Origin of the sequence: Staphylococcus sp. HMSC034C12 (assembly GCF_001835895.1) — a bacterium.
Lineage (GTDB): Bacteria > Bacillota > Bacilli > Staphylococcales > Staphylococcaceae > Staphylococcus > Staphylococcus hominis.
The window spans coordinates 1-49,663 of record NZ_KV826317.1; the positions used below are offsets into that span (position 1 = coordinate 1).

The following is a 49,663-nucleotide window of genomic DNA, read 5'->3' on the forward strand; positions in this document are numbered from 1 at the left end:
TGAGTTAATGCTTCTTCTACTTTCGCTTTCTCATTTCTGATTTCTTCAGCTGTCGCATCTCCATTGTTAATCACGCCTTGGGCTTCTGAACTAATTCGCTCTGCTTCTGCTTTTTTCGCTCTATAATTATCTGATGTTACTTGTGTCATTCCTGGCGTTGGATCTTGTTCACTAGTTGCGGTATCTAATCTTCGTTTTGCTTCAACTAAAGCACTATTATCCGCTTTATTTTGTAGTAAGGAAATTGCATGTTGAATTTTCACTGAGATATCATTAATACTATTTGTCGCATTTACAACATCCGTATTTGTTGCTCTATCATTTGATAACACTTCATTAGCTTTTCTTCGAACTGCTTCAATTTCATCATGCAAATGCTGCATTTCATTATTATATGCAGTCACACTTAATGGTGTTTTACCATTAGTGTCTCCTTGTGCGTTAAGTTTAGGTAAAGCATTTCTAATACTCGATTTATCTGCATGGGTTCTAATTGGTACATTTACAATCTCTATACTTCCATCTCTATAAGTAATACGTGTTGGTACTGCTTGCGTTGTATCACTCTGTAAATTTGTAGGTAAACTTACTCCTTCGTTTACATTAGCATGATCTTTATTATCTACACTAATTGCATTATTAAGTTCCTCATTACTAACTCTTTCGCCAGGTTCTTTGACTATCTCATGAATTACAACATCATGATGATCAGGTCCCACAACTCCAACAGTATTATGGCTAAAATTATCATCATTTCCAGCAATAGATTCTGTATTAATCAGTACATGTGGTTTTAAAGAATTAGCTTTAAATGTCACTTTACCTGTTCTAGAATCAAGTGTTACATAATCTAGCTGATTATTCATCGACCATTGATTTTGATTATTTTTAGTTACAATTAATTCTCTAGATTGTTCTGTACTATTACCCATTTTTTCGACATAGCTAATTTTAACTTTATCTGTAGGATTTTTTGTTGTTGATGCATTAGCATTGTTTGGAATAACTTCGAACTCACCATTTTGTTTAAATGCAAATGTTGTGTTAGATGGTGTTGCTGGCTTAACTTTATAAGTTGCACTTGTAGCAGCTTCACTTGTCAATTCTCCATTACCTGTCGTTGATTCGGTGTTAATCAATGTATCATTTGGAACTGACATTTTGTCATAAATAATTTCACTGCCATCTGGAGAAACTGATAAACCAGGCGTGTTTATAGAATCACTCGCTTTTGTCCATTTGCCTGTGTTATTTTTGATAAATGTGCCAATAACTTGATTTCCTTTTTTAACAGTAATTCTATCTGGATTTACAATTATATTTCCAACATTAGCTTCTAAATTTTTACCTACTCCTGGTGAAATGACTACATCGCCAACATCATTTTGTGTAACAGTTGCTGGATTTGGAACTGCATTTGTCACTTTAAATATTGCTGGATCAGAAGTAAAGAATACATGGTTTTGGTTATCTAATACTTCAAATCTCGCTTCTTTTTTAAAAGCTTGATTTGGATATGCTAAATTTGACCATTGTTCGCTATGAGAAGCTGTTGTATTTTGATTCCAAACAAAATGGAAACCATCTGTAGGTAAACCATTCGCATTTTCTAATGCTACATAATTATTAATATTTCCATTTCCTTCAAAACTTGTTCCTACAATCGTACTATACTCTGATTTTTTAAATTTATATTTATATTCATATACTTTTACTGGGACATTATATACGTGATTAATACCGTTATACCTTACTTCAGCAGTTAAGCTTTGAACGCCAGCAATATTATTACTTGGAGCATTATTATTTTTCCAAGTCACTGTAGCCCCATTCATATAATTATTTTCAAATGTCACATAATTTGCTGCGTCATCGCCATAAGTTAACGCGTGACCGACCACATCACGTTGTGGTGCTTTAGCAGTGGCTGGTGCATAAATGGTTACTGGAATAGAAACTGTTCTCGTTTCTCCATTACTCAATGTGACAATGGCGCGTTTAGTTGTAGTACCAATTGTGTTTTTCCATTGATTAGCATTCTGTTCCCATTCTACTCGTATGATATCTGAATTAGATTTAATGTAAGTTCTAGGATTATTTAAATCAATGTTGTCCCCTTTAACAAATTTTAATCCGCCGTCTACCGCTTCAAGTTGTTTTGTTACAGGTGAAGATGCACTTAAATCTGATTCTATTGATTCTGAACGTGTTGAGTTCACAACAGAACCACTATTATTTTGTTCAGTAATCGTTACATGATCAACCGTGATAATTGATTTAGCTTTAATATTACCAAGTGGTAATACTCCTGGAATTGTAATAGACACTGAACCATCACGATTTCTAGTCATAGTTGTATTACTCATTTCTCTACCATCTTCAGTATATAGTTTAACCTGTGCATTATGTGGAACATTATTTACTTTAATAGATTGTCCAGATAAATCAGCTTTATATTTTGTACTTAAAGCATCAATTGAAGGCGTAGTTGGTTTCACTTTAAACAATACATTAACTGGGTCTACTTGACCGTTAGGATATATCACATTAATTGTTTCTGTGAAAACACCTGGACTATTTGATAAAGGTCGTCCAGAACCAGGTGCCCAATCGAAGTTCGTACCCGATGGTAAATAATTTGCAATACCTTCTACAAATGCTCCTACATTAGATGACGAGCCTTCATTTGCAGATAAGAAATTACCATTTATTGTTGTTTGATATACTCTTTTTGGTTTCGCTTTAACTACTCTATAGTGTGCTTCTTTTTCAATGGGTGTTGTTTCACCATCAAATAAGATGTTTGCTCTTAAAATTTGTGGGACACCTACTGTTGTAGAGTTAATATCTGGTCCATTACCAATCCAAGTCACAGTAGCATCTGTCAAAGGTTGATCATTGTTTATAACGAAGAAGTCATTATTATTTGTTCCTTTACCACTTGGGAATGGCTGACCTTGTACTGTAAATAATTCTATTCCTCTGATATTAGGAATGACATGTTTTACTGGTACAGTAATGGATGTTCTTGAATTATCTGCATAAGTGATAGTCACTTCAACATTTGCATTATTACCTGAACGATGAACATTACTAATTTCTCTACTTCTTATTTCATTACTGCCCTCTGTAACGTAATTTCTATTGGTAATTGATTTCGAAATATCTAAACTGTTAAAAATAGCTTGTCTATCTGTCTCAGATAAACTTGCATTGTTACTAATATTCGCTATACGTATTGGATGCGACTCATCAGCAGTTGTCATGACACTATATTTATCTTTTAATGGTTTGATTAATACATTAAATACAGCCGTTGTTTCGTTATCACTACCATCTGTTACTTTAACTTTCACTTGTTTAGACATTGGGGTAGATACATTAGGGGCAACACCACTTAATGTTGAATGATTTAATACATTCATAGGTATTTGACTGTCATTAGGTACAGTAACATTTTTAATACCAAAGTTATCAGTTAATGTAAGTGTATTTCTGAAAGTTTCTCCTGAAAATACAACATGATCATTATAATTATCTAATACAATATTTGGCGTTACTTTATCAGTTGGTACAAATACGATATTAATCACATTGTCTGTTGATGACATTGATTGTCCAAGGCGTTCAATATAGCTTTTTGCACCATAAGGCGTTAAATACAATTGTTGTTTATCTACCGCACCCATAATTCCATTATCAGTACCATTTTGTTTAAGCACTTTATCTAAATGGAAACCAGCAGCGCCATTCATGGCTGGAATATCACCACTCATCACTGTTGAATTGCTGCTTGTATGTCTATAGTCACTGCGTGCAACGGCAGAGTTGCTATATCCAGTATTGCTGTCAACTATGTCTAATACTTGAATAGGTTGACCATCATATGTAAATGGATGTTCTCCATCCGAATATATACTATTCCCTTTAGAATATCCTACAGGTTTAAATCCACGAGCTGAGCCTGATTCTGCTAATATTTTCTCTTGACCTTCTATATGGTTTCTCAACCCTGCATGTTTAGGCGTTGCTCTTAAAAGTGATAATACGTCATTGCCTGTTATTCTTCTTCCAATCGTTGCATCATAACGATAAATTATTGTTTTACCATCTGGAGACCACTCAAATCCACCATCTGTGCTTCTTCCATTAAGTTTTTGACTTGTCCAAGTCACAGTATAATCATTACGTAAATTTATCCATTTTAAGAAATCCATATGATCAAATGTTGAAATGAATTGTTTTGTTAATTCACCTTTAGTAATCGTTACTCTTACACGACTTGGATGATTACTTAAAGGTTCATCGTTTTCAATTCTGATATCACTATCATTTAAATTTAATTGCGGATTAGCAGCTTTAAAGGCATTTCTAACTTGTGTAATTTCATCATTACTTAAATTTTTAGTTGTTGAACGGTAAACACGTTGATTTTCTGCTAATGTATTGACATCAACTACGTTAACTTTAATTGTCAAACGTTCTGAACTATGGTTGTAAGCATTTAATGCATCTACGTTATAAGTATAAACACCTGCATTTAGACGACTCATTGCTTGAGCTGATGGTATTGAACTACCATTAATAGTTGTAAATGCATTATTAGGAATATCTTGTCCATTACTTAATGAGAAATATTTTCTTAAATCAGGTCCAATTGTATACTCTTGACCTTTAGCAATTGTAATAAATGCTTCTTTTGTATTTGAACTACCTGGCTCAGTATATATTGATTTACGTTGTGGTCTATATGTAATCACTTGAGTCGGATCAATGATACGAGTCGAACCATCTTTAAATGTCAAGACTACTCTACCATCATTACCAACCATATACGGGTTAAGTGTACTTAAAAATGATGTCAAACTACTATTTTTAGCTTTAAGCGAGTTAATGATATCATTTCTTTCGCTTTGCGAAATACTATTAGGATTACCCACTGTTTTCAATTCTTGCTGGCTAAATAACTGAACTGGTTTATCATCTGATAACTTTCCAATATGAAGATGATATGGACTTACATTAGTATTATTACCTGCTCTATCATGTGTTACAGGTTGAACAAGAATATCACTGTTCCATGTTGCATTATTAGAAATCGTTCCAGTAATCACTAAAGTACCTGCGTCTCCAGAATTATCTCTATTAAATACTGCTTGTAAACCATTATTTTCAGTGATAGATGCATCTTCCACACCTGAACCATATGCATTGTCAGAAACAGGAATTGAAATATTAACGTTATCTCCACGATAATATTTATCTTGAAGGCCTCTTACGTCACCAAAAGTTGGCGGTGTAGTATCTAGTCCTACATTAATCGAATTACTAAAGTTGGATTGCACTGGATCTTCATAGTATGTAATTGCTCTAATAACCCCATTATTAGGTAAAGGATTAGTATAATCACTTTCTTCAAATGTCACCGTGCCATCTAAGTTTGCCATCTTTTCTGCGAGTACAGTATAGCCTAAAGGTGATGTGCCAGGACCTGCACCATCTGTACCACCTGAAACTAAACGTACTTTTGCTCTCTCATCTTGTGGTACATGTGTCACTGTAATAGTTGGTTTTTTACCACCTTTTTGTCCTAATTGTGCCGCAAGTGTTGAAATAACTGGCGGATTGGGTTTGGCAATGACTTCAAAGATTTTAGTTTCATTACCAATTCTCGCTGTCATCACATGGCGTCCTGGTGGCAATTGACCAACCAATACTTTATTTTTCTCAAGTTCTGTATTGGGTCTATCTACTGCATCTTCAATTCGTAGAGAGGGTGGATATCCAGAGATTTCCCATACATTTGCAGACTCGTTACTTTTAAATTGAATCCGAATATTTTGATGATAATCCTTACTATTACCATTAGTCACTGTATTAAGCATTTGACCTTCTTGTTGTAAAAAGACAGCATGATGTGCAGCTTGTGATTCAGGTGAATTCTCTTTATTATCGGGTGCATTATCTGAATAGAATCCAATAGATTGTTCTAACTTTGGTTTGACAAATAAATTTACTTTTTTGATTGTTTCACCATTATGGTATGCATCACTTACATTAAACCCAACAAAAATTTCAATTGGTCTTCCTGTTCTCGCAGCCTCTTTTAATTTTTCTTCAGAAAACATTTCATGAATTTCATAAGAGTTAAGCGGATTTACACCAAAATTACCTCTATAACGATCAGTAGGCACTCTAGGGAATAAACCCATTACATGATCACTAGGGTTACTTAGATAACTTGAAACATCTTCAGCATATTCGTGTGTAGCGAAATCGCCATCTAAGTAATGTTTTTTCATTATTCTACGCTCTGGCACATCATAAGCTGATTCAACATGGTCAATATGCAGTACGCGATCGATAACATCTACAATTTTAGTTTTACGATCATTATACTGTTCTAGCGGCTCTAAATATAATTGGTTATAGTTGTTGATTTCATTAAATTCAATCCCTCTACCACCTGCTGCATAATATAATCTATCTTGTGAGCTACCAGACGTTTTAAATTGAATGGTATAACTATCTGTTCCTCTAGCTTGAAATGCATAGATATGATCAATACCTTGATTATGATCTACTTGCCCAGTTAAATAACGATAAATATCGTCTCCAGCTACTTTAATTTTATTTGGAACACCTTCTCTTTCAAAGAATGTAAATGGTTGATTTTCATTACCACGTGCAAAATCCCCTAAATTATAAATATGATTAACTGAATCGTTATAGAACTCACTTCTATTCAAAGGATTTCCTTGTCTGAAATTATATGCACTAGAAGTAATACCACCAGCAGAATCCCACATTCTTGATAATGCTTGATCTCTACCGTCTCCAGTACCAGATGATGATGTTTCATGACCATTTACATCTGTGGTAGTAAAACGTACTGGTCCCGTTGGCGTTTGACCTTTAGGTAAACCAAACCAAAATACCATGCCATTACGTTTAATATGATACTTATTAAAATTAATCGTCCATAAATATCCATCATTTTGTCTAATTGATGAAATTTCTGCAATACCTCTAACACTAGATGGACTCATATTTCGATAATGAGAACGTGTAGCGTAATATGGTGCACTTTTATTCGTTGCATGTAAAAACGTTCCTGACCAATAACCGGAACCATCATTTTCATTTTCTACATACCATTCTTTTTTAGCATTATTATACAAATCTGAATTCTTTTTTACTTTTGAGCCAGGTTTTGGTCTAGAGTTATGAACTACTGGTGGTGTATAAGTATTAGCAGTATTGCTAGGGGGTCTCGTCCCACCTTGTCCACGTACAGGACGTCTACTTGATCTTACAGCACGTGCTTCTCTATTTGCTCTTGTACTGATTGTACTTACTTGTCGTTGTGGTAATGAACCGATTAAAGCGTTAGCTTGTTCTATTTCTTTATATAATTCATTTATTAATGCTTGGTTTGTATTATCATTAGTACTAAAAAAGTCATTAACTTTGTCAAATGTTGCTTTAATTTTAGCAACTTTTTTATTATCAGATTGTTCTCTATCAATTTTTCGATATTCAGCGTAAGAACGGTCATAAGCTGCTTGAAGTTTATCAGCATCAATTGTTGTTAAAGTTGAAGATACTAGGGTATCATCTGATGCTTCTCTATCTTCGTAACGAGTACGGTTGTCACGAGGACTATGCCCTTCATTCACCTCGGCTAGACTATTATCATCTGATTTATTTTTTTGAGGTTGAACTTCATTATTTTCTTTTAAATCTGTTGTTGTGTGAGATGTATCTTTGTTTTCGTTTTGAGATGAAAATGATGTTAAACTATTTGTTAATGTATCTGTCGTCTGAACTTTATTTAAAGTTTCATTGTTTGCTTTTTGACTCTCAGATACAGGTGAAGCTTTGGGTTCTGTGCTAGATTGAACTTGCTTGTTACTTGTCTCATTTGAAGTTTGTTCTTGGCCTCTAGCTTTTGCTTGAATCACTTGCCCATCTTTTTGTAGTTGTTCACTGGCGTGTGCTTGAGGTGAACCTAAGAAAATTAATGTCGCAATAACAGTTGAAAAAGCACCGACTGTATATTTGCGTATACTAAACTTCTGTAATTTTTCTCGATAATTCACAGTGATTATTCACTCCTATTCTTGATGTTTATTCTTAGCTGTATAGATGCAAATGATGAAACATTTTTATTTAAAAACTATATTACGACTCAATGTTTCACAATCATTTACTATATTGTACTGAACAATAGGTGTATTTGTTCATTTATATATTATCATCATTCATTTTATATGTGTATATTATTTTATGAATATTTTATTAAATAATTTATTTAATTTATATACTAGATGCACTTCAAATAATTGTTTCAGAATTTATTTAGCTTATTAAAAATTTACTTATCTTTTTTAATCTTGAAGCCATTACCTAGAGATTTTTATTTAGAATATTTACGTAAAGCGTAATCTAGACATAACATAACGAACTTAAAAGAAATTTAATTTAATCTCATCTTTTTTCTTTAATATTTTTTAAACATTCCACCAGATTTTGGTTCGGTAGATTGAAATCCAAACTTCTTATATAATTGATCAGCTGGATAATCTGCAATCAGACTGACATATGTCCCTTTTTCTGCATGATTTTCAATAAATGCCATCACTTGTTTTAAGATTTCTTTCCCAAAACCTTGTCCTTGATAATATGGATGCACAGCAATATCTATAATCTGAAATGCAGTTCCCCCATCTCCAATGACTCTACCCATCCCAATCAATGTTGATTCTTCATAAATAGTAATATTAAAGCATGCATGGGGTAATCCTTTTTGTGCTGCTGTTTCTGATTTAGGACTCATACCTGCTTTTGCTCTTAATTCACAATAATCTTTAACATTTGGTGGATGATTTGAATAATGAATCATTAAAACGTCCTCCTCTTGTAGTCTCTTTATGCTTAATTATAAAAAAAGACACAATAGGTTTGAATCTATTGTGTCTCAAATTATTATTTTAATCTCTCGGTTCTTTTAAAATGGCTTGTCTTAGTAAAAAGAAAAGTAATAATAAGCCAGCAAGCATTCCTGTATGACCGATACCTGCAAATCCAGCAAATGCTTCTGGTGAAAAACTTTTTCCAGTGACTTGGTAAGTACCTTTTGTTAGCATCATTCCCACAGTAATAATGACACCGATATTGTATACAATGAAAAACCAATTAAATAAATAATAACTACTTAACTTAAATACTTTTTCAAGCGGAAGTAAAATTAAAAACATAAACATACCTAATATTAATGTATGTGTGTGAACAAGAGCTAGTTGCGTATCGCCGGTAAAATCATGTGCTTTCGTTAACTCTCTGTAGTAAAATCCACTTACAAGTCCAATAATCATATAGACTAAAAAAGCATATAATAATCTGCGCATAAAAAATCCTCCCTTACTTCAATTATTATAATCGATTATCTTCGTCTTTAAAGTGACAAAATTTTGTAATCAAATCATGTTACTAAAAATGACCTCCAGCAAACACTAGAAGTCATTTTATTATATGTCTTATTTATTTCTTGCATGTTTAAATAATGCAACTAAAGATAAAATAATGGCAACAAGTGAAATAATCCACAATGCGATAGAACCACCTGAAGATGATTGAGTTCTTTCATCTTTTTTAGCATTGTCTCCTTTAACAGTGTCAGCATTTGCATTTTTTTTCACTTCCAATGTTGGAGCAGGATGTTCACTATTCGCTTTGCCCGTCCATTTTACTTTATCTTTATTATCATATGTCTGCACAGCTTTAAATGAATATGTGCCTTCTTCTTTAGGACTTGCTACAAGAAGTGGGAATTCGATAAATTCATTAGGACCAATGCCTTTATCTTTCGCTTTCCAAGTGATTTTTGTGATATTACCTTTTTTGTCTTTATCTAAACTATATTTATATCCTTCTACAGGTTGAATATTTGACACTTGTACTTCTTTTGGAATATCTAATTCGACTTTTTCAGTATGATCTTTTTGTTCAACAGGCACTCGAACATCCACTTTTTCGTAAGATCCAGGTTCAACTGCTTTTGGATTTATCGTCACATGTGCATCAGCATATTTAAATAAACCTAATGAAAAGAAGAACACTAAACCTGAAGCAAATAATTTTTTAAGCATATTTTACAATCTCCTTTTATGGAATATTAATTTGACTCATAATAACACCAACAAGTATTAAAATAATACCAATAGAAACTTCTACGATTAAAGAGACTTTATTAATTCTATAACGTTTGTTTAAGGCGCGCGTTGTTTGCATAAATCCTAAAGCCATCATAATTAATGTTCCTGCGATTTTAATTATTAATAATATTGTCCATGTTTGCATATTAGACCATATTGATAAAATTTTAGTTTCATCAATCGACATTAATATACCTGTAATAATGATAACTACAACAGCAGCTCCATTCACTTTAAATAAGATTTCGCGTAATAAATCAACTGCATCTCGTTTTTTAGTAAATACTGAAGAAAACAAATAAATTAATGCGCCTAGCCATAAACTGATACCAGCTAAGTGTAATGTTCTAAGTATAATTGACCAAACAGGAACACTTTGAGACCAAGCATGTCCTGACATACTTAAAGCTAAAATCATAATTATCGAAATAGCCCAATACCATGTTCGTTCCATATTTCTTAATACAAATAATCCACTTAAAATAATTAAAGCAACAGCGCTCAGTATATATGGGAATTGAATTAAGACACTTGGATTAAATGTTAAAACTGAATCCAAAATATCAGATGATAGAGTCATCAGATAAAGTACAAGTGACATAATATATGCCATCATCATGATCAATGATACAGCGACATGTCTAGGGAAAATATCAAATGTTGATAAATTATTTCTACGTGCAATACCGTTTAACCAATATAAACCAACTAAAATAATTGTTGCGCCTTCAGCGATATATCTAAACACACCAAACCAAAATGCAGGCGTTTCATATGCAACAGGAGTAGTATCTACACCATTGGCTGTTTTTTTACCAACTGAAAATTCAAATTGATCACTAATTTCATGACCATCAGCAGATACAGTGTGCCATTTAATTTGTTGTGTACCTTCTTTTAATTGCTTGCCTGAGAAAGATAAAGTATCTGAATGTCCTGATGTATTTGGTTTAATATCAGCAATTTTCTTTCCTTTATCATTATATATCGTTATCCCTGAATATTCGGCATTTACCGGCTCATTAAATGTTAATTTGATTGTATCTGGTTGTTTTGATACGAGACCGTTTTGTGCTGGGGTTGTTTTTTCTAAAGTAGCGTGCGCAGAAGCTATTTTTGTCATACTCGGCACGAATAAAAATAGGAACATCATCAATAACGCTATAGCTACTTTAGAACTTCGCTTTAAAATGACCATTGACGTCCTCCTATAAAAAATACTCATTTAACAATAATAAAGTAATATAACTTATTTAACAATAATTATTGTAATATGTCATCGTTTATATAAATTTAAAGCGAGCTAAATAAGAGATCTTCTCCCTTATAGCTCGCTTTAATATCAAATTATTTTATTCTTCTACTAACGCTTGTGTGTCCAAGGTTAACTCATTCCTTAAAACACATGCAATAAACATTGCTAATAGTGAACAAATTGTTTTAGCGATTAATAATGACCATACAGCCCCTGTTAAACCAAACAACGCATTTAATATAAATAGTATCAGAATAGTGTTTCATTTTATATGCTAACACACTAATCCAATATTAATAATTATATTCCATTTTTGCATATCTCATTTAGTTAGATATCTAAATAATATAATACACCTTTTTTCAAATAATCAACTGCGTTTTACTCATTGCATTTTTTGAAAAATTTTTATTAAAAATAGCTGCGCCGTAATATTTATTATCATTAAGTCCTTTTTTAATATCTGATTCTTTTTTTACTTTAATCCATTTAACAGTATCAGAATCACTATCCATTAATTTATCTTCAATTGTTTTACCAATATTTACTTTATTACCTTGGATATCTATACCTTTATCATTATTTACCACTGCAATCGGTATTTGTTTTGGTTTTGGGTTAAATGCAGGATAAAACGCTAAAGAGAATATCACTAATAATAAAATAGCTGCAATTGGTGCGAACCATAGTAACTTACTTTTAAAAATATTCATTTCTACTTACCTCTCTATATTTATTGAACAATGTGTTGAATATTTAATATCTTGTAAATTATAATGAGGTTATCACTTCAATACAATAATCAATAATGATCATATCGTTAATTAATGAACATTATGCCTAATATTGTTAATTAATTATAAAGGATTGATGCAGAATGAAAGAAGATCGGAGAGTTCGTAAGACGAGGTCAGCAATTAAGTCTTCATTTATCGAATTATTAAATGAAAAGGAATTAGAAAAAATTACAATTCAAGATATTGCAGATCGTGCAGATATTAATAGAGGTACCTTTTATTTACATTATGAAGATAAATATTTATTATTATCAGATATGGAAGATGAATTTATTTCTCAAATGACATTCTTAAATCATCTTCATAATATTATGGGAAAAGATCCAGAAGATACTGCTAAAAATTTTATTAATATTATTTTAAAAAATATGCTTCAACATATTTCGGATAATATTACTTTTTATCAAACGATCTTACAATTAAATAGGAAGTCAAAACTTGAAGAAAAAATTTATTCCTTAATCGGGGAAAATATGCAAAAATATATTAGTACAAATCATGAGATTGAAGGTATACCAGAAAAATATTTTCATAGTTATGTTGCTGGTGCAACAATATCTACTGTTAAATTTTGGGTGAATGATCCCCACCGTCTTTCAGTTGAAGATTTAACCAATCATATTTTTAAAATTATTTATAATGGACCTTTAAGAATCATGGTTCAGCATCAATATAAAGCTTTAAATATTGACACAGCGAAATAAAGACTAAGAAAGGAACTATCAATTATGTTGACTGCATATAAACACTCAACTACTAACGAAATAGTTGAAACAAATATAAACCAATCTGCATCATGGATAAATGTTGTCGAACCTGATAGAGAAGAAATTGAGCATTTAATTGAACAGTACAATCTGCCAGAAGATTTTATTCGTGACCCTCTTGATGCAGATGAAAGTGCACGTATTGAATATGACGAAGATACTGGCTATTCTCTTATTATTGTCGACTTGCCTATTGTAAGTTCTACGAATCGTCATGTTCTCTCATTTGTTACCATTCCTCTAGGTATTGTGATTGGAAATGGTGTGATTTTTACAATTTGTGATGCTGAAAATGAATTTCTTGAAAATTATTCAAGACAAGATAACGTAAATTTAAAATTTCATAGTCGCTTTGCTTTAGATATTTTACTTACTATTTCAAATCACTATAACAGAAACTTGCGTCTTTTAAATAAATCAAGAATCCGTATTGAAAGAGATTTGAAAAATAGTATTACGAATAAACAACTTTATCGTTTAATGGAAGTAGAAAAAAGTTTGGTTTACTTTTTAGCAGCTTTAAAAGGGAATGATACGATTATTAAAAAATTATTCCGTTTGCCTGCAATTAAACGTTTTGAAGAAGATGAAGATTTGTTAGAGGACTTAGTCATTGAAAATAACCAAGCGATTGAAACAACTGAATTATACACAGGTATTTTAGAAAGTATCACGTCTTCGTATTCTTCATTACTTTCAAATGAAATGAACAATATTATGAAGACATTAACGCTTTTCACGGTATTACTGACACTACCTACCCTTGTCTTTAGTTTCTTTGGTATGAACGTTCCATTACCTATTGATGATAAGAGTTACGTTTCGTGGCTGGTTATCGTAGGAATCTCTTTAATATTAGTCACTATTGTAAGTATTTTCTTATGGCGTAAGCAAAAACTTTAATAAAAAAGTAACCCTTGCAATGTATCGCAAGGGTTACTTTTTTATTCTGCTGCAGCTTTGTAAGCTTTTCTTCGTGATAAAATTAAAGTGACAATCACTGCAATTATAAACGCAATAAACATACCTATGAAATAATGAAGCCAACCAGCATGAGCTGGGTTAATTGAAATAAATCCAGGTAATCCTGCAGTACCTAAAGCAATGGCTTTAACTTTGAAAAACGAAATGTAGGCTGAGCCTATAGCTGAACCTGTTATTGCACCAATAAATGGATATCTTAATTTTAAGTTAACTCCAAATAAAGCGGGTTCAGTAATACCTAAAAGAGCTGAGATACCAGCTGCTGAAGCCACACCTTTAAGTTTCTTATTATTTTTAATAATTAAGAAAGCAGCAAGCGCTGCCCCACCTTGTGCTACATTTGACATTGTAGCGATTGGGAAAATAAATGATCCACCTGTTTTTGCTTGATCTGCAATTAAAGTTGTTTCTACTGCAATAAAACTATGGTGCATACCAGTAATCACAATTGGAGCATAAAATAATCCAAAGATAAATCCACCAATTGCACCTCCAAATTCATATAACCATGTTAAACCATCTGATAACCAATAACCAAGCTGTCTAGTGATAGGTCCTACAAATAAGAAAGTTAAGAATGCTGTACTCAATATTGCAAGTAAAGGCGTTAATAAATTATCCAATACAGTAGGAATGATTTTACGTAATCCTTTTTCAATAGTTGCTAAGATATAGGCTGCCACAAGCATAGGTAACACTTGTCCTTGATATCCAACTTGATTAATATGTAATCCAAATAAATCCCAATGTGGAATAGCCTTACCCGCTTCAACTGCTTTAGGAAAATCATATGCACTCATTAATGAAGGATGTACTAAAATCATTCCTAACGCTGCACCTAAAAATGGATTGCCGCCGAATCGTTTCGCTGCACTAAAGCCAATTAAAATAGGTAATAGTGTAAACGGTGCATTAGCAAAAACATTAATCATATCTGCTAATCCAGCGAATTGACTATGAACATCTATAAATGATTTATGATGATAGAATAAATCTGGCGCTGTAAGTAGATTATTAATACCCATTAATAATCCACCGGCAACGATGGCTGGTATAATTGGTACGAATATATCTGACAACATCTTAACAAAACGTTGTAAAGGATTCATATGCTTCGACGATTTGTCTTTTACATCAGCAGTTGTTGATGGCTCTTTTCCTGTTATTTTTTCTAACTCTGCAAATACTTTATTGACTGTTCCTGAGCCGATAATAATTTGATATTGTCCTCCTGTAGAAAAGGTTCCTTTAACTACATCCATTTCAGATAACTTTTTTTCATCTATAATACTTTCATCTTTTAATACAAGTCTTAATCTTGTGGCACAATGGGCCATAGCATCTAAGTTATCTTCTCCGCCTATCGCTTCTAATATATCTTCAGCCGATTTCTTATAGCTCATTCTACTAATCTCCTATATATGAAACTCATTTTAATATTCATTATATAATTGTAATCGGTTCTAAAAAACAAAGCAATATCTTATAAATATTTTATATAATTAATTTTAATTTATATTTTAATTTAATGAAAAGGTGAAAGTAAAATAAAATTCAATGTCTCACTTCTACAATTTAACCTCACTTTGTGTTGGATATTAGTTTCTTTATGAACATCTTTGTACTAGAGCGCCTCTACTAGAGTTTAAAACTTGATCTACTGTATTTTCAATTTAATTACTACTTGCTAATACATCAAAAAACCTGGGACAACGCATGTTGTCCCAGGTTTTTTTAATACTAATTCTGACATTCTTAACTTTGAATATGTTTCGTGATGTTTAATTAAGTAAAAGTATATTTAGATGTTATGATGTAAAATTGTTACACATTAAATAGAAATTTTTGGGGAGTTATAATGATTCTAAATATAATAGTTAGCTACTGTTAATACCTTTTATATTTGCATGCATCTTTTATTCTAAGTTGCTTACTCTACGGAGTGATGTCATTTTCTCTATTTAAAATACCGTAATCGTTCGTTTCATTAAACTATTGTATATCGGTTGCTAATGCTCTAAGATGTTGTGTCTTGATATACATTTAAATAGTGATTTTAAATATATGGGGCTCATATCAAATATATAAGTAAATTCATTCTTGATGCTATATATTCAAATGATGTTGTATCGTGATGTATGTACAGAATTAGTCATTTTTAATTTCAAGTGAATCATTGTTTAATAGCTTATATCTCTTCACTCAAAATCTATATTTATTATGCATTTAAATTCGTTTCATTGACCTACTAAAAATTTTCAATAGTCTCATGCGACATTCTAAAAAAAATAATAATATTGTGCATCTATAAAATTGTTAACGTTTTCAATTAAAAATAAACGAAATTTTTTTATTTTTAACTATTAATATCTCTTTTATTTTCATATATAATAACTCTTATTATTCAAACAGACCTAAATCCCCGCTTACAAATACTATACTAGATGAGGAGACTTATTTATGAGCAGTACTCTTTTTTTACATGAAAATATTACTTCTATGCCTAGGAGAAACATCAACCATGTGCTTATATTATTTTCTTTAACTAATGAATTAGAAATGACAATCAATGGAAAGCATCACCCATTATCAAATCATATTGCAATCATTAATCAAGGTGATTTATATCAAATTAATAAAGGAAGAAATCTGATTGAGCTCAAAATACCAATGGCTTACTTTTATCTTGAAGACTCTGCTTTTTTTAATTGCCACTTTGATGCACATCTCTTACAATCAAGTCATTTTATCAAATCAATCATTTTAAATAATATAGAACATATGTACAACACATCTCATCATGATGACAAAGTTATTCCAAAGATCATACAAACTTTTTATAAAGAAGCAGTTATTAGACATCCTCATATATATATTCCAAAGATTCCTGTTGAACAGCACATCTTAATTAATATACTTACATTCATTCATGATCACATCACTTCCAATATTTCTCTACAAGATATTGCAGCACATGTACTTATTTCTGAGTCATATTGTTCAAATTTATTTGTACGTATATTGAATATTAATTTTAAAGATTATTATACAAGTTTGAAAATTAATCATGCTATTAGATTACTCATTTGTACAAATGACTCTATTACAAGTATTTCTGAACAATCCGGTTTTAGTAGTCATACCAATTTTACTAATCAATTTAAAAATTATCTTAATTTAAGTCCAAAACAATTTCGTTCTCAACTGAATCATTCTGATCCTATATCTGCGATACGACTGAAGAGTGACATTGAACCTAAGCATTTTGAATTAATCTCTCAGTTTGAAACAACTGAACAATTATCAACCGAAACAACTATCATTGATCTTGAGCAATTAGAAGCCTTTCAACATACTCAATCTTCAAAGGCATTTATTCATTTTAAAAATATTAATGAATTATTCCAGTTTGTTTTTAATGATCATTATGATATCGATTTATCTTATTTACCTAAACCAGCCATTTTGATTAATGATATGAGTGATATGAATCAACATTCAATTAACGGAAACTTACTCAATCGCTGCTTCGAAAAATTATTTGAAAAAAATATCAGTTTAGCTGTCATTATCAAAAATAAATCTGAGTTCACTACTTTTTACGATTTAATTATGACGTTTCTAGAAAATAATCAAGATTATAAATGGAATAAAAAAAGTGTACGATTTATGCTCGTATTTGATACCAAGTCAATGACTATCCAAGATATTCATCTATCATATTTAAAACTTAGAAACAAAAATCGTTCGATTAAATATGGTGTTTTAGTGGAAGGATTATTACATCAGTACGAAAAGTTACAAGAAGTCTATGATACAATGAAGCGTCTTAATTTTGATTACTATTTTGTTGACATTGAAAATATTGATACGAAAAATATATTAATTGAATACCAACGCGGATTTACTCATGCAAATACTCATTTCGAAAACTACGTTCATTTTATAAAGAATTCTAATATACCTTCGACCCAATTTGTCTATAGTAGCTTATCATTACGTTGCTTTAAGTATACAAATGACGGTAGGCATCCACTTCAACTAGCAGATTTAGTTTGTCATTTAACGGCGCTATTAAAATATGGAGGTGGTATTTGCTATCACCTTTTTGAAGATGATCCAATGTTTATTGCATTATTTAATCGACATGGGAGTTTACTTCCAATTATGCATCTTTATCAATTTATTGCAGCATTTATCGATGTGCCTATCCATATTGCAAATAATTATTTAATGAGTCAAAAAGATGGAAATTACCATTTTATCTTATTTAATAAAATTAATGATCGCTACTTGTCTGACAGTAAACAACATTATCAAATACTAAATAAATTAAATGAAAATAGCTTAATCATCGTAAATACATTAAATAAAGAACATGGGACGATTCATCAATTAATGTCTCAAGATAATTTACCTGTATACATTGAAAAAAGTATTATTCATCAATTAGATAGATGCAATCAACCTAAAACAGAACTATTTATACAAGAAGAAACCAATCATCCATTTAATATGACGTTGCATCATGATGAAGTGAAATATATTTATATCAAATCTGTTTAAATTTAATTTTAAAGGGATATTAATATAATAAGGAGATGATTAGTTTGGATAAACAAAAAGTGACTCAAGCGATTGAGAAAGTTTTAAATACTTCTAAAATTGGTGTATTATCAACTGCATATAATAATAAACCGAATAGCAGATATATGGTGTTTTATAACGATGGTCTTAATTTATATACAAAAACAAGCAATAAAAGTTCTAAAGTAAAAGAAATTCAAAGTAATCCAGAAGCATATATTTTACTAGGCTATAATGAAACAACAAATAATAGTTTTGTTGAAATAGAAGCAAGTATTGACATTGTAGAAGATCAGAAAGTCATTGATTGGTTGTGGGAAACACAAGACAAAACATTCTTCGATTCTAAAGAGGATTCTAATTTATGTGTGTTAAAAATAAATCCAAAAACGATTACTTTAATGAATGATGATGATATTGATACACCAATCACAATTGATCTTTAATTTGATTGTTAATAAGAGTAGATAGAATGTATCATGAATTCTATCTACTCTTTTTTGCTTATTTATAATGCTTCATTTATATTAGTTGAAGTACAATTGAATTTTTGTGAAACTTTTATTGCAATTTAATTCTATTTTTTGTATAAATAAATTAATATATTTAAGGAGAGTCTTAATGAAGAACAAAAAAGGTTTAAGGTTAGGAATTTTTTTAATTGCAATTATGTTAATTGTTAGCATTATTTTAGTCATTGTAATGCTAAATGGTCAGCAAAAAGAATCCTACTATGGCTATATGAAAGATAGTCACACTATTGATAAAATGATAAATGAACAAACTGAAAAAGTAGAGAAAAATGTTAAATTACCTTCTAACACTAATGTAAAAGTAAAAAAAGGCGATTTTGTCTTTTTAGTAAAAGAAAAAGGTTCTGATTCATTTTCTAGAGTATCAAAAGTAAATCATGATGAAGTGCCACATGGTCTCATGATGAAAATTCATGAAATGCATGATATGAAAGGCATGTAGCTTTTGATATATTAGGCAGTATAAAGAGCGAGATAACATTCATTTAAAATCAGTTATCTCGCTTTTTCTTTTTGAATAAAAAAGCATCGCTTATCCAAGCGACGCTAAAAATGTCAGATTTCTTTTTTTAAATTGATTCTAGATATTTCTTACCTTTTTCTTTATCATAAACATGTTCCCATTTAGAGATAACTACTGTAGATAATGCATTACCAATAACGTTCACACATGTACGAACCATGTCTAACAAACGATCTACACCGATAATTAACGCAAGACCTTGAGCTGGTAAGCCCATTGCCCCCAATGTTGTTAATAACACTACGATAGATACTCCTGGCACACCTGCCATACCTTTAGATGCAACCATTAATGTCACCATTAAAATGATTTGTTCAGATAATGATAAGTGAATACCATACATTTGAGCAACAAATAAAGCGGCGATAGATTGATATAAGGCTGATCCGTCTAAATTAAACGAATATCCAATTGGTATAACAAAAGAAGTCACTTCTTTTGGTGAACCAAATTTCTCCATTTTATTCATCATTACTGGTAACACTGCTTCAGAACTTGAAGTAGAGAATGCAAGTAATAATTCATCTTTAAGTATTTTAATGATTGAGAAAATACTAATTCCACAAATTCTTGCTACAATACCCAAAACAACAATAATGAAGAAAATCATCGCAAACACAACTACTAAAACAAGTTTAGCTAATGGAATTAAAGCTGAAGCACCGAATGTCATAACAGTTGTACAAATAAATGCAAATACACCAATTGGTGCTAATTTTAAGATTTTATTAATCATCCAAAATACGGCTTCTAATGTACCGTTTAAGAAACCTTTAACTGGTTCAGCTTTTTCTCCAATCGCAGCTAATCCCAAACCAAAGAATACTGCGAAGAAAATAATTGGCAATAACTCACCCTTAGTTAAAGCTTCAAAAATATTAGTTGGTATAATATTTACGATTGTATCAATAAAGTGGTTACCGTATGTAGATTGTTCTGCGGCAGACGCAGTTGATTGATATTTAGTAATATCGCCTTTAGGTAACTTATCAGGATCTAATCCAATTCCTGGTTTAAAAATATTACCAATAATTAAACCTAAACCGATGGCGATGGTTGTAATAATTTCGAAATAAAGAATTGATTTCCATCCATAGCTTCCTATTTTTTTCGAATCCCCTAAATTCGAAATAGATAAAGCAAGTGAACAGAATACAATTGGGATGATGATCATTTTGATTAAATTTAAGAAAACGTCACCGAAAGGTTTAATATAATTTGCAACACCTGTTTGTCCAAATAATAATAAACCAATTACTACACCTAGCACTAATGCAATTAATACTTGCATAGGTAGGCTAACTTTTCTCTTGAACAGAGTCACGTTGAAACCCCCTTCTTCTGACATCGCTTAATTATATCAAATTATTCAAAATTCGGATATAACAAATTAAAAACTATTAAATAATATACATATTTAATTTGGCAAAAATAATTAATTAAAAACAGAAAAGTGAGAATATTTTTAGAATATAGATGTTGGAATTCAATCACTATCTTTAACCTTCTCAATGTAAGAGCGGTTTATAAATGAATTACATTACTCTAAAATCTTTTTTAACTAACTCGTTTACCTTTACCATTTAACAAAAAATTTCATTTAAAAAAACAATATCTATTTTTCTATAGATATTGTTTTTTTGAGTAGTAATCATCATTAATATCTCTGGTTCTACGTATTGATTATATATTATGGCTTATAATTTTGGTTGAAATAGTTATGTTTTGCACTTTTAATGCTTTTCTTGGTTTCCGTATCAAAGCCTTCAACTAAAATACCTTTACGTGTACCAATTGGCTGAATGATATATGTTAAATTAGGCTCGTCTTTAAACACCACTTGTTTATAATAAACGCCTCTTTTAGCGCTATATAATGTCTTTTCTGATTTAATTTTATCTTTCAAATGTTTTTGTTCTATATAATTGTCTACAAGTTGCACATTTTTATGCCCTTGATACGCTTTCGTTCCAAAGAAGAACGCAATAGCTAATACAAGAGAAATAGCTAATATAATAATAATTCTAATAATCTTTTGCTTCTTACTCATCAGAGCACTCCTTCATCATATTACTCAATAAAATAGCTTCTTTTATCATTTAAATAATTATGAATGAAATAGTAACTTTTTTAAAGTGATACATCTTTTTTGTAACAAAATATACTAATAATTTAATTTAGAATTTGAAATAAATCAACAATCTAAAATTATATGTAGACTTATTTAAATTTACTTTTAAATTTATTAAAAAACTTATATATTACTCTAACAATAGTCTTGACAATAGCTATTGTTCATACTATCTTTAAGTAAGTTGAGGGGGAAAGAATATGTATGTAAAGGACAGTTATTTAAGTAAACAATTATGTTTTTTACTTTATGTTACTTCAAAAGAGGTAATTAAAAAATATACTCACTATCTAAAAGAGTATGATTTAACATACACAAGTTTTATGGTTCTTATGGCTATTGAAAACGACGAAAAAATAAACATTAAGTCCCTTGGTCAACGCGTCTTCTTAGATTCTGGAACTTTAACGCCTCTCTTAAAAAAATTAGAGAAAAAAGGTTACGTACAACGCATGCGAGAAAAAGAAGATGAACGTAATTTACAAATTTCATTAACTCAAAATGGTAGAGACATTAAACCAGTATTAGAGCAAATTTCTAATCAAGTGTTTAATGATTTTGATATTTCTGACGATGAAGCGGATGGCCTTGCTAGTAGCTTAAGACATATTATTTCAGAGAACTTCGGCTCTAATGCTGAATAGTTAATACACATGACAAAAGCTAAGTAATTATTGTTCCTTCTTTCTTTTATTTTCTAACTAATACATAATATCGACGTCTTTTGTCATGTTTCTTTATTCCACATCTTTCACTTTTTAATTCTTCAAACTTTCAAATTGCTTTTACTTTACGTGTAGTATCTCTATTTATATAATGATATTGTAAAATTTCAATATATTTTATGACATATTACTCTGAAAAGGAGATTTCATATATGAATAATAGAGAATTTTTTGATCAAGCTATTTTTAAAAATAATCCAAGAGATGTATTTCGTGATCTAGGTGAACAAGTATTTAACCAATTTTCAACTAAAAGCTTCCCAACAAATGTTTACAGTCAAAAAAATCAATATGTTCTAGAAGCCGAATTACCTGGCGTAAAGAAACAAGACATTCATCTTAAATATGAACATGCTACTTTAACGATTAAAGTAATTAAACAAGTATCTGAGCAAACAGGTAGTGTTCAATTAAGTGAACGCTCAAGCGGAGAATTGGTAAGACGCTTTGAATTCGAAGATATTAATAAAAATCAAATCAAAGCAAGTTATGAAGATGGTGTTTTAGTGGTGATTTTACCTAAGAATGTCACTGAAGAAGACGAAGGTACTACAATTACAGTAGAATAAATAAAAGAAGTTGAGATATAACTTTCAGAAAAATAGCCAGTAAATGAGTGATGAGACATTCATTTACTGGCTTATTTATAATTCTTCGTATTATTGCCTTACTCTCTTAGAGGGTAGTTTCAGCTTGTGTTATTATTTCAATCTCTCATCAAAGTACGTTGTATTCATCTTTCATTTTACATTAGATTATTGAAAAAATAGGTGCTTAGCATAAGCTAATAAACAAACGTAGTGCTAGTGCACTACGTTGTATATTTATTTTGCGTATTCTTTTTTGTAAAGATGACCCATTGTAATAAAAGCAAGTATTCCAAATACAGCTAGTAAAATAAATGCTAAATGACTTGAACCTGTCAATGAAGTAACATACGTGATAACAAGTGGTGGGAAGAAACCACCTAACCCTCCCATCATAGAAACAATTCCGTTTGCAGTACCAGATTCTTTAGCAAAATAAGATGGCACAAGTTTAAAGATGAGTCCATTTCCTAATCCAGCACAAATACTAATTGTTAAACAACCTATAGTAAACAAGGCAATATGACTTGAAACACCTAAAATAACTGCACCGATAATCATCACAACAAAATCTATCATCAAGACTTTAACCGCGTTGAATTTATCTCCTAAAATCCCACCCACAGGTCTTAAGAATGTTGCTAATGCGATAAATACTCCTGATCGAATACCTGCATCTACTTTATCTATTCCGAAATTATTAACTAAATAGTTAGGTAAGAATAAACCAAATGCTACAAAAGCACCAAATGTAATAAAGTACCATAAACTCAAATAATATAGTTTGTAGTTTGAAGATAAATCTTTAACTTGAGCGCCTAAAGGTACTTTAACTTTAGGTTCTTTAGCATCTCCAAGGAAAAACATTAATATTGCAAAAATAGCGATAATAATAAGATAACTTCTTACTGTTGTTTGCCATCCTACAATACCCGCAATAGGAGGTGCTAAGAATGATGAAATTGCTGTACCAATATTTCCCATTCCATAAATACCATTTGCTAATCCTACTTTGTCTTTTGAAAAATATTTAGGAACTGAAGTGACACCTACAGAGAAAATGGCTCCTCCTACTCCTAAAAAAAATCCAGACGCCATTAACATACCAGGCGATTGGGCTTGTCCTAAGAAGAAAATAGGAAATAATAATATAATGAAACTACAAAAGAATACCCATTTAGCGCCAATAATATTTGTTAAATAACCAAATGGTACACGAAGAATCGATCCTAGGATAACTGGTATCGCTAAAATAATTGATAACTGTCCTGGATTAATTTTAATATCTTGTGAAATAAATGGCATCAATGGAGAAATAATGCTCCAAGCCATGAATCCAACTACAAGACTTAAAGTTTGTAACGTAAGTTGAAAACCACCCTTAGTTTTATTCATTTTTTCACCTTCATCAATGTTTTATTTTCTATTATCGATAATTAAATCACATATCAATATAGCCAATTTGTGTGATTAATTACTGATTACAGTTAAATTTTAATCACTTTGTGAAAATATGAACATAAGGAGTTTCCCTTATACTCTCTAATAATCCCCCTATATTTAAATAATAAGACAAAGAAAAACCAACACATGAATATCATGTGTTGGTGAAATATAATATAAGTGTCATTATTTAAGTTATTCAATATATTTAAAAGTCTAAAAGTTGCTTCTTAAGCGCATATTCTACAAGCTCTGGTTTAGATTTTAAATTTAATTTAGTCATAATATGCGTTTTATGTGCCTCAACTGTTTTAACGGATACAAACAATTTTTCAGCAATTTCTTTATTTCCATATCCCTTTGCAATTAATGGTAATATTTCTAATTCTCTTTTAGAAAGTATTTTGAAAGGATCATTGGTTGCTTTTTCATCTTGATTAGAAACATTTACAAATTCATTTACTAATGACGTCGTTAGTTTCATATCAATATACGTTTCACCTTTATACACTGTTCGTACTGCTAAAATCAGTTGTTCATCTGGTGAATTTTTTAAAATATATCCTTTAGCACCATTTCTTAAAACATGAAATAGATATTCTTCATCATCATACATTGTTAAAATTAATATTTTTGTTTCAGGAAAACTTTCAGAAATTTTGCTAGTAGCAATTAAGCCAGACTCACCAGGTGGCATACTTAAATCCATAATTAATACATCCGGTTTGTATTCCATCACTTTCTGATATGCTTCTACTCCATCAGCAGCCGTAGCTACAACTTCCATATCTTCTTGAAAGTTTAATATCATAGAAAAACCTGTTCTTACTACTGCATGATCATCTGCAATTACTATTTTCAATTATAAGTCAGTCCCTTTACATTCTCTAGAGTGGTACTTCTAAAGTGATAATAGTTCCTTTTCCTAAATGTGTTTCTACATTCACTTTTCCGTTTACAAGCTCTGCTCTTTCATTCATACCATACAATCCTAGTCCTGTACCTTGTGGTTGAGAATTCGGATCAAAACCTTGACCATGATCAATCACTTCAGCTATTAATAAACGTCCAACCTCCTGGACAAAGACATCTACCGAACTTACGCCTGCATATTTTAATGCATTAAATACCGCTTCCTGTACCACACGGTAAACAACCGTTTCTACTTCACTATCATATCTTTTATCTTTAATGTTAGATTGATATACAATTTGCATACCATAATTATTTTCAAATTGTTTAAAATATGATTTAAAAGCCGCTTCCAAGCCTAAATCATCTAGAGATGAGGGTCTTAATTCAACTGATAAATGTCTTATATCATCAATCAATTTAGACATTAATCCCTCAATACGTTGTGATTGTTGGACAAGTTCTGAGGATTCTTTTTGATATTTCAGCAATCTGAGTTCAACATCAATATTTAGCATTTCTTGTACAACACTATCGTGTAGTTCTCTAGAAATACGTTTTCTTTCATTTTCTTGCGCGGAAATTGTTTTTCTCATCATCTGACGTTGATACATTTTTTCTTGTCTTTCAATTTGCGGCGAAATATCTTGAAGTGTAAATGCATATATCTCATTATCTTCATCAATCGCTTGATAAGAAGCTGTAAATGGTCGAACTTTATGATCTACTGTTTTCATAAACACTTGAAAATTGATATCGTTTGGTTTAGATGTGTCTAAATAACAATTTTTGCAACTTTGAAGTTCAAATTCATTTGAATACCCTTCACAACGATCACAAATCGCATTTGTCATCGCACTATAATTATTATCTTTTGAAATAATTTCTTCAGCGGCGTCATTCATTGCAATGATTTTTCCTTCTTTGTTTACAAAAACAATTTTTTCATTTGTAGTTTCATAATATTTTTTTAGTAAGTCTTCCATTTGCAGATTATATAACTCTAACACATATATCACCTAGATTTCTTCATTAAATTCCCACAAACGGCCTTTAATATTTAATTGATTAATCACTTTAGGCAATGTTTTACTACCTCTTTGTCCTAATAATAACACGCCTGCAACATGCTGTTCATGCCATAATGGTATAGCAACGAGCGCGTTTAAGTTTTCACTCATCAAAATAGGGTACTTAATTTTTTCTTCTGGTGTTATTGTTTTGGAAACATTTTCTATAACCATTCGCTTTCCTGTTTTCATGACTGTCCCAGCTAAGCCTCTGCCTTTTCTCAAAACAATCAATTTATAACGACTGTTTAAATTACCTGAAACATATTGCCATTTAATAGGTCCAGAAGGTTCGTGGTTTTCATATAGTGCAACAGCAGCAAAATCACAGTTTACTTTTTTTCTAAGTGTGTCAAGTTCCTGCTGAAAATGTACCGGTTCAAACAAAGGTTCCGGAATCATATATCGTACTCCTTTTATATTTAATGTGCACGAGGTGCTTTATGTTTTCTATATACAATATAACGTCTATTTGTATATGCTAATGGAATACTCCATACATGTACAAGACGTGTAAATGGCCAACAAGCTAATATTGTAAATCCTAATAAGATATGAATTTTAAATGATAATGGAACGCCTGTCATTAGTGCTGCATTGGGTGAGAATGTAAATAAGTGTCTAAACCATATAGAAATCGTTTGACGGTAATCAAAGTCAGTTACCATTGCATTAGTAACTAAAGTTGAGAAACATCCCATAAATATAATCAATATTAATAAGAAATTTACGAAAATATCAGAAGCTGAACTTAACTTTCTCACATTACTAATCGTTAAACGTCTTGCTGTTAAAAGTAACATTCCAATTAGAGTCATTATACCAAAAATACTACCAATATAAACAGCTCCAAAGTGATATGTACTTTCGCTTATGCCAAGTCCATCTATCCATTTTGCTGGAATAGCTAACCCCACCACATGACCAAAAAATACTGGAATAATTCCTAAGTGAAATAACAGACTGCCCCATTTAAGTTGTTTTTTTTCTAAAAACTCACTCGATTTTGCAGTCCATGAAAACTGATCATATTTATATCGAGCAATATGACCAACGATAAAAATTGCCACACATAAATATGGGTAAATAATCCAAAGAAATTGATTAAGCATGATGTGTCACCTCTTTTGGAATGTCTAAACAAGCTTTTAATGTTTCTCGTAATGCACGAATCACATAAGCGTAAGGATTATTCTCCTTAGCTAATTGATTTGCCATTTCATATGTACCATCTTCAATAATCATAATCACTAACTCAATATTGCCTTCTGCACGAGGATCATTATGCCAACTTGCTACATGTAAAAACTGCAACATCAATGGTAGATAATCTGATAATTCATTATCTACCATTTTTAATCCAAACATTTCATAAAGTACTTTTAGTTTTGCGAGCATTTGACCTCTTTCTTTTTGAGTATCAAATTTATTGTAAGTCATATAAAGTGGTGATGTTTTATTGAAATCAAATGTATCCGTATAAATTGCTTTAATTTCAGATAAAGTAAATTGGTACATAATTTCACGATATTTCATTAAATCTGCATATCCTGGATGCGAAGGATGAATCGTTTCTTCAAATGTATTAGGATGAAATGTTAATTTTTCTGGAAAATTAAGTTGTTGTGCAAGATATCCAAAACTTTCTTGATAGTATTTAAATTGTGTTAGATTAATCACGGAAAATACCTCCATAGAAATTCTCATTATAAATCTCTTGACCAGATTTTCCTGACGTTGAACCTACTGGAACACCGCAGCCTTCACAATTATCTCCGAAATATTCACCGCCATATCCTTGGCTACCTTGAGCGTGATACGTATCTAAATAGGTTTCTTTATGTGAAGATGGTACAACAAATCGATCTTCATATTTAGCTAAACCTAATAGACGATACATTTCTTTTGTTTGAATTTCTGATAAACCTAAACGTTCTAATCTAGAAGTATCAAATGGTTTGTTTGTGACTTGAGCACGCATATAACTTCTCATCATTGCCATTTTTTGTAACGCTTCTTTTACTGGCTCTACTTTACCTGCTGTAAATAAGTTTGCTAAATATTCAATAGGTAAACGCATTTCTTCGATGGCCGGGAAAATCATATCTGGATTTTGACCTGAATTTTTACCTTCAAAATAACTCATAATTGGACTTAAAGGCGGGCAGTACCATACCATTGGCATTGTTCTAAATTCAGGATGTAATGGAAATGCCAATTTATATTCAATCGCTAATTTATACACAGGTGAATTTTGAGCAGCTTGGATCCATTCATAACTGATACCATCTTTTTCTGCTTGTTCAATCACTTCTTCATCAAATGGGTTTAAGAAGATATCAAGTTGTTTTTCATATAAATCTTGTTCATTTTCAGCTGAAGCCGCTTCGTGTACACGATCAGCGTCATATAATAAAACGCCTAAATATCTCATTCTTCCTGTACATGTTTCTGAACATACAGTTGGCATTCCTGCTTCAATTCTTGGGAAGCAGAATGTACATTTTTCAGCTTTATTTGTTTTCCAGTTGAAATATACTTTTTTGTAAGGACAACCTGTCATACAGTAGCGCCACCCACGACATGCCTCCTGATCGACTAAAACAATACCATCTTCATCTCTTTTATACATAGCCCCTGAAGGACATGAAGCAACACAACTAGGATTTAAGCAATGCTCGCATAGACGAGGTAAATACATCATAAATGTTTCATCAAATTGGAATTTGATATCTTCTTCAATTCTTTGAATATTTGGATCTTCTGGTCCTGTTACATGTCCGCCAGCTAAATCATCTTCCCAGTTTGGTCCCCATTCAAGATTTAGTCTATCTCCTGAAATCAATGAATGTGCTTTTGCCACTGGTGAATGTTTACCTTCTTTAGCTGTGGTTAAATGTTCATAATTATAAGTCCATGGTTCATAATAATCTTTGATTAACGGCATATCTGGATTATAGAAGATTTTACCTAAGGCAATTTTAGACCACTTACTACCTGATTTAAGCTCAAGTTTACCTTTTTTATTTAATACCCAACCACCTTTATAGTGCTCTTGATCTTCCCAACGTTTTGGATAACCTACACCTGGTTTGGTTTCTACATTATTAAACCACATGTATTCTGCACCCGGTCTATTTGTCCAAGTATTTTTACATGTCACACTACATGTATGACACCCAATACATTTATCTAAATTCAATACCATTGCAACTTGCGCTTTAATCTTCAAGCCAATTTACCTCCTTCATTTTTCTAACTGCGACGTACACATCACGTTGGTTTCCAATTGGTCCATAGTAATTGAAGTGATAACTAATTTGTGCATATCCTCCAACTAATTGCGTAGGTTTTAGGTGAATTCTTGTAGGTGCATTATGTGATCCCCCACGAGTATCAGTAATCTCAGAACCTGGTGTTTCAATGTGCTTATCTTGAGCGTGATACATAAACATTGTACCTTTCGGCATGCGGTGTGACGTTACCGCTCTTGCAGTTACAACACCATTTCTGTTATAAACTTCAAGCCAATCATTATCATTGATACCATGTTGCTCAGCATCTTCATTAGATAGCCAAACCACTGGACCTCCTCTGAATAGAGTCAACATACGTTCATTATCTTGATATGTTGAATGAATATTCCATTTTCCATGAGGTGTTAAATAACGTAGAACAAGTGCATCTTGTCCACCTTTTATCTTTTTATCTCTTGCGCCAAATACCATTGGTGGAAGTGTTGGTTTATATACTGGTAAGCTTTCACCAAATTGCTGGAATACTTCGTGATCGATATAGTAACTTTGTCTTCCAGTGAGCGTTCTAAAAGGTACAAGTCTTTCAATATTTGTTGTAAATGGAGAATAACGACGATTATTTTTATTAGAGCCTGGGAATACTGCTGTTGGGATAACTTCTCTTGGTTGAGCTGTAATATTTAAGAACGAAATTTTTTCAGATGCACGTTCTTTTGAAATATCCTTCAATTCCATTCCAGTTTGATTTTCTAAATCTTCATATGATTTTTGAGATAATTTACCATTCGTTGCCGAAGAGATATTTAAAATTGCATCAGCTACTTTACGTGCAGTATCAATACGTGGTCTATCGTTTCTAACAGAATGTTCATCGTCATCATTCCACGTACCAATCATACTTTTTAGCTCTTCGTATTCTTCTTTAACGCTAAAACTAACGCCGTGTGCCCCTACTTTACCTTTCTCAAGTAAAGGTCCTAATGTAACGTATTTATCATAAATTTTAGTATAGTCACGTTCTACAATAGAGAAGTTAGGCATAGTTTTACCTGGAATACCTTCTACTTCACCTTTAGACCAATCTTTAACGATACCGTATTCAGAACCTAGTTCTTGTTTAGAGTCATGTGCAAGTGGTGTAGTTACCACATCTTTAAATGTACCTGGTAAATAATCTTTAGCCATTTCTGAAATTGCTTTACTCAATGTTTTGTAAATGTCCCAGTCAGAACGTGACTCCCATAATGGATCAATTGCTGGATTAAATGGATGAATAAATGGATGCATGTCGGTTGAAGATAAGTCATGTTTTTCATACCAAGTTGCTGCTGGCAGCACAATATCAGAATATAAAGGCGTTGCAGTCATTCTAAAATCTAATGATACAAGTAAATCTAATTTACCTACTGTATCTTCTCTCCATTTAATTTCCTCTGGTTTATCATCTTCATTCGGTTCAGCCATTAATCCTGAACGTGTACCAAGTAAATGTTTCATAAAGTACTCTTGACCTTTAGCTGAACTTGAAATTAAGTTAGATCTCCAAACAAATAATGTTTTAGGATGATTTTTTCTTAAATCTGGGTCTTCAATAGCAAATTCTGTTTCTTTATTTTTCACTGATTCAATCGCACGTTTTAAAATAGCTTCATTTGAATCATCGCCCGCATCTTTTGCCTCTTCACCAAATAACAAACTGTTTTTATTAAATTGTGGATATGAAGGTAACCAACCTAAACGTGCTGCTGTCACATTATAATCTGCTGGATGCTGATGTTTAATGTTGTTAGCAAGTGGTGATTTCAATTTATCTACATTAGATTCTTCATATTTCCATTGATCAGTTGCAAAATAGAACCAACTTGTACCATTTTGTAAACGTGGTGGACCTTGCCAATCTTTAGCGAAAGCTACAGTATTCCATCCTTCAATTGGACGACATTTTTCTTGCCCAACATAGTGAGCCCAACCTCCACCATTAACACCTTGGCATCCACATAATAGAACTAAATTCAATACAGCACGGTAAATGGTGTCAGAGTTGAACCAGTGGTTAATCCCCGCACCCATAATAATCATCGAACGTCCTTTAGTATCAATAGCATTTTGTGCAAATTCTCTTGCTACTTGTGTCACTAATTCTTGTTTAATACCTGTGACGTTTTCTTGCCATGCAGGTGTATATTTAGATTCACTATCTTCATAAGATTTAGCTTCTAACTCATGACCAAATCGTTTAATACCATATTGACTAGCCATTAAATCATATACTGTAGCAATACGTACTTCTTTACCATCTGCTAATTTAACTTTTTTAGTTGGGATAGGTCGTTCGAAAATACCGTCTCCTTGACTATCAAAGTAAGGGAATTGAATGGTTTGTAACTCATATTCTTCTTCTGCAACAGATAAAGCTGGATCAATTTTACTTCCATCTTCTGTTTCAAGTTTTAAATTCCATTGTTTGCCTTCTTCCCAACGTTGACCCATTGTACCGTTTGGAACCACAAGTTTGTGGCTAATCGCATCGTGAATAACTGGTTTCCACTCACCATTTTCACTTTTTATACCTAAATCGCTTGCACGTAAAAATCGTCCTGCCTTATAACCATTCTCATCTTCATCCAGCATCAATACAAATGGCATATCTGTATATTGCTTTGCATAATTAACAAACATATCACTTGGTTTATCTTCATAAAATTCTTGTAAGATGACATGTGTCATAGCTTGAGCAACTGCGGCATCTGTTCCTGGATTAGGTGCTAACCAATTATCAGCAAATTTAACATTTTCTGCATAATCTGGTGCTACAGAAACCACTTTTGCACCTTTATAACGTACTTCAGTCATAAAATGGGCATCAGGCGTACGAGTAAGTGGAACGTTAGAGCCCCACATAATGATGTAAGAAGCATTGTACCAATCACTTGATTCAGGTACATCAGTTTGTTCACCCCAAATTTGAGGAGATGCAGGTGGTAAATCAGCATACCAATCATAAAAACTTAACATTTCCCCGCCTAATAAATTAATAAAACGCGCACCAGATGCATAACTAATCATCGACATTGCTGGAATAGGTGTAAAACCAGCGATTCTATCCGGACCATCTTTTTTAATGGTATAAAGAATTTGTGCTGCGATAATATCTGTTACATCTTTCCAACTTGCACGTACATGTCCACCTTTACCACGTGCTTCTTTATATAATTTAGCTTTCTTTTCATCTTCAACGATAGATGCCCATGCGGCGATACGATTTCCATTATTGTCTTCAAGTGCTTCTGTCCATAGATCTAATAGTTTACCTCTAATGTAAGGGTATTTTACACGAAGTGGGCTGTATTCATACCATGAAAATGACGCGCCACGTGGACATCCACGAGGTTCAAATTCAGGCATATCTGGACCACAACTTGGATAGTCAATTTGTTGATTCTCCCACGTAATCACACCATTTTTAACGAAAACTTTCCACGAACATGATCCTGTACAGTTTACGCCATGTGTGGTTCTTACTACTTTATCGTGACTCCATCTTTCACGATACATTTTTTCCCATTCTCTACTTTTACTTTCTAAAACTGACCAATTTCCATTAAACGTTTCAGTTGGTTTGAAAAAGTTTAATCCGAATTTTCCCATTTATATAAATCCTCCTACCTGCAAAGGTAATACGTTACTTATGTCCAATGTTATTTAAAGAAATTTCATTTAAATTGTACATTTTTTCACATGGTTTTTATATTAGGGAATTACCTATTTCATATAAAAGAATCCCTAAAAAAAGTGAGATAACACACGTTTTAAATATCGTGTTATCTCACTTATGACATTCGAAGCGTAAAGAACTACACTTCAATATATTTAATATTTTGGTGCTGCGTTATGATCGATTCATATAAATACTTTTGTGAAGAATGATAAGTTTCATCATATTGAATTAAGCATTTTAAATACTGTTGAGATAAGTCTTCTGCTTTTGAAAGGGCTAAGTCTTTATTCCCTTTAATAACGTACAATGTTTCATCTATTGTTTGTTTTGAGTGTATAATCTTTTCGTCATCCATATAGTTAATGATATGGCCTAATATACAAATTCCTGGATCATGTTTCATATTAAGCTTAGATAATTGATATTCAATAGTGCTTAGTTTACCAACCACTATGGTTTCGTTATAACACGTAGCATTAAAAATGATAGCAATATCATAATCTTCTTTAGTATATCTTCTAATTTGATTAATAATATCATTTAATCGTTTAATTCCCATATAAATTGCCAAAGTCCCACCATTAGCTAAATTACGTATATCCATGTCTTGATCAATATCATCTTTAAAATGACCTGTGGAAAATGTAACACTTGGTGCTACTGAGCGCATCGTTAAACCTAAGTCTAATGAAGCTACCGCTGCACTCGCAGAAGTTACCCCAGGTACAATATCATAAGCAATCTGATGTTCTTTTAAAATGTCTATTTCTTCAGTTACTCGGCCAAACACTGCTGGGTCTCCACCTTTTAAACGTACAACAATTTTATACTTTTTCGCTGCTGCTACTATTTTTAAATTGATACCTTCTTGTTGAATATGTTTAGTATAAGGTTTTTTTCCAACATCTATGATTTCAGTAGTTGGCTTTGCATATTGTAATATCAATGGATTGACAAGACGATCATATAAAATAACATCTGCTTGACGAATTAATCGTTCTGCTTGTTTAGTTAGCAAATTAGGATTGCCAGGACCAGCTCCAATTAAATATACTTTTCCAAATTCACTTTTAGTGACTAGAGACATATAAATACGTCTCCATCTTGAATTTCAACTTGATATGTTTCAACACAACCTGTATCAGGTTCTTGCACTTCACCCGTATTCAAATCAATTTTTTGATCGTGGAGTGGACAATAAACATATTCTCCACTTACAGTACCTTCAGATAACGGTCCTTCTTTATGTGGACACACATTATTAATAGCATGCACTTCTCCATTTTCTGTTAAAAATATACCGATTTGTTTATCTTTAACGATAACCTTTTTACCAATTAATGGTGTTAATTCATCCATAGTTGTTACTTTAACTTTTTCCATTACACTCATCCTCACACTTTCTCGACTTCAAATATTTTTTGTGCTTCTTTATTTTCAACAATAGCTTCCCAAGGTTCTTCTTCAAGTGCTTGTTTTGCATCCATAATTCTATCAAAAAGTTCTTTTTGACGTTGTTCATCTAAAAGCACTTCCTTAACATGATCAAATCCTAGTCGTTTAAGCCATGGTGCTGTTCGTTCAGCATATATTCCAGTCTCTCTGTAATACTGCATAAGCGCACCACAAAGTTGTACCACTTGATCTTCTGTTTCAACAGTAGTAAGTAATTGACCTACAGTGACCTCTGTACCACCGTTACCGCCAATATAAATTTGATAGCCATTTTCTACTGAAATGACACCAAAGTCTTTAACACCTGATTCTACACAGCTTCTTGGACAACCAGAAACACCCATTTTAAATTTATGAGGTGTGTCTATGTATTCAAATGTTTTTTCTAATCGAATACCTAAACGTGTCGTATATTGTGTACCAAATCGACAGAATTCTTTACCAACACAACTTTTCACAGAACGCGTTTTCTTACCATATGCAGAGGCAGAGCGCATACCTAAATCTTTCCAAACTTTTGGTAACTCATCTTTTTTAAGACCATATAACCCTACACGCTGAGACCCTGTTACTTTAACAAGAGGCACGTTATATTTTTTCGCTACTTCACCTAAACGAATTAATTGGTCAGCATCTGTGACACCACCACGCATTTGTGGAATCACTGAGAAAGTACCATCATTTTGAATATTTGCATGATAACGTTCGTTCGCAAATCTTGATGCTTTTTCATCTTGGTGTTCATGAGGATATACCATATTTAGATAATAGTTGATAGCTGGGCGACATTTTGGACAACCATTTTTATCTTTAAAATCAAGTACGTGACGAACTTCTTTTGATGTTTTTAAACCTTTAGCTCTAATTTGAGTAACAATTTCATCACGTGTCAAATCAGTACATGCACAAATACCAGTTGGTTTAGCAGCTACAAATTCATCACCTAATGTACATTTTAGTATTTCTCCAATTTGTCCTTTACACTTACCACAAGAATTTCCTGCTTTGGTTGTTTTTGTAACCTCATCTACAGTAGTCAACCCTTTTGTTGTAATTGCGTTGACAATCGTACCTTTATCTACACCATTACAACCACAAATTGTTTCATCATCAGGCATGTCTGCTATTGAAGTTCCACTTTCTTCTCCGCCTTTATGAAGCAGTGACACTAGTGTATAGTCCTCTAGTGATTCATGTTTTTTCATCATACTATAAAATCTTGAACCATCATCTGTATCACCATATAAAACGGCACCTACCACTCGACCATCACTTAGATAGACTTTTTTGTAAATATTATCTACACTGTTAAAGATTTCGATACCGTGTACAGTTTCATCTTCAACGATTTGTCCTGCACTATATAAATCACAACCTGATACTTTTAAAGACGTAAATGTTGTAGAACCTTTATATCCTTCAGTCTCTTTACCTGTTAAATAATCAGCAAGCACTTTACCTTGTTCATAAAGAGGTGCAACTAAACCATATACTTTACCGTTGTGTTCCGCGCATTCACCCACGGCATAGATATGTTCATCAGATGTTTGCAAGTAATCATTAACAACGATACCTCGATTCACTTCTAATCCCGCTTCACGAGCTACTTCGGTAAATGGACGTATACCAACAGCCATAACGACTAAATCCGTTTCTATTACTCTACCATCAGCTAGCTTAATAGCTTCTACATCATCTGTTCCTATAATTTCTTTAGAATTTGCTTGTAGTTCAATATGCATGCCTTGACGTTCTAAATCAGCTTTTAACATATCTCCAGCTTTACGGTCTAATTGCATTTCCATCAGCCATTCTGCTAAGTGAAGAACTGTTACATCCATACCTTGATCCATTAATCCTCTTGCACATTCTAATCCAAGAAGACCTCCACCAATAACAATGGCACGTTTTTTTGTTTTAGCAATTTCAATCATACGCTCAGTATCTTCAATTGTGCGCCAACCGATGACACTTGGTAATTCTGATCCAGGTATAGGTAAAACAAATGCCTTTGAACCCGTCGCAAAGATACAGATATCATAAGCTACAGTGATACCTTTAGATGTAGTGACAGTTTTGGATTGTCTATCTACTTTTTCAACTGGATCATCTACAATTAGTTCAATATGATGTTCTTTATACCAGTCATAATCATTCATAATCGTTTCTTCAACTGTCATTTTCTTTTGTAAAATGTTCGATAACATGATTCGATTATAATTAGGATAAGGTTCTTTACCAATAATTGTAATGTCAAATTGAGAATCTGAACGTTCTAAAATTTCTTCAATTGTTCTTAAACCAGCCATACCATTACCAATCATTACGAGTTTTTGTTTAGCCATATCAATGCCCCTTTTATTACATTTAATTATTATTAAATTCAAATAGTTTTGCACTCACTATTCTTTACAAGGCTATTTTATACCATATTCTTTTGAATTTGTGATTATTTTCACACTTAAATGTAAAATCGGGGATTTCCCTAATAAAAAACATCTTCCATTACATGAGTGAGGATTTAGCACTCATATAATGAAAGATGTATGTAGTTACTATACTGTTAATTCTTTTAATCGCTCTCGAATAATCGATTTTAAAATAGGGTCGAAATTAATAGACGGAGTCATGTGCAATTCATTAGCAATATCCATCTCTGATATAAGACCCTTTACTTTATTAACTAAACGTCCATCATATAAAAACATTGGAACCACAATAAGATGACGATATTGTCTTGAAAGTTGATCTAAATCATTTTTAAACGTAATATCTCCATATAACGTACGGCAATATATAGGTTTGTCTTGCTTTAACTTAGTACTAAATTCTTTTAGTTCATCATGTGCTTTAGTATAAGAAAAGCTACCATGTGCAATCAATACAACTGCCACATTTGACTCTTTATTCATATCCACATCATTAATACGTTGTTCTACTAAATCCACCATATATGGATGCGTACCAAGAGGCGCACTAATTTCATATATTATATTTGGATGTGCTTGTTTAATGTTTCTTAACATCTCTGGAATGTCTACAATGTAATGCATGGCTGAAAATATAAGTAAAGGTACAACTTTAAATTGCGTTTCCCCTTTTTCTATTAAATTAGTAATCGTATTTTCAACGCTTTTTTCTTCACTTTCAATAAAAGCAAGCTCATAAGCGTAAGTTTCATCTTGTAATAAACTATCTATAAATTCACCGAGTGCTTTATTTTGATCTCCTTTTCTCATGCCATGAGCTACTAGAATATTCGCAACCAAATGGTTTCCCCCTTATTATTTTAATGTTGATTAAAATAATAAGATTTTCTGAATATTAAGTCAATATGTTGGGGATTAAAAGAGCGGAAATGTCTCTCGATATTTCCGCTCTTTGATCGTCTTACTATGCTTTTATACTGTCTCTTTTTCCGTTTAAATAAGCATAAACAAGCCCTACAAAAATACCTCCACCAATATAGTTACCTACAAAAGCAAATACGATATTTTTTAGCACATCTATCCATGATAATGCATCACTATTATAAAAAATCATTCCTGCATATAATCCAGCATTAAATACAACGTGTTCATATCCCATAAATACAAATACTATCACACCAACAGCAATGAAAAATGCGCGCGCTAAACCTTCTTTAAAAAGCATTGAAACATAAATACCAATATTAATAAAGAAGTTACAGAATATCCCTTTGATAAGAATATTTAACCAAGTTGATTCTACCGTTTTTAAATGTACTGTTTTACTTAGACTTGCAACCATTTCAGGTGTCATCACATGTGTCCCCTTCATTAATAAGAATAAAATAAACCCACCTATAATATTTCCAATAAAACAAAATAAGAATATGTATAACATTTTTTTAACTGCAATGACTTTGTAGTACCATCCGACAGTTAAATACATAAAATTACTAGTAAGTAATTCTGAATTAGTTAGAACAATAAGAACTAAAGCTAAACTAAATGAGATTGCTCCTAATAAATTAACAAGTCCATCATTTGTTCCTGCAAACTGTGTTTTGATTGCTAACATAAATACTGTAACAATAGCTAATAAAAATCCTGACATCATTGACTTTAGTAAATATCGTCCAGGTGTTTGAGTTGCCATAACTTCTTTCATTTGTACCTGTCTTACAGCCGCTTTAATAAGATCTTTTGTAGTATATGTATCTTCAATTGTTGTATGGTTACTTGTCATATTCCCTCTCCTTAATTCATTTATAATTTTATATTATATATAGTGAAGTGCATTTTGAATAGAGAAGATTAAAAAAGAGCAACATATGGAGGTTTATTTTCCATATCTTGCTCTTGTCATGATATTAATGTGCTTTTTTTAATTTTGAAAAATAACGTAATCCTGAAGCAAAAATACCATAGCCTAATGCCGTTCTTAAAATATATTTTATGACGCCATTATTTAAACACTTTGAATTAATTAATAATGTTGGAATTAAAGTACTAATTGAAAATAATCCCAGCACTTTTAAATATCTTTCTTTCATACTATATCATCCTCTTTTCAATATTATTATAACTTAAAAGTTCAATTTAATTTTGACATCCTCGTGACGATTTATTCATTAAGTAAGACTTCTAGTTGATCTAATGTTGAATTCATACCTGCTTCTATTCCCATACCTACTGCTTGTTGAGCTGCTTCTTTAGTTGGAAACACTGACGTAGACGTAATAGTAGTCATTTGTTTATTATCTGAGTTAAAATTGATTGAAATATGCATACCAGGTAAACGCGTATCTTTTTTTCCCTCAGGTGTAGCAAAGTAATCAAAGTATTCAAGATACTTCGGACGATCCACTTTTCGATATTCTGTTAATGTATAGCTTGTCTGTTCTGAGGTTTCTATTGCAAAGAAGGCTTCCCCGCCTTCTTCAGTATTAAAACGATATACTTTTGTCTTAGCGCCTTGAGGATGAAACCATTGCTCAAATAACGATGGATTTGTATAGGCATCAAATACATCATTGATAGGAGCTTTAAATGTTCTTTTAAAAATTATTTTATTTTCTTTTACATCGATTGACATCGTTATCTCTCCTAATTTCTAAAATGGTGATTTCTATAATTTAACAACTATTATATTTTAAGACAATAAAAAAACAGGCAAAGTTAGAACTCTGCCTGTTTTTTAACTTTATTATTCTTCAATAGGAAATTCTAAATCGAATTCCACATTTAATGTTTTACCTAATAAGAAACCACCAGTTTCTAATGGTTGGTTAAATGTAACACCATATTTTTCACGATCAAGTTCGCCAGTAATAACTAAACCTGCTGTATTTTTATTATTAAGTGGGTTTAAGCTAATACCTTTATAATCTAAATCGAATGTTTCTTTTTGTGTTTGATCTTTAATTGTTACATTACCAGTAACTGAATGGTCATCAACACTAATAATTTCAAATTTAATTTCAGGATATTGTTCAACGTTTAAGAAATCTTCACTTTTAAGATGATTATCACGATCTTCTACTTTAGTATCAATAGAATTAGCTTGAACAGTAAAAGTGCCTTTTAAAGAACTTAAATCATGAAAGTCACCTGTAATATCTGCATCAAAATCGTTAAAACGTCCTTTTACATTACTAATTACAAGGTGTTGTATTGAGAAATTCACACCTGAATGAACTGGATCTAAATTAAAGTTAGCCATTTATTTTCCCTCCAATAGTGAAATGATAAAACTAATAGTATTCATTTTATCTATCTTCTACTTTAATATAATTATTATACTCAGTATATTAAATAAATCTAATGAAAATGACAAACTAAACGACTTAATTAAAGTAAATTAATTGTTCTAACTTTATTTCTTTTATCTCTATTCCCTTTTTTTATAAAAATAATGATTTTAAATGTAAGATTTTTAAATATTTCATAAACTATATAAAAACATAATTAAAAGACCTAATTTAATATTTAAACAACACTAAGTTAGGTCTTTTGTATTATGCTATAAATATTTTTCCCATTCTTTAACTTTATAAGGGTCTTCTACTTTTTTACCATTGATAAAAACTGTTGGAACAGATTGAATATGATTTTCTTTTGTTAACTTTTTCTGTTTTTCTGCTTCCTTCCAAGCATCGCTATTTTTAGTTTTATATTCTTTTTTTATGCGATCTTTTTGTTTTTGAGAAATATTTAATTGGTCAATTTCTTTATCTAGTAATGTTTCAGTAATCCAATGTTTTTTTTCTTCTTGTTGATGAGCATATATATTTTTTTGGAATGTAAGATATTCTTTTGGTGCAATAGATTGAATAGCATTCCCTGCTCTAGAGCCCATTAATGAATCTTTTCCAAGAAAACTTGCATTAATAAATTGATATTCCACTCTATTTGTATCAATATAATCTTTTTTTATGATAGGCATGACGTTATCTTCAATTTTCTTGCAATAAGGACATTTATAGTCTCCATATTCTACAATTAAAATTTTTCCATTTTTCGTATGAGCTGGGGTTGTTTCTTTTTTATTTCGAGAGCAAGCGACAACGATAATGATTAAACATATGATCCCAGCTCCAATAAAAATCAATTTTTTCATATATACTCCTTAAGATGGTTTCAATTAGTTAAGATTTTCTTCCTTATAATCCGAATCATGTGTACTAATATATTGTTTCGTATCAAAGTGCTCTAAATAAGTTGCCTTCTTGTCTTTAAATTGATATGTATAATAATGCATTTCATCGTTATTACTTAATGGTCTATATGCTAATACAACATATTTACCTTTTTCATACACATATATATTAGCGTCTTTTTTATCAAAGTGTTTTACCACATCGCCTTGTTCATTCCTAGCAAGTCGTTCTTGTTTTTTATCTTGTAGTTTTACAGCTTTATCTATTTTATTAGCATATTCATCATTACCGCAGCCCGCTAGCAATATGACACATACACTTAATGATAAAATCAATCTTTTCAAATATGTTCACTCCTACTTTTTCTAATCTAACCTAATATAACTCTTACTATTATACTATGCTTATACTGATTATCATATAGTGGTTTTGCAATATAAACTAGACTATTAAAAAATATTATATTTTAAGTTTTATAGTTATATATTTAAAAAAATAATTATTATCTAATACTAAAGCATGAGCAAATTAATTTACTAAATGTGTGTAATAATAGAACTAATTTGATAAAATAGTTTAGAATTCTTAAAAACACAGAGGAGTAGATAATCATGAAATTCGTAAGTTTAACACCTGAAGAATTTGAAAAATTCACATCCGAACATTTTTCTCACTATACACAATCTCGAATACACTTTGATAATAGAAATGAGATGAAACATGATGTACATGTTGTAGGTGTTAAAGATGATAGTGGAGATGTCATTGCAGCAACATTAATGACTGAAGCACGCGCATTAAAATTTTATAAATATTTTTACACACATCGTGGTCCAGTAATGGATTATAGCAATATCAAACTGGTTCACTTCTTTTTCAAATCACTAACAGAATATTTAAAAAAACAAAATTGTCTATTTGTTTTAGTAGATCCATATATTTTAGAAAACCTACGTAATGCAGATGGAGAAATTTTAAAAAGCTACGATAATCGTGCAGTGATTAAAACACTTGAAGACTTAGGATATAAACATCAAGGTTGGTCTGTAGGTTATAGTACAATGAGTCAAATTCGTTGGTTGTCTGTACTTGATCTTAAAGATAAAACTGAAGACCAATTATTAAAAGAAATGGACTATCAAACACGTCGTAATATTAAAAAGACGTATGAAATGGGCGTAAAAGTTAAAACATTACCTATGGAAGACACACATACTTTCTTCGAACTGTTCCAAATGGCTGAAGAAAAACATGGCTTTAAATTTAGAGATGAGCCTTATTTCTATGAAATGCAAAAAACATATAAAGATCATGCCATGCTAAAATTAGCTTATATCGATTTAAAAGATTATTTGTCTACTCTACAACATAAACATGAGGATTTAACAAAACAACTTACCGAAATTGAAGAAGTTTTAAAAGAAAGCCCTAACTCTAAAAAGAACAAAAATAAACGCAATCAACTTCAACAACAATTTGATAGCAATGAACGTAAAATAAACCAAACAAAAGATAAAATTGCAGCAGAAGGTGAAGTATTAAATCTAGCAGCTGCATTATATATCTACAATGAACATGAAGTATATTATTTATCTAGTGGTTCTAACCCAAAATATAATGAATATATGGGGGCCTATCGTTTACAGTGGGAAATGATTAAATTTGCTAAAGAGCATAACATTGACCGTTACAACTTCTATGGTATTACTGGAGACTTTAGTGAAAATGCTGAAGATTATGGTGTCCAACAGTTCAAAAAAGGCTTTAATGCTGGTGTTTATGAATATATTGGTGACTTCATTAAGCCAATTAAACCTGTTCTTTATCATACTCAACAATGGATCAAAAATAGAAGATAATCATTGCATTATAAGTATACTTTAAGGTAGGCATATAACTATGAAATACAGTATGTTTTCTATAGGAGATACATTCATTAGTAAACATTACAAAATAACTGAGAAAGAAATATTAGAGTTTGCTCATCAATTTGACCCTCAATATATGCATCTAGATAAGAAAAAAGCAGGTCAAGGAATGTATAAAGGGATTATAGCATCAGGTATGCATACCCTTTCTCTTTCTTTTAAACTTTGGATTGAAGAAAATAAATATGAAGAAGACATCATTGCAGGGACTCATTTAAATAATGTAACCTTTATTAAACCTGTCTATCCAAATGATAACTTATATGTAAAAGTTAAAGTTTTAGATAAAAAATTGAAAAAACAATTTGGTAGTTTAACCGTTGAAATTATGACATTTAATCAATATGAGAATAAAGTACTTCAATTTGAGCTTACTGTTTTACTATCAGTTTAAAATAATAAACATTTCTAAAATCTATTTATCTGAAGAAAGAAAGCATTATTCAATAAAAAGAATCGTCGTTCAAGATGAAACATCTCAAACGACGATTCTTTTTTAATTTTTATTAATTACATTTAAAAAACGTCTTAATTCATCAGTTTTAGGATGATTAAATAATTCTTCAGGAGACCCTTCTTCACCAATTTCTCCGTCGTGAATAAATACAACTTTATTAGATACTTCTTTTGCAAAACGCATTGCATGAGTAACTATCACCATCGTCATGCCTTCATTTGCTAATTCTTTAATAACCTTCAACACATCATTCACAAGTTCAGGGTCAAGTGCAGATGTAGGTTCATCAAATAACATCACTTTAGGATTCATCGCTAACGCTCTCGCAATCGCCACACGTTGTTGCTGACCACCAGAAAGTGCATGAGGACGTTGATCTTTAACATGTGTTAAACCTACTTTTTCAAGTAAGCCTAATGCTCTATCTCTAGCTTCTGATTTACTCATTTTCTTTACAGTTACTAAACCTTCCATCACATTTTCTAAAGCTGTTTTATGTGGAAAAAGATTATAACTTTGGAATACCATCCCTGATTGTTTACGTACTTCAATTTGAGATTTCTTATCTTTAGCAGTATACGTTTTATCATTCACAGTAACGTTGCCTTCAGTCGGAATCTCTAACGCATTAATCATACGCAATAATGTAGTCTTACCCGAACCGGAACGACCAATTAATGTGACAACTTCACCTTTTTTTACATTCAAATCAATACCTTTAATTACTTCTTTATCATTAAAAGATTTATGAATATTGGATAACTCAATCATGCCTTATACCCTCTTTCAATATATGATTCATAGAAGCCTTGGATGACTGAAATAATAAAACAAACAACCCAATACATCACAGCTACGAGAATATAAATTGTAAAGTACTCGTATGTTGTAGAAGCAACTTCTTGCGCTTTACGGAACATTTCAGCTACTAAGATAAATCCTAATAATGAAGTGTCTTTAATTAATCCTAAGAATGTGTTACCTAAAGCTGGAACTGAAACACGAATCGCTTGAGGTAAAATAATACGTTGAATCGTTTGACGATAATTCATTCCAATAGAGTATGCCGCTTCTGTCTGGCCTTTTGGAATAGAAATAATACCACCACGGATAATTTCAGAGGCATATGCACCTACATTTAAAGACAATCCAATAATCGCTGAAACAACAGAAGACAATGTCCATTGTTCCTCCGCGTTTCCAGTAATTAGACGTCCAAGTTCTGGAATACCATAAAAGATAATAAAGAGTTGTACAATCATTGGTGTGCCACGAATAATAGATACATATACACGTGCAATTCCTCTTAGTACTTTACTAGACGAAATACGCATTAACGCCGTAAACAAAGCGATAATCAAGCCTAAAATAAACGTCACAATTGTAATTGGAATAGAGTATTTTACTAAACCTTCCAACATGGGTCCAAATGCTTGAGTTGCTGCATCTAATGCGTGTTGTTGTTGACTATTTAGGCTCAGAAACATTTTCACCGAACCATTTCTCACCAATTTTTGCTAGTTCACCATTCTCTTTAAGTTTTTTCAAACCATCGTTGAAATCAGAAACAACTTTATCATCGACACTTTTAGAGAATGCAAATGCTGATTTATTTTGTTCTGCATCACCTTTGATTGCTTTAATTTTAGCATTAGGTTTTTGTTTTTTATAATCTAAATAAGATAAGCTATCATTAAAAGTACCATCCACACGTTTAGATAATAATAAATCGATAGACTGGTTGAAACCATCTACTTTAGTGATGTTAGCACCTTTATCTTTAGCAAGTTTTCCGTAGTTAGAAGTAAATGTTTGTGCTAATTTTTTACCTTTCACATCATCAAATGATTTAATATTCTTCTCATCATCACGAACAACTAAGACACCACTTGAATAAGTGTAAGGGTTAGAGAATTTATATTTTTCTTTTCTTTCTTTATTAATACCCACTTGGTTTGCAATGACATCAAAACGTTTTGCATCTAAACCAGCAAACATTGAATCCCAAGATGTTTCATTAAATTTAAGTTTATATCCTTCTTCTTTCGCAACAGCTTTAATTACATCAATATCATAACCAGTTAACTGATCTTTTTTGTTGTGGAAAGTAAAAGGTGCATAAGTCCCTTCAGTTCCTACACGTAAGGTTTTTTTATCACTATTACTGCTACTTGATTTTGAATCACTATTTTTGTCAGATGAACCACTATTACCACATGCGGCTAATACAAAAATAAGTGTCAAAGCTACAAATAAAAGTCTTTTCATTAATAACTCCTCCATATTCCTATTAAATTAGTCAGAATAAATTAATTCTAATCTCATCACTATGAATAGTCAATAACTATTTAAACTATTAAATAAAATAGAAGGTTTAGATATGAGGTTAATGACTTTCTTCATTTAAATCCTTTTTTTGTTTAAGTAAAAAAGTTAATAATAAACTAACAACTGTGATAATGACTGCGAATAAAAAGCCAGAATGATATCCATGTATCATTGCGTCTGTTTGAATGTGTTTCATCATCTCTGTTTTAGCCATTCCTTGATAATCACTTGGTGTCGGTTTAAAATGCTGACTTGCTACACTTAAAATTGTTACTAAACCAGCTGTACCAATAGAACCCGCTACTTGTTGAATCGTATTTGTCATTGAAGATCCATGAGCATTTAATTCTGGAGTGAGTTGGTTCATTGTATGCGTCATTACAGGCATTAACCCTAAAGCAATACCAATCATACGAATCGCATAAATAGTTGCTAAAACAATTGTTGACGTATGTTCATCCATTACTACAAAGTAGGACGTCGTAATTGTTACAATAAGCATACCTATCATTGAAAGTACTCGTGCTCCAAAAGTTTCGTATAAACGCCCAGATATGATAGACATGATTGCCATTACAATTGCTCCAGGTAACAATATCAAACCGGAATCAACAGGCGTACGTTGCAACACATTTTGTACAAACATAGGTAATACCGTTTCAGATCCAATCATCGAAATCATCGTTACAGCCATAATAGCAATACCTACTGTGAATTGACTATTTTTAAATACTTTAAAACTTAATAGAGGGGTTTCAAGTCGTTCTTGTCTCCAAATAAATAAAACTACAAAAATAATGCCTAAAATAATAGTGCTCAGAACGACTGGGTCATTCCAACCTTTCTGAGAAATAGAACTTACCCCGTATAACATACCACCAAATCCGATAATAGATAAAATAATGGATAACATGTCAATGGGTGCTTTTACTTTTACTCCAACGTTTTTAATAAAAATTAAAGCAAGTATAAAGGTCACTGCTGAAATTGGAGCTACAACATAAAACAATGCTCTCCAATTAATGTATTCAACCAAATATCCAGATAATGTAGGTCCAATCGCTGGTGCTAAACCAATCACTAATCCAAACATCCCCATATATTTTCCACGTTCGTGCGGTTCAAATATATCTAATATCGTCGTCATCATTAGTGGCATCATAATACCAGAACCTAATGCTTGGATAATTCTTGCAATTAATAAAGTAGTGAAATTAGGGCTAAATCCTCCTAGTAAAGTGCCTAGAAAGAATATAATAATTCCAGTTAAGAATACCTGTCTTGTTGTATAACGTTGAATAATAAATGCAGACAATGGAATAACTACTCCATTTGTTAGTAAGAAGGCTGTTGTGAGCCATTGTACTTGAGAATATGCAATATGAAAATCTTTCATTATTCTCGGTAATGCTGTGGTCAACAAGGTTTCATTTAATAAACCAAAAAAAATACCTAATAGCATAGTGAAAATCATAATTAACTTTTTACTATGCGACATGGTATCATCTCCTTATTTTTATTTTATAAATCGTAATAATTACTATTTACATAAACCATCTTTTCCTTTATTCTTTATAAAAAGGAGGACTATTTATGAAACAAGATTTACAAACTGCACGCCGTAACTTAAAAAGTCCTAATATTAAAACACGCAAACGTGCATTAAAGATGATTAAGCAATATCGACGTTAGTTAAAACCGTTTAACTATTTTTATAAACAATCTTACTCCACTACATTAATAAAAGACTAAAGCACTTCTTTAATGCTTTAGCCTTTTATTGTATCTACTATATTACAATAAATAAAAATTCTTGCTCACACTTTTATAAATAATAATGATTAGTTACTTTTAAATCATCATCTAATTCATAAATTAACGGTGCGCCAGTTTTAATTTCATAGCCTATAATGTCTTCATCTGATACGTTTTCTAAATATTTAATTAATGCTCGAATAGAGTTACCATGTGCTGCTACAAGTACAGTATCCCCATCTAATAAATGTTGTGAAATATGATCAGTCCAAATTGGAATGACACGCTCTAATGTTGTTTTTAAACTTTCAGAGTAAGGCATCATACGATGATCTAAATGACGATAACGACGATCATTTAAATAAGATTGACGTTGTTCTTCAGTTTGTGCTGGCGGTAATACATCATAAGAACGTCTCCATTGATGAACTTGTTCTTCACCAAATTCCTTACGGGCATCATCTTTATTTAACCCTTGTAATTTTCCATAGTGTCGTTCGTTCAAGCGCCAACTTTTATGAACGGGAATCCATTCTTGGTCAGATTCAGCTAATAAATATTGAGTCGTTTCCAATGCTCTTGTTAATAAAGAAGTATAAGCAACATCAATTTCAATTTTGTTTTCTTTTAATTTTTTACCTGAAGTGATGGCTTCATTTCTCCCTTGTTCTGACAGTTGAACATCTTCCCAACCGGTAAATAAATTTTTCGCATTCCATTCACTTTGTCCATGGCGACATAAAATTAATTTTGGCATAATATAACACTCCTTAGGTTAATAGAAAGTTAATGAGTATAACGATTGAATTATAAATACTTTCCTCATTATTTAATTTAATATCTATTTATCTTTACACCATTATTATAGAACTATTTCCCTTTTTTTCATAATAGGACTACTTATAATTTAATTCGGAATATATGATAAACGGTTGAGATATTTGTTACTTCGTGTTCATATTTGATAATGATTCTTGATATGACAGTAACCTATGTCATTAAATTAACTGTCATAGTGAACATACCGTAGTCAACATCTAGATTTATTGGGATGCAATGTTTTAATTTGAACATTAATATCCAAATCACAAAGGAGTTTTTTATCATGAAAAAATCAATTTTTGCATTAATGACCATGCTCTCATTAGGTGCCGCTAGTTTAGAAACTGGTCAGGCACACGCAGAAGAGGTATCAACATCCCCTTCTCAACAACATCAATACCAATATAATCAAAGTCATACATCTAATTTAAATGCATCAAGTTCAAACACGACAACTTCTAGTACTTCAAGTCGTACACAATCAGTATATCAACGTTTCTTAGCTGCTGGAGGCACAGAAGAAATGTGGGAGAAAATTGTCCTTCCTGAATCCGGCGGTAACCCTAATGCATCAAATGGTCAATACCATGGATTAGGCCAAACTAACCAATCATGGGGGTATGGATCAGTTGAAACTCAAACTAAAGGCATGATTCAATATGCAAAAGAACGTTATGGATCAATTGGAGCAGCGATACGTTTTAGAGAATCAAATGGTTGGTGGTAAATCGAATCAAAAAAGAGCAGGAGTATATGGACTGACCCCAATTAGTGGGAATTATATAAA

At 31.5% G+C, this 49,663-nt stretch carries 42 protein-coding genes and 2 pseudogenes; 11 read left to right on the forward strand and 33 right to left on the reverse strand.

Annotated elements, in window-relative coordinates; all coding sequences use genetic code 11:
- The 7 genes and pseudogenes from ebh to HMPREF2629_RS04290 all read right to left on the reverse strand — a co-directional run.
- The coding region (ebh, locus tag HMPREF2629_RS04265; RefSeq protein WP_070813173.1) for a hyperosmolarity resistance protein Ebh at positions 1-8,102 on the reverse strand (8,102 nt) is incomplete at its 3' end.
- A 401-nt stretch (positions 8,103-8,503) separates the two neighbouring features.
- Positions 8,504-8,905, reverse strand: a complete 402-nt coding sequence (locus HMPREF2629_RS04270) for a GNAT family N-acetyltransferase (protein WP_017174943.1) — start codon at positions 8,903-8,905, stop codon at positions 8,504-8,506.
- An 88-nt stretch (positions 8,906-8,993) separates the two neighbouring features.
- On the reverse strand, positions 8,994-9,410 hold the full coding sequence (locus HMPREF2629_RS04275; protein ID WP_017174944.1) for a DUF2871 domain-containing protein: 417 nt from the start codon (positions 9,408-9,410) through the stop codon (positions 8,994-8,996).
- A gap of 129 nt (positions 9,411-9,539) precedes the next feature.
- On the reverse strand, positions 9,540-10,151 hold the full coding sequence (locus HMPREF2629_RS04280) for a YcnI family protein (RefSeq protein ID WP_017174945.1): 612 nt from the start codon (positions 10,149-10,151) through the stop codon (positions 9,540-9,542).
- Between the two features lie 16 nt (positions 10,152-10,167).
- Complete coding sequence (locus HMPREF2629_RS04285; protein ID WP_070813174.1) at positions 10,168-11,415, reverse strand: copper resistance CopC/CopD family protein; 1,248 nt, start codon at positions 11,413-11,415, stop codon at positions 10,168-10,170.
- A 154-nt stretch (positions 11,416-11,569) separates the two neighbouring features.
- A pseudogene (locus HMPREF2629_RS11280) lies at positions 11,570-11,728 on the reverse strand (MATE family efflux transporter); the annotation flags it as partial.
- A 109-nt stretch (positions 11,729-11,837) separates the two neighbouring features.
- Positions 11,838-12,185 (reverse strand): annotated as a pseudogene (locus tag HMPREF2629_RS04290) (YhgE/Pip domain-containing protein); the annotation flags it as partial.
- Positions 12,186-12,349: 164 nt separating this feature from the next.
- On the opposite strand from HMPREF2629_RS04290, the gene HMPREF2629_RS04295 reads away from it, so the two are divergent.
- Positions 12,350-12,973, forward strand: a complete 624-nt coding sequence (locus HMPREF2629_RS04295) for a TetR/AcrR family transcriptional regulator (protein ID WP_002448440.1) — start codon at positions 12,350-12,352, stop codon at positions 12,971-12,973.
- Positions 12,974-12,997: 24 nt separating this feature from the next.
- The gene (locus HMPREF2629_RS04300) at positions 12,998-13,939 is read left to right on the forward strand and encodes a magnesium transporter CorA family protein (RefSeq protein WP_017174948.1); all 942 of its coding nucleotides are present in this window, start codon (positions 12,998-13,000) and stop codon (positions 13,937-13,939) included.
- A 41-nt stretch (positions 13,940-13,980) separates the two neighbouring features.
- Here the strand turns inward: HMPREF2629_RS04300 and HMPREF2629_RS04305 are convergent, their stop codons facing one another.
- Positions 13,981-15,423: a sucrose-specific PTS transporter subunit IIBC gene (locus HMPREF2629_RS04305; RefSeq protein ID WP_017174949.1), complete on the reverse strand. Its 1,443-nt coding sequence runs from the start codon at positions 15,421-15,423 to the stop codon at positions 13,981-13,983.
- Between the two features lie 1,057 nt (positions 15,424-16,480).
- Here HMPREF2629_RS04305 and rsp point away from each other — a divergent pair.
- The 3 genes from rsp (at position 16,481) to HMPREF2629_RS04320 (ending at position 19,582) form a co-directional block, all read left to right on the forward strand.
- Positions 16,481-18,586 (forward strand): AraC family transcriptional regulator Rsp, encoded by a 2,106-nt coding sequence (gene rsp / locus HMPREF2629_RS04310; RefSeq protein WP_017174950.1) that lies wholly within the window; start codon positions 16,481-16,483, stop codon positions 18,584-18,586.
- Positions 18,587-18,630: 44 nt separating this feature from the next.
- The gene (locus tag HMPREF2629_RS04315) at positions 18,631-19,053 is read left to right on the forward strand and encodes a pyridoxamine 5'-phosphate oxidase family protein (RefSeq protein ID WP_017174951.1); all 423 of its coding nucleotides are present in this window, start codon (positions 18,631-18,633) and stop codon (positions 19,051-19,053) included.
- 175 nt (positions 19,054-19,228) lie between these two features.
- Positions 19,229-19,582 carry a DUF4889 domain-containing protein gene (locus tag HMPREF2629_RS04320; RefSeq protein WP_070813175.1) on the forward strand — a complete coding sequence of 118 codons (354 nt, stop codon included), beginning with the start codon at positions 19,229-19,231 and terminating at the stop codon, positions 19,580-19,582.
- Positions 19,583-19,709: 127 nt separating this feature from the next.
- Here the strand turns inward: HMPREF2629_RS04320 and HMPREF2629_RS04325 are convergent, their stop codons facing one another.
- Both HMPREF2629_RS04325 and HMPREF2629_RS04330 read right to left on the reverse strand, forming a co-directional pair.
- Positions 19,710-20,987: a cation:dicarboxylate symporter family transporter gene (locus tag HMPREF2629_RS04325; protein WP_017174953.1), complete on the reverse strand. Its 1,278-nt coding sequence runs from the start codon at positions 20,985-20,987 to the stop codon at positions 19,710-19,712.
- A gap of 366 nt (positions 20,988-21,353) precedes the next feature.
- Complete coding sequence (locus HMPREF2629_RS04330) at positions 21,354-21,713, reverse strand: DUF3139 domain-containing protein (protein WP_002448406.1); 360 nt, start codon at positions 21,711-21,713, stop codon at positions 21,354-21,356.
- 281 nt (positions 21,714-21,994) lie between these two features.
- On the opposite strand from HMPREF2629_RS04330, the gene HMPREF2629_RS04335 reads away from it, so the two are divergent.
- Both HMPREF2629_RS04335 and HMPREF2629_RS04340 read left to right on the forward strand, forming a co-directional pair.
- Positions 21,995-22,438 carry a MarR family winged helix-turn-helix transcriptional regulator gene (locus HMPREF2629_RS04335; protein WP_002448339.1) on the forward strand — a complete coding sequence of 148 codons (444 nt, stop codon included), beginning with the start codon at positions 21,995-21,997 and terminating at the stop codon, positions 22,436-22,438.
- Between the two features lie 233 nt (positions 22,439-22,671).
- Entirely contained in the window at positions 22,672-23,088 is a 417-nt protein-coding gene (locus HMPREF2629_RS04340) for an Hsp20 family protein (protein ID WP_002488807.1), read from the forward strand.
- 255 nt (positions 23,089-23,343) lie between these two features.
- On the opposite strand, the gene HMPREF2629_RS04345 is transcribed toward HMPREF2629_RS04340, so the two are convergent.
- From HMPREF2629_RS04345 to HMPREF2629_RS04430, 18 genes are all read right to left on the reverse strand, one after another.
- Positions 23,344-24,501: a nitrate/nitrite transporter gene (locus HMPREF2629_RS04345; protein ID WP_049382389.1), complete on the reverse strand. Its 1,158-nt coding sequence runs from the start codon at positions 24,499-24,501 to the stop codon at positions 23,344-23,346.
- A gap of 256 nt (positions 24,502-24,757) precedes the next feature.
- Positions 24,758-25,411 carry a nitrate respiration regulation response regulator NreC gene (gene nreC, locus HMPREF2629_RS04350; RefSeq protein WP_070813176.1) on the reverse strand — a complete coding sequence of 218 codons (654 nt, stop codon included), beginning with the start codon at positions 25,409-25,411 and terminating at the stop codon, positions 24,758-24,760.
- 25 nt (positions 25,412-25,436) lie between these two features.
- A complete protein-coding gene (gene nreB, locus HMPREF2629_RS04355) occupies positions 25,437-26,447 on the reverse strand; it encodes a nitrate respiration regulation sensor histidine kinase NreB (RefSeq protein ID WP_202596555.1) in 1,011 nt (336 codons plus the stop codon).
- A 33-nt stretch (positions 26,448-26,480) separates the two neighbouring features.
- A complete protein-coding gene (gene nreA, locus HMPREF2629_RS04360; RefSeq protein ID WP_017174957.1) occupies positions 26,481-26,933 on the reverse strand; it encodes a nitrate respiration regulation accessory nitrate sensor NreA in 453 nt (150 codons plus the stop codon).
- Between the two features lie 20 nt (positions 26,934-26,953).
- Positions 26,954-27,643, reverse strand: a complete 690-nt coding sequence (narI, locus tag HMPREF2629_RS04365; RefSeq protein ID WP_017174958.1) for a respiratory nitrate reductase subunit gamma — start codon at positions 27,641-27,643, stop codon at positions 26,954-26,956.
- Positions 27,636-28,211 carry a nitrate reductase molybdenum cofactor assembly chaperone gene (gene narJ, locus HMPREF2629_RS04370; RefSeq protein ID WP_002448445.1) on the reverse strand — a complete coding sequence of 192 codons (576 nt, stop codon included), beginning with the start codon at positions 28,209-28,211 and terminating at the stop codon, positions 27,636-27,638. The genes narI and narJ overlap by 8 nt, the downstream gene beginning before the upstream one ends.
- Positions 28,204-29,763: a nitrate reductase subunit beta gene (gene narH, locus HMPREF2629_RS04375; protein WP_061815423.1), complete on the reverse strand. Its 1,560-nt coding sequence runs from the start codon at positions 29,761-29,763 to the stop codon at positions 28,204-28,206. The genes narJ and narH overlap by 8 nt, the downstream gene beginning before the upstream one ends.
- Positions 29,753-33,436, reverse strand: coding sequence for a nitrate reductase subunit alpha (locus tag HMPREF2629_RS04380; RefSeq protein ID WP_017174959.1), 3,684 nt, complete (start codon positions 33,434-33,436; stop codon positions 29,753-29,755). Before HMPREF2629_RS04380 ends, narH begins: the two co-directional genes overlap by 11 nt.
- Positions 33,437-33,642: 206 nt before the next feature.
- Positions 33,643-34,593, reverse strand: a complete 951-nt coding sequence (gene cobA / locus HMPREF2629_RS04385; RefSeq protein ID WP_070813177.1) for a uroporphyrinogen-III C-methyltransferase — start codon at positions 34,591-34,593, stop codon at positions 33,643-33,645.
- Positions 34,584-34,898 (reverse strand): nitrite reductase small subunit NirD, encoded by a 315-nt coding sequence (gene nirD, locus HMPREF2629_RS04390; protein WP_029376759.1) that lies wholly within the window; start codon positions 34,896-34,898, stop codon positions 34,584-34,586. The genes cobA and nirD overlap by 10 nt, the downstream gene beginning before the upstream one ends.
- A gap of 2 nt (positions 34,899-34,900) precedes the next feature.
- Positions 34,901-37,306, reverse strand: coding sequence for a nitrite reductase large subunit NirB (nirB, locus tag HMPREF2629_RS04395; protein ID WP_017174962.1), 2,406 nt, complete (start codon positions 37,304-37,306; stop codon positions 34,901-34,903).
- Positions 37,307-37,516: 210 nt separating this feature from the next.
- Positions 37,517-38,230 (reverse strand): sirohydrochlorin chelatase, encoded by a 714-nt coding sequence (locus HMPREF2629_RS04400; protein WP_070813178.1) that lies wholly within the window; start codon positions 38,228-38,230, stop codon positions 37,517-37,519.
- 124 nt (positions 38,231-38,354) lie between these two features.
- Entirely contained in the window at positions 38,355-39,173 is an 819-nt protein-coding gene (locus tag HMPREF2629_RS04405) for a formate/nitrite transporter family protein (protein WP_002448547.1), read from the reverse strand.
- Positions 39,174-39,297: 124 nt separating this feature from the next.
- Positions 39,298-39,480, reverse strand: coding sequence for a hypothetical protein (locus HMPREF2629_RS04410; RefSeq protein WP_002448340.1), 183 nt, complete (start codon positions 39,478-39,480; stop codon positions 39,298-39,300).
- 71 nt (positions 39,481-39,551) lie between these two features.
- Complete coding sequence (locus tag HMPREF2629_RS04415) at positions 39,552-40,022, reverse strand: SRPBCC family protein (protein ID WP_019834821.1); 471 nt, start codon at positions 40,020-40,022, stop codon at positions 39,552-39,554.
- Positions 40,023-40,133: 111 nt separating this feature from the next.
- Complete coding sequence (locus HMPREF2629_RS04420; RefSeq protein ID WP_019834820.1) at positions 40,134-40,649, reverse strand: YceI family protein; 516 nt, start codon at positions 40,647-40,649, stop codon at positions 40,134-40,136.
- Between the two features lie 300 nt (positions 40,650-40,949).
- Positions 40,950-41,546, reverse strand: a complete 597-nt coding sequence (locus HMPREF2629_RS04425; RefSeq protein ID WP_049379316.1) for a thioredoxin domain-containing protein — start codon at positions 41,544-41,546, stop codon at positions 40,950-40,952.
- A gap of 24 nt (positions 41,547-41,570) precedes the next feature.
- Positions 41,571-41,930 (reverse strand): DUF4467 domain-containing protein, encoded by a 360-nt coding sequence (locus tag HMPREF2629_RS04430; protein WP_017174967.1) that lies wholly within the window; start codon positions 41,928-41,930, stop codon positions 41,571-41,573.
- Positions 41,931-42,197: 267 nt separating this feature from the next.
- On the opposite strand from HMPREF2629_RS04430, the gene HMPREF2629_RS04435 reads away from it, so the two are divergent.
- Both HMPREF2629_RS04435 and HMPREF2629_RS04440 read left to right on the forward strand, forming a co-directional pair.
- Positions 42,198-43,445: an aminoacyltransferase gene (locus HMPREF2629_RS04435; RefSeq protein ID WP_070647457.1), complete on the forward strand. Its 1,248-nt coding sequence runs from the start codon at positions 42,198-42,200 to the stop codon at positions 43,443-43,445.
- A gap of 40 nt (positions 43,446-43,485) precedes the next feature.
- Complete coding sequence (locus HMPREF2629_RS04440) at positions 43,486-43,908, forward strand: MaoC/PaaZ C-terminal domain-containing protein (protein WP_002448363.1); 423 nt, start codon at positions 43,486-43,488, stop codon at positions 43,906-43,908.
- A gap of 102 nt (positions 43,909-44,010) precedes the next feature.
- Here HMPREF2629_RS04440 and HMPREF2629_RS04445 read toward each other — a convergent pair whose 3' ends face one another.
- From HMPREF2629_RS04445 to HMPREF2629_RS04460, 4 genes are all read right to left on the reverse strand, one after another.
- On the reverse strand, positions 44,011-44,742 hold the full coding sequence (locus HMPREF2629_RS04445; RefSeq protein WP_070436310.1) for an amino acid ABC transporter ATP-binding protein: 732 nt from the start codon (positions 44,740-44,742) through the stop codon (positions 44,011-44,013).
- Positions 44,739-45,458 carry an amino acid ABC transporter permease gene (locus HMPREF2629_RS04450; protein WP_049434406.1) on the reverse strand — a complete coding sequence of 240 codons (720 nt, stop codon included), beginning with the start codon at positions 45,456-45,458 and terminating at the stop codon, positions 44,739-44,741. Before HMPREF2629_RS04450 ends, HMPREF2629_RS04445 begins: the two co-directional genes overlap by 4 nt.
- Entirely contained in the window at positions 45,439-46,239 is an 801-nt protein-coding gene (locus HMPREF2629_RS04455; protein ID WP_002448333.1) for a transporter substrate-binding domain-containing protein, read from the reverse strand. The genes HMPREF2629_RS04450 and HMPREF2629_RS04455 overlap by 20 nt, the downstream gene beginning before the upstream one ends.
- Positions 46,240-46,357: 118 nt before the next feature.
- Complete coding sequence (locus HMPREF2629_RS04460) at positions 46,358-47,797, reverse strand: MDR family MFS transporter (RefSeq protein WP_070813179.1); 1,440 nt, start codon at positions 47,795-47,797, stop codon at positions 46,358-46,360.
- Between the two features lie 95 nt (positions 47,798-47,892).
- Here HMPREF2629_RS04460 and HMPREF2629_RS11010 point away from each other — a divergent pair, with 95 nt between their 5' ends.
- Complete coding sequence (locus HMPREF2629_RS11010) at positions 47,893-47,991, forward strand: putative metal homeostasis protein (RefSeq protein ID WP_104993087.1); 99 nt, start codon at positions 47,893-47,895, stop codon at positions 47,989-47,991.
- A 133-nt stretch (positions 47,992-48,124) separates the two neighbouring features.
- Here HMPREF2629_RS11010 and HMPREF2629_RS04465 read toward each other — a convergent pair whose 3' ends face one another.
- Entirely contained in the window at positions 48,125-48,811 is a 687-nt protein-coding gene (locus tag HMPREF2629_RS04465) for a 2,3-diphosphoglycerate-dependent phosphoglycerate mutase (protein ID WP_017174974.1), read from the reverse strand.
- A gap of 348 nt (positions 48,812-49,159) precedes the next feature.
- Here HMPREF2629_RS04465 and HMPREF2629_RS04470 point away from each other — a divergent pair, with 348 nt between their 5' ends.
- Positions 49,160-49,603 (forward strand): aggregation-promoting factor C-terminal-like domain-containing protein, encoded by a 444-nt coding sequence (locus HMPREF2629_RS04470; RefSeq protein ID WP_070813180.1) that lies wholly within the window; start codon positions 49,160-49,162, stop codon positions 49,601-49,603.
- The last annotated feature ends 60 nt before the right edge of the window (positions 49,604-49,663 follow it).

Bases quoted from the DNA above. Each gene is read 5' to 3' on its own strand.
- HMPREF2629_RS04345 (WP_049382389.1), bottom strand. From the start codon at position 24,501: ATGAATAAAACTAAGGGTGGTTTTCAACTTACGTTACAAACTTTAAGT.
- nirD (WP_029376759.1), bottom strand. From the start codon at position 34,898: ATGAGTGTAATGGAAAAAGTTAAAGTAACAACTATGGATGAATTAACA.
- HMPREF2629_RS04280 (WP_017174945.1), bottom strand. From the start codon at position 10,151: ATGCTTAAAAAATTATTTGCTTCAGGTTTAGTGTTCTTCTTTTCATTA.
- HMPREF2629_RS04300 (WP_017174948.1), top strand. From the start codon at position 12,998: ATGTTGACTGCATATAAACACTCAACTACTAACGAAATAGTTGAAACA.
- HMPREF2629_RS04440 (WP_002448363.1), top strand. From the start codon at position 43,486: ATGAAATACAGTATGTTTTCTATAGGAGATACATTCATTAGTAAACAT.
- nreA (WP_017174957.1), bottom strand. From the start codon at position 26,933: ATGATTCCGGAACCTTTGTTTGAACCGGTACATTTTCAGCAGGAACTT.
- cobA (WP_070813177.1), bottom strand. From the start codon at position 34,593: ATGTCTCTAGTCACTAAAAGTGAATTTGGAAAAGTATATTTAATTGGA.
- HMPREF2629_RS04285 (WP_070813174.1), bottom strand. From the start codon at position 11,415: ATGGTCATTTTAAAGCGAAGTTCTAAAGTAGCTATAGCGTTATTGATG.
- HMPREF2629_RS04340 (WP_002488807.1), top strand. From the start codon at position 22,672: ATGAATAATAGAGAATTTTTTGATCAAGCTATTTTTAAAAATAATCCA.
- nirB (WP_017174962.1), bottom strand. From the start codon at position 37,306: ATGGCTAAACAAAAACTCGTAATGATTGGTAATGGTATGGCTGGTTTA.
- HMPREF2629_RS04330 (WP_002448406.1), bottom strand. From the start codon at position 21,713: ATGAGTAAGAAGCAAAAGATTATTAGAATTATTATTATATTAGCTATT.
- HMPREF2629_RS04320 (WP_070813175.1), top strand. From the start codon at position 19,229: ATGAAGAACAAAAAAGGTTTAAGGTTAGGAATTTTTTTAATTGCAATT.
- HMPREF2629_RS04455 (WP_002448333.1), bottom strand. From the start codon at position 46,239: ATGAAAAGACTTTTATTTGTAGCTTTGACACTTATTTTTGTATTAGCC.
- HMPREF2629_RS04425 (WP_049379316.1), bottom strand. From the start codon at position 41,546: ATGAAAAAATTGATTTTTATTGGAGCTGGGATCATATGTTTAATCATT.
- HMPREF2629_RS04380 (WP_017174959.1), bottom strand. From the start codon at position 33,436: ATGGGAAAATTCGGATTAAACTTTTTCAAACCAACTGAAACGTTTAAT.
- HMPREF2629_RS04305 (WP_017174949.1), bottom strand. From the start codon at position 15,423: ATGAGCTATAAGAAATCGGCTGAAGATATATTAGAAGCGATAGGCGGA.
- HMPREF2629_RS04450 (WP_049434406.1), bottom strand. From the start codon at position 45,458: ATGTTTCTGAGCCTAAATAGTCAACAACAACACGCATTAGATGCAGCA.
- HMPREF2629_RS04420 (WP_019834820.1), bottom strand. From the start codon at position 40,649: ATGGCTAACTTTAATTTAGATCCAGTTCATTCAGGTGTGAATTTCTCA.
- HMPREF2629_RS04295 (WP_002448440.1), top strand. From the start codon at position 12,350: ATGAAAGAAGATCGGAGAGTTCGTAAGACGAGGTCAGCAATTAAGTCT.
- HMPREF2629_RS04435 (WP_070647457.1), top strand. From the start codon at position 42,198: ATGAAATTCGTAAGTTTAACACCTGAAGAATTTGAAAAATTCACATCC.
- HMPREF2629_RS04275 (WP_017174944.1), bottom strand. From the start codon at position 9,410: ATGCGCAGATTATTATATGCTTTTTTAGTCTATATGATTATTGGACTT.
- HMPREF2629_RS04465 (WP_017174974.1), bottom strand. From the start codon at position 48,811: ATGCCAAAATTAATTTTATGTCGCCATGGACAAAGTGAATGGAATGCG.
- HMPREF2629_RS04460 (WP_070813179.1), bottom strand. From the start codon at position 47,797: ATGTCGCATAGTAAAAAGTTAATTATGATTTTCACTATGCTATTAGGT.
- HMPREF2629_RS04335 (WP_002448339.1), top strand. From the start codon at position 21,995: ATGTATGTAAAGGACAGTTATTTAAGTAAACAATTATGTTTTTTACTT.
- narI (WP_017174958.1), bottom strand. From the start codon at position 27,643: ATGCTTAATCAATTTCTTTGGATTATTTACCCATATTTATGTGTGGCA.
- HMPREF2629_RS04410 (WP_002448340.1), bottom strand. From the start codon at position 39,480: ATGAAAGAAAGATATTTAAAAGTGCTGGGATTATTTTCAATTAGTACT.
- HMPREF2629_RS11010 (WP_104993087.1), top strand. From the start codon at position 47,893: ATGAAACAAGATTTACAAACTGCACGCCGTAACTTAAAAAGTCCTAAT.
- HMPREF2629_RS04405 (WP_002448547.1), bottom strand. From the start codon at position 39,173: ATGACAAGTAACCATACAACAATTGAAGATACATATACTACAAAAGAT.
- HMPREF2629_RS04415 (WP_019834821.1), bottom strand. From the start codon at position 40,022: ATGTCAATCGATGTAAAAGAAAATAAAATAATTTTTAAAAGAACATTT.
- HMPREF2629_RS04470 (WP_070813180.1), top strand. From the start codon at position 49,160: ATGAAAAAATCAATTTTTGCATTAATGACCATGCTCTCATTAGGTGCC.
- rsp (WP_017174950.1), top strand. From the start codon at position 16,481: ATGAGCAGTACTCTTTTTTTACATGAAAATATTACTTCTATGCCTAGG.
- HMPREF2629_RS04270 (WP_017174943.1), bottom strand. From the start codon at position 8,905: ATGATTCATTATTCAAATCATCCACCAAATGTTAAAGATTATTGTGAA.
- nreB (WP_202596555.1), bottom strand. From the start codon at position 26,447: ATGGAAGACTTACTAAAAAAATATTATGAAACTACAAATGAAAAAATT.
- HMPREF2629_RS04445 (WP_070436310.1), bottom strand. From the start codon at position 44,742: ATGATTGAGTTATCCAATATTCATAAATCTTTTAATGATAAAGAAGTA.